Source organism: Shewanella sp. SM55 (assembly GCF_025654025.1).
Classification (GTDB): Bacteria; Pseudomonadota; Gammaproteobacteria; order Enterobacterales; family Shewanellaceae; genus Shewanella; species Shewanella oncorhynchi.
The window spans coordinates 346,028-403,698 of sequence record NZ_JAKKRS010000003.1 but is presented as its reverse complement, the minus strand read 5'-3'; the positions used below and the strand labels follow the sequence as shown (position 1 = coordinate 403,698).

The 57,671-nt window shown below is 44.9% G+C and carries 45 protein-coding genes and 1 riboswitch (2 of these 46 running past the window's edge); of the genes, 21 read left to right on the top strand and 24 right to left on the bottom strand.

From position 1 onward, the window contains the following. The 4 genes from cobT to L5L91_RS07055 all read right to left on the bottom strand — a co-directional run. Window positions 1-203 carry the beginning of a nicotinate-nucleotide--dimethylbenzimidazole phosphoribosyltransferase gene (gene cobT / locus L5L91_RS07070; RefSeq protein ID WP_263235991.1) on the bottom strand. It extends 880 nt beyond the left edge of the window, so only the first 203 of its 1,083 coding nucleotides appear in the window; the start codon lies at window positions 201-203; its stop codon lies off the left edge, out of view. Between the two features lie 208 nt (window positions 204-411). Continuing rightward, window positions 412-1,542: a FecCD family ABC transporter permease gene (locus tag L5L91_RS07065; protein ID WP_219251136.1), complete on the bottom strand. Its 1,131-nt coding sequence runs from the start codon at window positions 1,540-1,542 to the stop codon at window positions 412-414. Next, the gene (locus L5L91_RS07060; RefSeq protein WP_263235989.1) at window positions 1,539-2,420 is read right to left on the bottom strand and encodes an ABC transporter ATP-binding protein; all 882 of its coding nucleotides are present in this window, start codon (window positions 2,418-2,420) and stop codon (window positions 1,539-1,541) included. The genes L5L91_RS07065 and L5L91_RS07060 overlap by 4 nt, the downstream gene beginning before the upstream one ends. 98 nt (window positions 2,421-2,518) lie before the next feature. Next, window positions 2,519-2,695: riboswitch (cobalamin riboswitch) on the bottom strand. A 221-nt stretch (window positions 2,696-2,916) separates the two neighbouring features. After that, on the bottom strand, window positions 2,917-3,642 hold the full coding sequence (locus L5L91_RS07055; RefSeq protein WP_263148779.1) for a histidine phosphatase family protein: 726 nt from the start codon (window positions 3,640-3,642) through the stop codon (window positions 2,917-2,919). A gap of 276 nt (window positions 3,643-3,918) precedes the next feature. Here L5L91_RS07055 and metH point away from each other — a divergent pair, with 276 nt between their 5' ends. Continuing rightward, window positions 3,919-7,653, top strand: coding sequence for a methionine synthase (gene metH / locus L5L91_RS07050; RefSeq protein ID WP_263235988.1), 3,735 nt, complete (start codon window positions 3,919-3,921; stop codon window positions 7,651-7,653). Window positions 7,654-8,036: 383 nt separating this feature from the next. Here metH and L5L91_RS07045 read toward each other — a convergent pair whose 3' ends face one another. From L5L91_RS07045 to L5L91_RS07035, 3 genes are all read right to left on the bottom strand, one after another. Next, complete coding sequence (locus L5L91_RS07045) at window positions 8,037-12,950, bottom strand: hypothetical protein (protein ID WP_263235987.1); 4,914 nt, start codon at window positions 12,948-12,950, stop codon at window positions 8,037-8,039. Between the two features lie 118 nt (window positions 12,951-13,068). Continuing rightward, on the bottom strand, window positions 13,069-13,488 hold the full coding sequence (locus L5L91_RS07040) for a hypothetical protein (RefSeq protein ID WP_263235986.1): 420 nt from the start codon (window positions 13,486-13,488) through the stop codon (window positions 13,069-13,071). Window positions 13,489-13,508: 20 nt separating this feature from the next. Then, on the bottom strand, window positions 13,509-14,039 hold the full coding sequence (locus L5L91_RS07035; RefSeq protein WP_063883774.1) for a HEPN domain-containing protein: 531 nt from the start codon (window positions 14,037-14,039) through the stop codon (window positions 13,509-13,511). Between the two features lie 1,475 nt (window positions 14,040-15,514). Here L5L91_RS07035 and L5L91_RS07030 point away from each other — a divergent pair. From L5L91_RS07030 to L5L91_RS07020, 3 genes are read left to right on the top strand one after another with little or no spacing between them, the layout of a single operon-like run. Continuing rightward, window positions 15,515-18,412 carry a xanthine dehydrogenase family protein molybdopterin-binding subunit gene (locus L5L91_RS07030; RefSeq protein WP_263235984.1) on the top strand — a complete coding sequence of 966 codons (2,898 nt, stop codon included), beginning with the start codon at window positions 15,515-15,517 and terminating at the stop codon, window positions 18,410-18,412. After that, window positions 18,409-18,942, top strand: coding sequence for a (2Fe-2S)-binding protein (locus L5L91_RS07025; protein ID WP_006082848.1), 534 nt, complete (start codon window positions 18,409-18,411; stop codon window positions 18,940-18,942). The genes L5L91_RS07030 and L5L91_RS07025 overlap by 4 nt, the downstream gene beginning before the upstream one ends. Then, complete coding sequence (locus tag L5L91_RS07020; protein WP_263235982.1) at window positions 18,942-20,231, top strand: cytochrome c; 1,290 nt, start codon at window positions 18,942-18,944, stop codon at window positions 20,229-20,231. Before L5L91_RS07025 ends, L5L91_RS07020 begins: the two co-directional genes overlap by 1 nt. A gap of 107 nt (window positions 20,232-20,338) precedes the next feature. Here the strand turns inward: L5L91_RS07020 and L5L91_RS07015 are convergent, their stop codons facing one another. Next, entirely contained in the window at window positions 20,339-21,319 is a 981-nt protein-coding gene (locus tag L5L91_RS07015; RefSeq protein WP_173243020.1) for a dienelactone hydrolase family protein, read from the bottom strand. Window positions 21,320-21,544: 225 nt separating this feature from the next. Here L5L91_RS07015 and L5L91_RS07010 point away from each other — a divergent pair, with 225 nt between their 5' ends. The 6 genes from L5L91_RS07010 (at window position 21,545) to L5L91_RS06985 (ending at window position 31,971) form a co-directional block, all read left to right on the top strand. Continuing rightward, entirely contained in the window at window positions 21,545-22,492 is a 948-nt protein-coding gene (locus L5L91_RS07010) for a LysR family transcriptional regulator (RefSeq protein WP_263235980.1), read from the top strand. Between the two features lie 280 nt (window positions 22,493-22,772). After that, window positions 22,773-23,981 (top strand): NupC/NupG family nucleoside CNT transporter, encoded by a 1,209-nt coding sequence (locus L5L91_RS07005; RefSeq protein ID WP_219251124.1) that lies wholly within the window; start codon window positions 22,773-22,775, stop codon window positions 23,979-23,981. 217 nt (window positions 23,982-24,198) lie between these two features. Then, the gene (locus L5L91_RS07000) at window positions 24,199-26,496 is read left to right on the top strand and encodes a hypothetical protein (RefSeq protein WP_263235979.1); all 2,298 of its coding nucleotides are present in this window, start codon (window positions 24,199-24,201) and stop codon (window positions 26,494-26,496) included. Window positions 26,497-26,508: 12 nt separating this feature from the next. Beyond that, entirely contained in the window at window positions 26,509-28,251 is a 1,743-nt protein-coding gene (locus L5L91_RS06995) for a toxin-antitoxin system YwqK family antitoxin (RefSeq protein ID WP_263235978.1), read from the top strand. Window positions 28,252-28,417: 166 nt separating this feature from the next. Beyond that, a complete protein-coding gene (locus L5L91_RS06990) occupies window positions 28,418-30,730 on the top strand; it encodes a toxin-antitoxin system YwqK family antitoxin (protein ID WP_263235977.1) in 2,313 nt (770 codons plus the stop codon). 143 nt (window positions 30,731-30,873) lie between these two features. Next, on the top strand, window positions 30,874-31,971 hold the full coding sequence (locus L5L91_RS06985; protein ID WP_025008445.1) for a calcium:proton antiporter: 1,098 nt from the start codon (window positions 30,874-30,876) through the stop codon (window positions 31,969-31,971). A 29-nt stretch (window positions 31,972-32,000) separates the two neighbouring features. Here the strand turns inward: L5L91_RS06985 and L5L91_RS06980 are convergent, their stop codons facing one another. The 5 genes from L5L91_RS06980 to L5L91_RS06960 form a co-directional block, all read right to left on the bottom strand. After that, window positions 32,001-32,906 carry a hypothetical protein gene (locus tag L5L91_RS06980; RefSeq protein ID WP_263235976.1) on the bottom strand — a complete coding sequence of 302 codons (906 nt, stop codon included), beginning with the start codon at window positions 32,904-32,906 and terminating at the stop codon, window positions 32,001-32,003. Between the two features lie 164 nt (window positions 32,907-33,070). Then, the gene (pbpG, locus tag L5L91_RS06975) at window positions 33,071-34,039 is read right to left on the bottom strand and encodes a D-alanyl-D-alanine endopeptidase (protein ID WP_105251600.1); all 969 of its coding nucleotides are present in this window, start codon (window positions 34,037-34,039) and stop codon (window positions 33,071-33,073) included. Window positions 34,040-34,435: 396 nt separating this feature from the next. Continuing rightward, entirely contained in the window at window positions 34,436-34,927 is a 492-nt protein-coding gene (locus tag L5L91_RS06970) for a GNAT family N-acetyltransferase (RefSeq protein WP_028761651.1), read from the bottom strand. A 176-nt stretch (window positions 34,928-35,103) separates the two neighbouring features. Continuing rightward, window positions 35,104-35,823 (bottom strand): LrgB family protein, encoded by a 720-nt coding sequence (locus tag L5L91_RS06965; protein WP_028761650.1) that lies wholly within the window; start codon window positions 35,821-35,823, stop codon window positions 35,104-35,106. A gap of 2 nt (window positions 35,824-35,825) precedes the next feature. Beyond that, entirely contained in the window at window positions 35,826-36,260 is a 435-nt protein-coding gene (locus L5L91_RS06960; RefSeq protein ID WP_028761649.1) for a CidA/LrgA family protein, read from the bottom strand. Window positions 36,261-36,382: 122 nt separating this feature from the next. Here L5L91_RS06960 and L5L91_RS06955 point away from each other — a divergent pair, with 122 nt between their 5' ends. Beyond that, window positions 36,383-37,273 carry a LysR family transcriptional regulator gene (locus tag L5L91_RS06955; RefSeq protein WP_028761648.1) on the top strand — a complete coding sequence of 297 codons (891 nt, stop codon included), beginning with the start codon at window positions 36,383-36,385 and terminating at the stop codon, window positions 37,271-37,273. Between the two features lie 8 nt (window positions 37,274-37,281). Here the strand turns inward: L5L91_RS06955 and L5L91_RS06950 are convergent, their stop codons facing one another. Further along, complete coding sequence (locus L5L91_RS06950; RefSeq protein WP_263235973.1) at window positions 37,282-38,100, bottom strand: hypothetical protein; 819 nt, start codon at window positions 38,098-38,100, stop codon at window positions 37,282-37,284. Window positions 38,101-38,533: 433 nt separating this feature from the next. Between L5L91_RS06950 and L5L91_RS06945 the strand changes: the two genes are divergently transcribed. The 3 genes from L5L91_RS06945 to L5L91_RS06935 are packed head-to-tail and all read left to right on the top strand — an operon-like array spanning window position 38,534 to window position 40,674. After that, a complete protein-coding gene (locus L5L91_RS06945) occupies window positions 38,534-39,268 on the top strand; it encodes a basic amino acid ABC transporter substrate-binding protein (protein ID WP_011847627.1) in 735 nt (244 codons plus the stop codon). Window positions 39,269-39,275: 7 nt separating this feature from the next. Further along, window positions 39,276-39,956 carry an amino acid ABC transporter permease gene (locus L5L91_RS06940; protein ID WP_006085903.1) on the top strand — a complete coding sequence of 227 codons (681 nt, stop codon included), beginning with the start codon at window positions 39,276-39,278 and terminating at the stop codon, window positions 39,954-39,956. Next, on the top strand, window positions 39,949-40,674 hold the full coding sequence (locus tag L5L91_RS06935; RefSeq protein WP_028761645.1) for an amino acid ABC transporter ATP-binding protein: 726 nt from the start codon (window positions 39,949-39,951) through the stop codon (window positions 40,672-40,674). The genes L5L91_RS06940 and L5L91_RS06935 overlap by 8 nt, the downstream gene beginning before the upstream one ends. A 485-nt stretch (window positions 40,675-41,159) precedes the next feature. On the opposite strand, the gene L5L91_RS06930 is transcribed toward L5L91_RS06935, so the two are convergent. The 3 genes from L5L91_RS06930 to L5L91_RS06920 form a co-directional block, all read right to left on the bottom strand. Next, window positions 41,160-41,897, bottom strand: a complete 738-nt coding sequence (locus tag L5L91_RS06930) for a hypothetical protein (protein WP_263146406.1) — start codon at window positions 41,895-41,897, stop codon at window positions 41,160-41,162. 620 nt (window positions 41,898-42,517) lie between these two features. After that, entirely contained in the window at window positions 42,518-42,868 is a 351-nt protein-coding gene (locus tag L5L91_RS06925; RefSeq protein WP_263146409.1) for a DUF6547 family protein, read from the bottom strand. A 77-nt stretch (window positions 42,869-42,945) separates the two neighbouring features. After that, window positions 42,946-43,311: a VOC family protein gene (locus tag L5L91_RS06920; protein ID WP_263146411.1), complete on the bottom strand. Its 366-nt coding sequence runs from the start codon at window positions 43,309-43,311 to the stop codon at window positions 42,946-42,948. Window positions 43,312-43,473: 162 nt separating this feature from the next. On the opposite strand from L5L91_RS06920, the gene L5L91_RS06915 reads away from it, so the two are divergent. The 3 genes from L5L91_RS06915 (at window position 43,474) to L5L91_RS06905 (ending at window position 46,173) form a co-directional block, all read left to right on the top strand. Then, complete coding sequence (locus L5L91_RS06915; RefSeq protein WP_028761757.1) at window positions 43,474-44,127, top strand: oxygen-insensitive NAD(P)H-dependent nitroreductase NfsB; 654 nt, start codon at window positions 43,474-43,476, stop codon at window positions 44,125-44,127. Window positions 44,128-44,460: 333 nt separating this feature from the next. Continuing rightward, the gene (locus tag L5L91_RS06910) at window positions 44,461-45,105 is read left to right on the top strand and encodes a DNA-J related domain-containing protein (protein WP_131524261.1); all 645 of its coding nucleotides are present in this window, start codon (window positions 44,461-44,463) and stop codon (window positions 45,103-45,105) included. A gap of 312 nt (window positions 45,106-45,417) precedes the next feature. Further along, window positions 45,418-46,173 (top strand): DsbA family protein, encoded by a 756-nt coding sequence (locus L5L91_RS06905; RefSeq protein WP_105251591.1) that lies wholly within the window; start codon window positions 45,418-45,420, stop codon window positions 46,171-46,173. A gap of 106 nt (window positions 46,174-46,279) precedes the next feature. Here the strand turns inward: L5L91_RS06905 and L5L91_RS06900 are convergent, their stop codons facing one another. Both L5L91_RS06900 and hemG read right to left on the bottom strand, forming a co-directional pair. Then, complete coding sequence (locus L5L91_RS06900) at window positions 46,280-46,807, bottom strand: cytochrome b/b6 domain-containing protein (protein ID WP_263236006.1); 528 nt, start codon at window positions 46,805-46,807, stop codon at window positions 46,280-46,282. A 107-nt stretch (window positions 46,808-46,914) separates the two neighbouring features. Beyond that, on the bottom strand, window positions 46,915-47,436 hold the full coding sequence (gene hemG, locus L5L91_RS06895; RefSeq protein WP_028761755.1) for a menaquinone-dependent protoporphyrinogen IX dehydrogenase: 522 nt from the start codon (window positions 47,434-47,436) through the stop codon (window positions 46,915-46,917). Window positions 47,437-47,912: 476 nt separating this feature from the next. Here hemG and L5L91_RS06890 point away from each other — a divergent pair, with 476 nt between their 5' ends. Together L5L91_RS06890 and L5L91_RS06885 are read left to right on the top strand one after the other, a co-directional pair. Beyond that, entirely contained in the window at window positions 47,913-49,121 is a 1,209-nt protein-coding gene (locus L5L91_RS06890; RefSeq protein WP_263146417.1) for an MFS transporter, read from the top strand. A 144-nt stretch (window positions 49,122-49,265) separates the two neighbouring features. Then, window positions 49,266-50,105 (top strand): TIGR03899 family protein, encoded by an 840-nt coding sequence (locus L5L91_RS06885; RefSeq protein ID WP_198571838.1) that lies wholly within the window; start codon window positions 49,266-49,268, stop codon window positions 50,103-50,105. Between the two features lie 102 nt (window positions 50,106-50,207). On the opposite strand, the gene cysC is transcribed toward L5L91_RS06885, so the two are convergent. The 5 genes from cysC to cobA all read right to left on the bottom strand — a co-directional run bounded on the left by cysC (window position 50,208) and on the right by cobA (window position 55,985). Beyond that, window positions 50,208-50,825, bottom strand: a complete 618-nt coding sequence (gene cysC, locus L5L91_RS06880) for an adenylyl-sulfate kinase (protein ID WP_105251589.1) — start codon at window positions 50,823-50,825, stop codon at window positions 50,208-50,210. A 64-nt stretch (window positions 50,826-50,889) separates the two neighbouring features. Next, window positions 50,890-52,614, bottom strand: a complete 1,725-nt coding sequence (locus L5L91_RS06875) for an SLC13 family permease (protein ID WP_263146420.1) — start codon at window positions 52,612-52,614, stop codon at window positions 50,890-50,892. Between the two features lie 3 nt (window positions 52,615-52,617). Beyond that, on the bottom strand, window positions 52,618-54,060 hold the full coding sequence (gene cysN, locus L5L91_RS06870) for a sulfate adenylyltransferase subunit CysN (protein ID WP_219233805.1): 1,443 nt from the start codon (window positions 54,058-54,060) through the stop codon (window positions 52,618-52,620). 82 nt (window positions 54,061-54,142) lie between these two features. Continuing rightward, a complete protein-coding gene (gene cysD, locus L5L91_RS06865) occupies window positions 54,143-55,051 on the bottom strand; it encodes a sulfate adenylyltransferase subunit CysD (protein WP_263146422.1) in 909 nt (302 codons plus the stop codon). Window positions 55,052-55,142: 91 nt separating this feature from the next. Then, window positions 55,143-55,985 carry a uroporphyrinogen-III C-methyltransferase gene (gene cobA, locus L5L91_RS06860; RefSeq protein WP_173496781.1) on the bottom strand — a complete coding sequence of 281 codons (843 nt, stop codon included), beginning with the start codon at window positions 55,983-55,985 and terminating at the stop codon, window positions 55,143-55,145. Between the two features lie 442 nt (window positions 55,986-56,427). Between cobA and L5L91_RS06855 the strand changes: the two genes are divergently transcribed. Together L5L91_RS06855 and L5L91_RS06850 are read left to right on the top strand one after the other, a co-directional pair. Then, window positions 56,428-57,312: a phospholipase A gene (locus tag L5L91_RS06855; protein WP_113939007.1), complete on the top strand. Its 885-nt coding sequence runs from the start codon at window positions 56,428-56,430 to the stop codon at window positions 57,310-57,312. A 233-nt stretch (window positions 57,313-57,545) separates the two neighbouring features. Continuing rightward, window positions 57,546-57,671, top strand: the beginning of a protein-coding gene (locus L5L91_RS06850) for a S41 family peptidase (protein WP_263235971.1). 1,431 nt of this gene lie beyond the right edge of the window; the window shows 126 of its 1,557 coding nt (coding positions 1-126); the start codon lies at window positions 57,546-57,548; the stop codon falls past the right edge of the window.

The following is a 57,671-nucleotide window of genomic DNA, read 5'->3' as shown; positions in this document are numbered from 1 at the left end:
CGGACTATTTTGAGCACATCCGTTTGTGGCTGCCCCGTTTGTTGCAAATCAGTCGCTTGCACGCGGGCAATCTGCAAGGCTAAGGATTCGAGCTGACCTAAGGCACCGGGCGGCTTAGTCTTAAGATCAATTTTCTGCAGAATCACCAGATCCTGCGCTTTACTCACAGGGCTTATTTGAAAAGACACGGCTGACTGAGACATCCACACTCCACTTTGTAATCTACATTAAATAACCACAACGCATCCCGCGTTTATGACGAACATGTCCAATTGTGCATTTCCAATCGCGGGTGGGATATCAACAGAAATACTGATTATCCCGTCAGTCTGCACTTACGACATGACTCTAGGATGACGACTTAACTCTGGGTTTACGTCCTGACTAGGTGCCTACGGCATGACCTTGTATTTACGGCATGACTCTACGCTTACGCAAAATCAGCAAAAAGAACATGCTACCTATGGCGGCCGTGATAATGCCCACAGGCAACTCTTGATTACCCAATAAACAGCGCGCTAATACATCAATCCACACCATAAATAATCCGCCCACCAACGCCGTTAATAAAATCGGCTGACGACCGGGGAACAGCATGCGTACTGTGTGGGGGATCATTAACCCGACAAAACCGATACCGCCACAGGTAGCCACCAAAATAGCGGTAATCAAGGAGCAGAGCAGCAACATATTGAGACGCAGCTTAGGCACATTCACCCCTAAGGTATGCGCCGTTTCATCCCCCGCCTGCAACGCCATGATCTGCCGTTTCATGCCTAAAATAATGAATAAACTCGCGCCAATCACCAGTGTCGGCAGTACTAACAAGGACCAACTGGCCTTAGCGAAACTGCCTAAACTCCAAAACAGCACAGAGGCTGTCGCCTGCGGACTGGCGAAATACAGCAGCAGACTCGTTAATGCGCCGAACATAAAGGAGGTCGCCACACCAGAGAGCAGCATGCGCTCCACTTGGCTATTGAGCCCTAAGCCTGACAAAGCAAGCACTATCAACACCGACAAACTCGCGCCAATAAAAGCGCCCAAGGGCAAGCTAAACCAAAGTAATCCAGACAAGGCACCCGAACCGCTAAAAAGCCCAGAATGTGCCGCCATGCCCGCATTATCAAAAAATCCAGAGCCAGTGAATAAGGTCAACATCACCACAGCGCCAAAGGACGCGCCAGAGCTAATGCCAAACAAATAGGGATCGGCGAGCGGATTGCGAGTCACGGTTTGCAACACACTGCCCGCCAGTGACAAACCCGCTCCCGCCACAAAAGCCAGTAAAATGCGCGGCAACCTGAGCTCCATCACAATGCGCTCAGTCATGCCATTGGCTTGAGTGAGGTTCGTCGCTTTATTGATAAATACTTGAATAACATCCGTAAAACTGATGTTCGCCGCACCAAAACTCGTCGCGGCAATAGGCGTTATCAAAGTGATGATACCTAATACGAGCAGCATCAGTTGTTGTCTCGTCAACGGTGTCACGATACGCCCCAAATATGAGATGAAATATTTTTTACTCCCCAGAGTCATCCGCCCTCGCCTCGCTCATTCAGGCCATGATCTACATGGTGATAACCATAAAAATAGCTGATTAAGGGCTTTTTATGTTGTGGATGGGGCGATACCTGAGCACACACGCCAAACACATCGCCAATTCGCGCCTCGGTTAATACTTCGGTTGGCGTCCCCATAGCGCTGACGTCCCCGTTATGGATCAACAGCAAACTGTCGCACAGGGCACTGGCTAAATTAAGATCATGAATAGAGGCAATCACGCTGATGCCAAGGCTACGCACCAATTCGAGGATTTGAATTTGATAGCGCACATCGAGGTGGTTCGTTGGCTCATCGAGGATTAAAAGCTGCGGCTGCTGCACTATGGCGCGGGCAATCAAGGCGCGTTGCTTTTCACCGCCAGATAAGTGCTCATATTGTTGGTGCATCTTATGGCTCAAGCCGACTTTCTCTAAAGCCTTAGCAATACGCTCAATATCACAGCTCGAATTGGTATCGAACATACCCTTGTGGGGCGTTAAGCCCATGCTGACTAATTGCTCTGTGGTGAGGTCAAAATAGTGCGGTGTATCCTGCTGTACTACGGCGACGCGACAGGCAAACGCCTTGGGCGACAAGCGCTCAATATCTTGATCAAAAAGGGTAATTTTGCCCTGAGTTGGGCGAACAAACCGATACAAACAGCGCAGCAAGCTAGACTTGCCCGCACCGTTAGGCCCAATCAGCCCCAGCATCTGCCCCGTTGGCAGCGTAAAGTTAATATCGGAAAGTATGGTTTTGCCATCGATACACCAGCTCAACTGGCTCACATTGAGCGCGACTGACGGGCTCAATGACGGGTTAGTGTCACTGTCATTCACGGGGCTATTAGTTTGGATTGCGGAAAGTTTCACCTAAGCGGCGCTCCTATCGAGTCCAAACCTGTATAAAAAAGGTTGTGCATATTGTCATCTGCTCCCTCGAGTCACCCGCTCGAGAACTAAGGCTGCACGCAGCGATAACAGAAATAGGCAGGTCTCCTGACTCGTAGGGAAGAAGATTCGAGATCTTTTTCACTACTCACAGTTGCGGGCACAGTTCGGGCTGACTGACGAGCAGTTCCCCGATTCCCTATTATGTTTGGGTTGATATGCTCTTTGTTAACAACGCCACTGTGAATTAAAACAACGGAGCGATTCGAACAAAGAGAGTCTATTCCCAACACCTATTTCTGCGACGTTATCACTCATTGCGCATGTAATACGCTATCTGGTTCAAACGTCAGGGAAAAGCATTATCCTACATCTATACCATTAGGCAATGCTGTTTAAATCAGAATATTTTCATGTCAGCTTATTCTCGCCAAACGATCACGCCTACATGATAGCGCCGAGATAGTGAAATAAGGCCTCAACACCTGCGCCCACTAGGCCAATCTAAACGCCAATAGCAGACACCCTGTTCATCTTGCAGCACATTAATGCTCACCACGGCCGCCACGGGTAAATCGAGTTGACTATAAAACCCCACCGCCCGTTCAACCCCTAGGGCACGCGCCATTAAGTGACGGATCACCCCGCCGTGGGTCACGACCCACACTTGAGTGGCTGGCATATTGTCAGCGGTTTCATTAACGGCACTGTTTTCATTACCCATTTTATGTGAGTCAAGGGTCAATCGTTCAAACTCGGCGGCGAGTATCTGGTCAATCGTCCCATTCACCCGCGACTCAAAACTTGCCATAGTTTCACCATTAGGCAGCGGAGTTTGCCAAGGGTTTTGCCAATACGCAGCTAAGCGTTCGCCCTCTTGTTGATACAGTTCATCGAGCCGACAACCGTCCCAATCACCAAAATCAATTTCCTGTAAACCCGACAAACACTGCGCCTGCAATGGCCTTGACTCAGATATCAGTGCCGCCGTCGAATGCAACTCGGCGGCAAAAGCGTGGGCAAAATCGGCGCAGCGGCGTGAAATCGAGCTATAAATCGCGCTACACACGCTGGCCTGTGACTCAACTGCTGCCGACATTTGTTGCCAACCCTTTTTACTCAAAGGCACATCCACACGACCCCGCAAAATAGCGCCGCCTTCACACTCACCGTGGCGTAACAATAACAACCGAACTTGTTTCATATATGCCTTTTTAGTTAGGGACTAGATGCTAGGAACTCAAGCCAAGTGCCTAAATTCTTGATTCTCGATTCTCGATTCTCGCTCCTAATGCCTTTGACTTTCATCTTGCCCTGACAATCATAAGTCGCGTATTATGGACGTCTATACGTTTAAATGTCCAAAGCAAATTTTTAAGAACAAGTATTCAAAAAATGTCGGCTGACGACAATAAAATGCACTTAGCATAACAATGGCCGATTTTTGGACTTAACTTAGCTGTATTTAAGGTAATTATTTATGACGATACCCTCAACCAAAGCCAGCCAAATATTAGCAGACATTCGCAAACAGCTTGCAGAGCGCATTCTGATCTTAGACGGTGCCATGGGCACTATGATCCAAGGCTACAAGCTGGAAGAAGAGGACTATCGCGGCGAACGCTTTAAAGATTGGCATACGGATGTCAAAGGTAACAACGACCTCTTGGTGTTGTCACAGCCTCACATCATCAAACAAATTCACACCGACTACTTAAACGCCGGTGCCGACATCATTGAAACCAACACCTTTAACGCCACCACCATCGCCATGGCAGACTACGACATGCAGTCGCTGTCCGCCGAAATTAACTTAGTCGGCGCGCGCCTCGCCCGTGAAGCCTGTGATGAAGCCTTTGCTGCCACAGGCATTCCACGCTACGTCGCCGGTGTGTTAGGCCCCACTAACCGTACGTGTTCGATTAGCCCTGATGTGAACGACCCAGGCTACCGCAACGTCAGCTTCGATGAGTTAGTGATTGCTTACAAAGAATCCACTAAGGCACTGATTGAAGGCGGCGCGGATATCATTATGGTCGAGACCATATTCGATACCTTAAACGCCAAAGCCGCGCTGTTTGCGATTGAATCGGTATTCGATGACTTATTCGGTCAGCATTCAAAAGACAGATTGCCAATCATGATTTCGGGCACCATTACCGATGCCTCTGGCCGCACACTGACTGGCCAAACGACCGAAGCCTTTTACAATTCCCTTCGTCATATCAAGCCCTTATCTATCGGTCTTAACTGTGCACTTGGGCCAAAAGAATTACGCCCCTATGTGGAAGAATTATCCCGCATCAGTGAGTGTTATGTGTCGGCGCATCCGAATGCAGGCCTGCCGAACGAGTTTGGCGGTTACGATGAAACCCCAGAAGACATGGCGAATGTGATCGAAGATTGGGCGCGCGAAGGCATGCTCAATATTATCGGCGGTTGTTGTGGTAGTACGCCTGAACATATCCGCGTGATCCGCGAAGCGGTCGACAGACATAACCCGCGCGTGTTGCCCGATATTCCCGTAGCTTGCCGCTTAGCCGGTTTGGAACCACTGACTATCGACGCCCAATCCCTGTTCGTTAACGTGGGTGAGCGCACCAACGTCACAGGCTCGGCTAAGTTTTTAAAGCTGATCAAAGAAGGCAAGTTTGAGCAAGCGCTCGATGTCGCCCGCGAGCAGGTTGAAAGCGGCGCGCAAATCATCGACATCAACATGGACGAAGGCATGCTCGATGGCGCCGAGATCATGCACAAGTTTTTAAACTTGATTGCCTCTGAACCCGACATCAGCCGCGTACCTATTATGATCGACTCCTCTAAATGGGAAGTGATTGAAGCTGGCCTCAAATGTATTCAAGGCAAGGGCATAGTTAACTCTATTTCCCTCAAAGAAGGCGAAGCCAAGTTTATCGAGCAAGCCACCTTAGTGAAACGCTACGGCGCGGCGGCCATTATCATGGCATTCGATGAGCAAGGTCAGGCCGACACTAAAGCGCGTAAAATCGAAATTTGTACCCGCGCCTATCGGGTGCTGGTCGATAAGGTCGGCTTTCCGCCCGAAGACATCATCTTCGACCCGAATATCTTTGCGATTGCCACGGGTATCGATGAACACGACAACTATGCCGTCGATTTTATTGATGCCATTAAAGCGATTAAAGCCACCCTGCCCCACGCGATGATTTCGGGCGGCGTGTCGAACGTGTCGTTCTCGTTCCGCGGTAACAACCCAGTGCGCGAGGCGATTCACGCGGTATTCCTGTACCACGCCATTAAAGTCGGCATGGACATGGGCATTGTCAACGCGGGCCAATTAGCCATTTACGACGATATCGATCCTGAGCTAAAAGTGCGGGTCGAAAACGTGGTGCTTAACTTGCCCTGCCCAATTGAAGGCTCAAGCAATACCGAGCAGTTACTTGAAATCGCAGAGAAATTCCGCGGTGATGGCGCGCAGGTGGGCAAGAAAGAAGATTTAGAATGGCGCAGCTGGCCGGTGAGCCAACGCTTATCCCATGCGCTAGTGAAAGGCATTACCGAATTTATCGATGAAGATACCGAAGCCGCTCGCCAAGAAGCGAAACGTCCGCTGGATGTGATTGAAGGCGCCTTGATGGACGGCATGAACGTAGTCGGCGACTTATTCGGCTCGGGCAAAATGTTCCTGCCGCAGGTGGTAAAATCGGCGCGGGTGATGAAAAAAGCCGTGGCTTACTTAAACCCCTATATCGAGCTAGAAAAGGTCGAAGGCCAATCTAATGGCAAGATTTTGATGGTGACAGTAAAAGGTGACGTGCACGATATCGGCAAGAATATCGTCGGCGTAGTGCTCGCCTGTAACGGTTTTGAGGTATTCGATTTAGGTGTGATGGTGTCGGTGGAGCGAATTCTCGACGCGGTGAAAGAACACAATATCGATATCATCGGCATGTCGGGCCTCATCACTCCGAGTCTGGACGAGATGGTGCATAACGTGAAAACCTTCCACCGTGAAGGCTTAACCATTCCGGCGATTATCGGCGGCGCCACTTGCTCTAAAATCCACACAGCGGTGAAAATTGCGCCCCATTATCCCCATGGTGCTATTTATATTGCCGATGCGTCCCGCGCCGTGCCTATGGTGAGTAAACTCATCAACAACGAGACTCGCCAAGCGACCATAGACGAAACCTATGCCGAATACGACGACATGCGCACTAAGCGCCTATCCCAAGCCAAGCGCAAAGAGATAGTCTCACTCGAAGCGGCCCGTGAAAACCGCTGCCAACACGATTGGGCCAATTACACCCCGTTCACGCCAAACGTGCTCGGTCGCCAAGTGTTTGATAATTATCCGTTAGAAGATTTAGTCGAGCGTATCGACTGGACACCGTTTTTCCGCTCGTGGGAATTGCACGGCCATTACCCTGAAATCCTTACCGATAAAGTCGTCGGCGTCGAGGCGCAAAAGCTGTTCGCCGATGGTCAGGCCATGCTCAAACAAATCATCGAAGAAAAGTGGCTCACGGCAAAAGCGGTTATCGGCTTATTCCCCGCCAATACCGTCAATTACGACGACATTGAGCTCTACACAGATGAGTCGCGTACCACAGTCGAAATGACTACACATCACCTGCGGATGCAGCTTGAACGTGTCGGCAACGACAACTTCTGCCTATCCGACTTTGTTGCGCCAAAAGACTCAGGCGTCGCCGATTACATGGGCGGCTTTGCGGTGACCACAGGCCACGGCATAGACGAACATGTGGCGCGTTTTGAAGCCAACCACGACGACTACAACGCCATCATGCTCAAATGCTTAGCCGACCGTTTGGCCGAAGCCTTTGCCGAGCGGATGCACGAACGCGTGCGTAAAGAATTTTGGGGTTATGCGGCCGATGAGCAGTTAAGCAACGAAGCCTTAATCCGTGAGAAATACAAAGGTATACGCCCCGCACCGGGTTACCCAGCTTGCCCCGATCACACAGAAAAAGGCTTGTTATGGGACTTGCTCAAGCCCGATGAAACCATCGACTTGAACATCACCGAAAGCTACGCCATGTTCCCCACAGCAGCAGTATCGGGCTGGTATTTCGCCCACCCGAAATCGCGCTACTTTGGCGTGAGTAACATAGGCCGCGATCAAGTGGAAGATTATGCCAAGCGTAAAGGGATGACTGTCGCAGAGACGGAGAAGTGGCTGGCGCCAGTGTTGGATTATGATCCCGAGTGATTGGGATCTGCAATCACCCGCAGGGCTTAAACTTTCAAACTTCGTTTGAATTAATCGTTAAAGTCGTGGGGCTTCACCCCACACCCGACCAAGGAGGACTGCTCGTCCTATCCTCCTTGGATTCTCCAAGACGCCCCTAGCGAAGTTACATGCATTGATTAGTGGCTTCGTGCTTATTCGAAAATAGCTAACGCTTCCGATGGGGCGTCCCTTCCCCCCGAAAGCTACGCAGACGTCCTGTCTGCGTCACGCTATTTTCTTCAACGCCCTTCAGCAACTTCGCAGGGGATCAGTGAACATGCAAGTATGTGAGCAATCTATATAAAATATATGATGTATTATCCATAAAAACAGAATTGATAAATATATAAAGTCACCATTTCCTAAGAGATCATTGCAGATTTATATTTAGTCGTATGTCCTTTATGTTCTTTCATATTCTTTTGGAAAATTTCATTTAAATTTTCCAAAGTATCTAAAGTACCTAAATGTGACATTTTTTCAATTCCAGATATCTTTTTCCCAATACCACCAATAGATGTTCCGATTTTAATACCGCTGCCTCCATCACAACTAAGCCACCACCTATCATGTATAACCGGAGACTTATCATTAGCTGTCCCACAGAATACGAATTCCACTCTAGGGTTTCTATCAGGGCAGATATTTTCTTTCCAAAACTTTTCAATATACTCATCTAGATCTGAAAAACCACCATCATTAACCATTGCATTTGACAATTCTGAATACGACTCTAAACTTGAAAGTATTTTTATGTCAATATCAAAGTCCATATCGATCGCCCTAGATATAAAAATCAAATCTTCAATTTTAAAATACGGTTCAGAAATAATTATTTTTGTCACATTACATGAACAGATCCAATTCTTAATAAAACACTCTGATTTGCCAACCTCAGAGTTCCCAACATTCAACGTAATTGAATCATTAACTATCTCTGACTTAGGCTGAAAAACTTCCTTAATCCTATATATTTCACAAAAATCTTTTGCATTCAGCACTAAAGCATCGAATATTGGCTGAAGATGTTTGTCACATAATTCTTTAGTCTTAAAGTTATCACCGTAAGCTTGAAGAAAAAACTTTAAAATAATGTGAGTATTTTCCGGTGAAAAGACTTCAATATTTTCTATAAATTTCATGAGGTGAGCGATTTTTCTACGCTCAGCTTTATTAGCATTCATTTTTGCTAGCTGATTACTACAAAACTTAGCATATTCATCTTGATCAATATATTTTAAATTTTTAGAACCATTCTCTCCAAAATCCTCTATTGTCCTTTCAAGCTCTTTCTTATCATTAATATTTTCCTCAATTAACCGTCGTCTGTAAGGGTCTGCATCAGTTAAAGAGGATATTGTACTAGACAACTTTTCATCGAGATCAAAACAAGCATTTATCAAATCTTTTCTTTTTGAAGAAAACTCATTTGAATCCTCCTCTGTTGAAATTAAAATAGCCTTATTCAATGCGTTCTTAACCGTTTTAACACATATACTTTTACATGAAGAATATATATGTTCAATCAAATCAATTCTTTCAACAGCGACATTAATTATATGAGTACTATTTATTACTTCTTCTAAAGCTCTTTTCCGCTCAGTAATTGGAAGATATGTCGAAAGTTCAAGAATACAAGTACGAGTATAAATACTATCAGCAATATTTGATATTTTCTCTGCTTTCTTACTTAAAATTAACCATGAAGATGACTTAGTCTCTTTCTTTAAGTTCAGTAAAAGTGCTTGTGCACAAATACTATATCCATCATGCTGAATACAATCCACCAATGGAAACATTGATATCACATCCTGATACATACCATACACATCAAGTTTTTGTGCTTCAGAAAAATTATTACCCTTAAATGAAACTTTCAAAGCATAAGTTAAACGCTTCAAATGAGAAAAAATCAACCAATCCTGTGTGGAGGAAGTTAACAGTCCAAAAATATTCTTTACATCGAGAAATGTTAAGTCGTAACTGTTCTTTTCGACATAATAGTATGGTTCCCATAACATTATCTTTTCAAATAAATATGAAATGGTCGAACTTAATATTTCATTCCTTATAGCATCATCATTAATCACACTAAGATAATCTTCAAACATACCTTTGTCATATTTATAAATACATGGAGCTATATTTAAAAGAACTATCCCATACTCTTTACTATACACTTTGGAGTAACTATCTAACATACACAAAACATTAGAGTTTATTATTGCTGACGCTTGTGACTCAAATTTATTAGTCTGGAGAGATGAAATTAACTTTGAAAGTAATCTAGAACGTTCAATATTCCCACTTAAAATAGATACTGAACCAATGACTCTATCAATATTACCATCAACTATACCAGACGACTTAAGAATTGAGCAATTAACGTTTATAATTAACTCAATACACTTAACATAGGACTCCTTTATTTCATATGCGTCTATATCAGAGTTCCGCCTTACATCTATAACCTTATTCTTAATTTCCTTTGACATATCATTCAATACTGTTGATAAAATATTTCCAGATTTGAACCCAACATTTATTTTATTCCAATCTCCATCAATATTTGAAAAACATTCATAAAATTCATCAACCAATTGGCGTTGAACAATATCATTCCTAAATTCCAACCTCATATAAACACACAATAGATATGCAACATACCTAATTCTATCAGCGTTATTAGTAATTTTATTTCTAACTTTTTTCAATCTATCAAACTGACTTTTATTCAAAGTTTTATCTTCGCAATAACACTCACTGACATACTTAATCAATGAAAATGCTGCACTAGTATATTCCACAGTTCCTTTTATAAAAGGTAACGTATCACAAATGAAAATTATATCAACATTATCAGAATGCTGAACATGACTAATTATAGCTTTAGATATTGCTTTTTCCATTCTACTTTTTGTATTTAACTTTTTACTTAGAAAAATTGCATTCTTTAAATTTACTTTAGCCTCTTCCTCAATTGATTCTTTTAAAACATTATAATGCTGAGCAGTCTCAGTAAGTATATTTTCAAAAACATCAATCTTAAACTTAGATATTTCCCCAAAATATTTATCATATTTTGATTTTAACCAAGAGGACTGAATACACATAACAGACCTTAAACAAACAACATAATCAGAGATTTCAGTCTTAACATATTTAAAGATCTCTTCATTTCTAGTTCCATCCTGTTTGTTTATAAACTCGAATGCTGATAAATTTAAAAGCACACAGACATAATCAACCGTTGGTCCAATCTCTTTTAACCTCGGAAGTTGCTGAATTATCTTTTTCCTAATTTCAGATGTAACCTCTGTTTCATCATGACAGGCAAGACATTGTGAAACATTTTTATAAGCTGAACAACTTCCTGAGTACTCTGCAGTTTCAACGATCATATTTAAGCAATCAAGAACAAGATTAGGCACTTCTTTATGCTGAGGAAATATTTTAACCACTTCGATTATCAATGATATCTTATCGCCATCTGATAATTTTAAATTTCTAATTTCATCAATAAAGTTATCAACACTTAAATTACCCTTAAGATCCTGAATGCTTTTTATTGACTGTTTAAAATTCTCATCAACATCCATACCTTCAAAATTCACATCATTTAAATCATCATTATTTTTTAACACCGCTTCAAAATAAAATCTTGCATATGCATAGTCTGATTTATTCTCGCCAGAAGCGCCCATTTTATCTATGTGAGATATAATTTCAAAAGAAAGCTTTGGAAATATTGGAAATATACAGACAGATATATCCATTGATGTTGTGACGTCAAGATGCTGCAAATCTAGACCGGAATACAAATACTCAATTTTAGAAATAAGATTGGCATCAGCTTTAACCCCGTGTTTTTTCTGATGTCCCGCAATAATAGAGAGTAACTGTATTTTATCCTCATCCTGAATAGCCTCTTCAGCTAAGTCTGTTGCTGATAAATAATTATTTTCCGATAAATAAAAGTCAATTTCACTTTTCAGCACAGAAATTTCAGAAACACCTTTAATCAAAGAGGCTAAATGACTAAACTTTATCTTATCTACTAAAAACTTTTTATCTACGGATGATTTTATTGCAATTTTCAATAGTTTTGAAATTGTATTCAAACTACTTCGTTCACGATAGACCTTTACTATTTCACCGTTACTTAATTCTGAAATAACTCCATCATAATCTTTTTCCGTATATTTATAATCTACTATAGACACAATATTACTAGCAGTTCGATCTCTACTACTTATAATACTTTTTATTCCATCCCTGAATCTTTCCCTACCTTTATACAGTTTACCTTCAAGGAAAAATTTAAATGCCTTGTTAACAAATTCAACTTTTTTATCAATACACTTTAAAAATGAAAATCGTGAAAAAACTTCAAATAATTCATCTTCAGTTAAATTTACGATTTCGGATAACTCATACAATTCCATAGGAAAAGGGCAATATGTAATAAGGCATAATGCTTCTATATTGTCATTTATCAACTGTTCATTCAATAACCACTCAGCATCAAGTATTGAACTATTATGCTCTCCACAGTCATTCAATAGTTTGTCGATACTATGACCTTTTTCTAAAATCCTTTTAATTGATGATAACTTTTCTGGTAATGGTTGGTAGATAGAGCAGAGATTATCTACATCATCTTCCGTAACTCCGTTCCCAAGCATTAAAACACACTCAGTCCTATTCATTAAAGGCACTTGATAATATACAGTTTTCTCTTTTCTTTTCTTGAATGTATCAAACACATCTTGTTTATTACTACTTATAATGAACTTAATACCAGATATGTGAAAGGGTATTAATTTTATGACTTTAACTACTAAGTCAGCATCCTGAATTTCATCTAATCCATCGATAATAAAAACAATATCCTCAGTGTTTTTTCGTACATAGTGACTTAGTACAGAGATATTTCTAGAGTAATTATCATTTTGAACATCATCTGTATTTGACCTCCCATGAATTAACCATGACACTTGTTCTGAAACATCGTATTTAATGGCTTCTTCTGTTATTGATAAGCTACTAACGGAATCAATAAATAGAGCTATTACATTCCCCCCTATTTCATTTGAAAACTGCTTCAGCAGTATACTTTTACCTATGCCACTCTCGCCATTTATGAATATAAATGCATTGTTATTTAGTAAGTAATGCAAATTATTTATCGCATCTACTCTAGTAACTTCATTCTCTGTATGTGGAATCTCATAAGATGTATGTTTAAAAGGGTAGTCAAGTTCAAAATCAGTCATATATTCTCACTAATAATTTTTATTAACCTAAGGTTTGTATGTCATTCAAGTAAGCTATAGTAATTTTTCACAGCATATAAAGTCTAAATAAAGTGCATTTTTAATATTTATTAACTTACTAAGGCATTAATAACTCACCTGAATCATACGCCCTATCAAATTCTGCTTTTGCATCGGCTTTGTGGTTGATGCAATTGACCATGTGTTCGTCGGACTTAAAGTTTTTACAGTCTTCGGGGACTAGATAATACTTGCGCCATGCTTCGGCTTTGCGTATTCGTGCGGCCTCATTTTGTTTGGCTAGTCTGGATTTTTCTGCCGCATTTTGCTGTAACTCTTGCTGAATTTGGTACTCAGCAAGCTGGCGATCTTTCGCTGCCTGCTGGCGAGCAAGTTCCGTTTGCTTTTGTTGCATAGCAAACTCATTAAGCCCTTGTGTCAGGCGGTATTCGACATAACTCAAATAGCCAATTCGCACCAACAAAGTGACTAAGCTCGCTAGCAAGATACCTAAGGTAATTTGTAGTATTAGTTTCATTGCAGCTCACATAACCCTAACTAAACTGAACCTAATGCTTTATCTGTTGCTGTCACTAATTCAGTAATAAACCGAATACACTTATCCACTTCATCACGCTTAATAATTTGAGGTGTTCCTATTTCAACCTGCGCACGATGAACCGCATCTCCACGCTTTCTTAGCCAAGTATTAAGGGTTTCTCTCGCTTGTTTAGGGATGTAATTCGGCCATTTCCAATGCTCTGTAACATCAATCCCGAAAAACTCTTCAAAAATTTGCTTCGTTTTAGCGGAGTCTGGGTTATGAAACATTTTCAAGCGGGTAGAAAACTGCTGCTCCATAAAGTTTCCAATTTGACACCCTTTTAGTGCACCAAACTTGTTGTTGAAAAGTTCTGTAGCAACATCTTCTACATAGGTTTCCCAAGCCGTCATAGTCATGATCAAAGCGGCTCTTTTTAATGCACCCAATGCTTGTGATTCCTGTTTTACATTTAGTTCGTCGTAGCATTCGATCAAAGCTCTTGCATCATTGATTGCACGCTTAAATGTATTTAGAGCAACAGACATTTTATTCCTTAGCCAAATAGTAGCCATACAAGTAACAATCTGAATTTTAATAAAGTTTTTTGAATAAACACTAATGCCAAGAGTTACACCAATACCCTGCGAAGTTGCCGACGGGCGTTGAAGAAAATAACGTGAGCGAGGCATGGATGCCGAGCTAGCTTTCGGGGTACAGGATGTACCATCGGAAGCGTTAGTGATTTTCGAATAAGCGCTAGGCCAGTAACTAATGCATGTAACTTCGCTAGGGGCGTCTTGGAGCATCCAAGGAGGATAGGACGAGCAGTCCTCCTTGGTCGGGTGTGGGTTGAAGACCCACGACCTTGATTCACCTCGGCCGTTAGGCCGCATTAACTCAATGCAAAACTGTTAACCCATAACACTCAGTACAGTGCGAAAAACACAGAGCAACAAGAAAATAAGTGCCAAAGCATATTCACCAATTTGCAGGAGGAGTTGGGTATCTAAGAAAGAGAAAAGACACATCGTCCTGATGCAAGTGACTCGAATCGCGGGTACGCGATTAAAGCTCATCCTTGTTAAAAACCTAAGATAGCGACATAGCGTACACTTGTCTATAACTTTAGCATTACAAATTAGATAGTTAAGTGATGACTAATTTGTGAATTAGCCTTATTGGTACTGGCCAACAACTCCTTAGTCGAAGGAATACACCTTCCCCTGCGAAGTTGCTGAAGGGCGTTGAAGAAAATAGCGTGACGCAGACAGGACGTCTGTGTAGCTTTCGGTGAAGGGGCGAATGAAAATTGATGATTTTCGTGCTTATGAGCGAGAGGCAGGGATTGCCGAACTGGAGGGCTTTACAGGGATGTAAAGCGGAACCATCGGAAGCGTTAGCTATTTTCGAATAAGCACGAAGCCACTAATCAATGCATGTAACTTCGCTAGGGTGAGTGCTGCGTAGCAGCGCTTCGAACGAGAGCCAGGGATGGCGAACTGGCAGTTAGACATGGACGTTGTTCGGCAAGGGATTTCCAAAAGGGGAATAGGCGTTTTTTCCCTTTTGGTCGACTCTTGATTGAAAATCAGGGGGGTGAAGCCCCACGACTTTGATTCACCTCGGCCGCTAGGCCGTATTAACTCACTATTACATGCGACCTAATTTTGGCGCGCAAATAAGCCCCAATTGAGCGCATTGCTCAAGGGCTCAGCGCAAAGGGTGCTGAACAAAATTCAGCCATAACGTAACTGAGTTGAATCACAGTGCGAACATCACTGCAGAAGCCTGATAACACGGGTTTTACACTCTGATTTAGCTTGGTCAAAACTGCAACGATTAACCGCCTAAATTTGCATTTTCGGCCCTACATGCTAACGTGGCTAATGTAAATTTACATTCAGTGTTTATCAAAGCTATGTCGCAACAATCAATAAAAAGTCGATCGACAACACGCTTATATCGGGCGATACCATGCAGCGCGGCTGATATTACACGGAAGCACAACTGAGGTTGAGATATGGAACCATCTAATACGTCACGCCGGACCTTTATCAAGCAATGTGTGATTGGCGGGGTTGCCGTATATTCGGCCCCTTTGTTGTGGGAAATGAGTCGCGCGAATGCGGCGATTGTCTCACCTGAACTGGCAGCCCAATGGCAAACTCAGGTTAATGGTCAATCCAAACCTAAGTTTCGTAACGACGGCATAGCTAAGGTCACAGGCCAAAAAGTCTATGGCCGTGATTACCGCGCTATGGACATGGAGGGCTGGCCCAAGCAGCAAGGTTACGCTTTTATACTTCGCGCTGCCGATGCCTCCCATGTTTATCAAGGCTTTTCACTCGACCACCTGCCCGCGTCGGCTAAGCCCTATAAAGTGATCACTGCGGCCGATCTGGCCCGTGATAAAATCAAGCTGCCCGATTTTTACGGTGACAACATGTTACTGGCCGAGGGGCAAACCGCTGACTACTTAGGTCATGCGGTGGCTATATTGTTGTTCGACAGTTTCCCCGCCTTTAAGCAAGCTAAGTCCTTGCTGCAATTTGACCAGACCTTACTGCGCTTTGGTGAGCAAACGCCGTTTGTGTCGGACTCTAAAGACCCTTACGCCAGCTGGCGCCTTATTCGAGTTGAAGGTGAAAATGGCGCACGGGAAGATTTATATAGCCCACTCCACGATGGGCTGTTTTTCCCCAGCGTAAAAGATCGCAAGCCTGAATGGTTAGGCAATCCGAATGCCAAAGGGACAGTGTCTGAGCGCGGGCTTTATTATGCGGGTGAGATAGATAAGCAGATTGCTAGCGCCCAAGCCAATCAACAATGGCAAGTGTTAGAGCGGGAATATCGCACCCAGATCATCGATCCTATGATGATGGAACCCGAAGCCTTTAACGGCTGGTATGACGCAACTAGCCAAACCTTTCATACGGTTATTACCTCGCAGTCGCCGCAGGACTTTCAAGAGATGGCAGTGCACATGCTGTTATCTAGCCCACTGGCAGGCAAGGTAAAACATCTTGTGGTGCACTCGCCTTATATCGGCGGTGGATTTGGCGCGAAAGACCATTCGATATTTCCTTATTACGGCGTGATCGCGGCTGTTTATGCCAAGGGGCCAATCCGACTCGCCAATGACAGATTCGAACAATTCCAATCTGGCCTTAAACGTCATCCGTTCCTCATGAAAAGCCGCTTAGCGGTGGATAAATCGACCTTAAAAATCCAAGCCTTAACTTCACAGATGACAGTCGATGGCGGCGGACGAGTCAACTTTACCCCGTCTGTGACCTCGGTTGGTGCGACAGCGATGCAAAGCATTTACTACACGCCGCGCAACGATATTATCGCCACCGCCTATGCGTCGCGTAATCCAGATGCGGGTTCGATGCGCGGTTATGGCACGCTGCAATCGATGACGGCGATGGAATGTATGATCCACGAGATAGCCGACGAGCTAAAGGTTGATCCCTTTAAACTGCGCGCCGCCAACGTGATGGAATCCGGCCAGCGCAATACTCAAGGTGCGATTCCTAACGGTACTTTACGTTACCGCGAAATGCTCGAGATGGCCGAGCAAGCTCCAGTGTGGCAAAACCGCGCGGTGAATAAAAAGGACTATGAGGCCAAACATCCGGGGATGCGTTACGGCGTCGGTTTTGGTATCGCCACCAAAGATTATGGTACGGGCGCAGCGGCGCCAAGTGCGGCGGTTCGCCTAGCTAAAGACGGTAAAATCACCCTAGAAATCGGCTTTATCGAAATGGGCACAGGCACGCAAACCTCGCAAGCCGTTGTGGTCAGCGATGCCCTTGGCAACTTTGCCGATGAAGTAAAACTCGCCGAAGTGGATATTTGGGATGCAATGCAATTAGTGCAAACCGATAATCCTTATATTATTTCGCAGCAACGCCAAGATGAAATGACGGCTAATCCACGCTGGACGCCCGTTAAAGCCATGGCATCGTCGGCATCTATGTCGGCCTATTATCAAAGCCATGTCAGCCGCATCGCCGCCGATATTATCTATCGTCACGGCCTGTGGCCTGCGGCGGTATCAATTTGGAACGAGTTGTATTTTAACACTCCGATGGGCTCGACTAATTTGCATAACTCACGGGATGGTCGCTGGGTCGATGGCAAGCTAACTGCCTTGGGCTTTCCGCCATTGTCGCTGGATATTCTCGCTAAACGCGCCCACGACATGGGTTTAGTGGTCGGCGTGATGGGCCATGCCTTTAATCGCTGGGCTTGGGCTGAAGCCGATTTCGACATTCTTGGCACTAAAGAGCGTTTAGCACTCGATGCGCTGGCGCTGCAATACGGCGAAGGCAACGCAACGTTTGCGGCCACCTCTGACACGACTATGAGTATCAAAGCGCGTCAAGCCAGCATGAAGTCTAATGGCTATCACTTGATCGATCGTCAAGCCATGAGTTATCCCAGAGCCGAACTGAACAATGCCATGGTGACTTACTACGCCCCCTGCGCCACTTTGGTTGAAGTGGCCGTTAACGAAGGCAATGGCGAAGTCACGCTACTGAGTTCTCATACTTGGTTAGAGGCGGGCAAAGTGATTGTTAAAGAATTAGTCGAAGGGCAAATTCAAGGTGGCCTTGCGATGGGAATAGGCCATGCACTGCATGAAGGCTTACCGCCATTTGAAGCAGGCGCAGGTAATGGTACCTGGAACCTCAATCGCTATCAGGTGCCGTTAGCGCGGCATGTGGGCGTGTGGGATCAACGTCATACCATATTGCCGCAGTTATCTGATAACGATCCCAGCCGTGGTATCGCCGAAGTGGTGATGATCCCTGTGGTCGCGGCGCTGATTGAAGCCGTGTATCAAGCAACCCATGTCCGCTTTTACGATTTACCTATGACAGCGAAAAAAATTAAGGAGGCCATGGCATGAGCCAGTCTATTAAACTGACCATTAATAACCAAGCCGTAGGCCCGATTGAAGTCGCCGATGGTGTGATGATGATTGAGTTTCTACATGAATACTTGAACCTCACAGGCACTAAGTTTGGTTGTGGCGCAGGCGTATGCCACGCCTGTACAGTGATCGTCGACGACGAGCAAGGCATGAGCGAAGTGGTGCGTACCTGCATCAATGGTGTAGAGCGTTTCAATGGTAAGCGCGTCCGCACTGTCGAAGGTCATGCTAGACAAAACTCCCTCGGCGAAATCACCGCCCTAAGCCCAGTGCAAGAAGCTTTTTTAGAGCACTTTTCGTTTCAATGTGGTTGGTGTACCTCGGGCTTTGTCAACGAATCAACCGCACTGCTTGAGCGATTAGAGCGACAACCTATCGCTAAAGATCAAGTTGAAAAAGTCGTTGAAGATGCCTTGAGTGAACACGTATGCCGCTGTACTGGCTACGTAAAATACTATGCGGCGGTCAAAGATCTGATCCTCAAAACTAAGGGGTTAACCCTGTGATGACATCAGCCAATCTGCGCTATTTCCAGCGCAATTTCTCGTACATTAGTAGGATAAAAAATCTGTTGAGCCACAATCTACTCCTGAGCTTAGGGCTAGGTTTGCTCGCCTGTTCCAGCAGCGTTGCCGATGAAGGCGGCAATACGAATAACGACATCGCACGCGGCGCGTATCTGATGAAGATAGGTGACTGCGTGGCCTGCCATACTGCGGTGGGTGGGCGCGAACTCGCGGGCGGTTTGCCGTTCGAAACGCCCTTTGGTGCTGTGTACTCAACCAATATCACCTCAGATAAAGAAACCGGTATTGGCAAATACAGTTACGAGGAGTTTTTTGATGCCATGCACCACGGTGTTGGCATCAACGGCAACCTCTATCCTGCTATGCCTTACACTTCCTACAGTTTGCTCACGGACGCAGACACTCAGGCGATTTATGCCTATCTGATGAGTACTAAACCCATCAAACAAGCCAACCGCGACAATGATGTGTACTTTCCGTTTAACCTGCGTTTTGGCCTAAAAGCTTGGAACTTAGTCGCCCACGATGCCAAGGAATTTACCCCGAGCAAGGAAAAAAGCGAGCATTGGAATCGTGGCAATTACTTAGTCAATGCCCTAGGGCATTGCGGTGAATGCCACACCCCAAGAGACACGCTGTTTGCCATGGAGCAGGACAAGCACTTTGAGGGCGCGATTATCGAAGGGCTAGAGGCATCGGACATTCGCCCCGCTGAGCTTAACAGGCAGAACTGGACCCATGAGGATCTTAAGTCGCTGTTTACCGAAGGCTACTCCCGTAAAGGCACCGTCTTTGGCGGCATGTATCCCGTGGTGTATCACAGCTTTAGCCACTTAACCGATGATGATATGCGCGCGGTAAGCAGTTATCTGCTCGATAACGACGATGATCTTAAACCGGATCCGCTCACCTTTAACGGCCATAAACCTGAACTGCCAGGCTATACGCTCTACAAAGGTTACTGCGCCGGTTGCCATGGTCAAAATGGTGAAGGTCGCCCTAATGTCGCCCCCGCGATGGCAGGAAACGCCACCTTAGATAAAGCGAGTCCTCATAATATCGTCGCCGTAATACTAAAAGGCATTCAGAGCCAGCATTACAACGCTACCACCAGCTTTTATGCCATGCCGGGATATGCTGATGAGTTAAGCGACGAGCAGATTAAAGACTTAGCCAATTACCTAAGACTCACCTGGAGCACACAAGCTGGTAATCTCGATGTAAAAACCATCCAAAGCTTAAAAGAAGTGATCCTCGAGCACGACTAACCCACATAGGTATGTGGGAGATTTAAAATAAAAGCCGACTCTAGAGTCGGCTTTTGCTTGAATGATTTAGAGCACGAAAATCTGTCAGTCAACGGCGTTTATTCTCACTAACCACGCAGTCGAGTATCAAAAAAGGCTAAGCTGCGCGCCCAAGCGAGTTCGGCGGTGGCTTTATCGTATCGGCCAGTGGAGTCGTTATGAAAACCGTGATTCACATTCGGGTAAAGATAGGCGACGTAATCGGCTTTGTTGGCTTTTAGCTGGGTTTCGTACTCGGCCCAAGTGTCGTTTACCCGCTGATCGAGCCCAGCAAATTGCAACATAAGTGGCCCCTTTACTCGGCTACGCAGTTCTGCAGCCGCGGGTGTGCCATAGAAAGGTACGCCTGCATTGAGTTCATCGGGAATCGTGGCGGCCAGCATATTGACGATATAGCCGCCAAAGCAAAAACCTACGGCACCGAGTTTGCCATTGCTTTGGGGATGGGATTTTAAAAACTGCGCAGCGGCAATAAAGTCTTGCTCGATTTTGGCTCTGTCTAAACTGCTTTGCATGGCGCGGCCCGCATCATCATTACCCGGATAACCACCGAGGGAATAAAGCGCATCGGGGGCGAAGGCGATATACCCCTGCGCGGCCAATCGGCGAGCCACATCTTCGATATAGGGATTTAGGCCACGATTTTCGTGCACCACTAATACCACAGCGGCTTTTTTACTGAGATCTAAGGTTTTCGGCTCACCTGCGGCACTGCCCGCGAGCAATAACTCATCGGGCATGACTAAGTAGCCGCGCCCTTCACCGTAACCATTTGGCGAGGGAAACTTAACATAACTGGCTTGAATACTGGGATCGTTAAAGGAGACTTGCTCAGCAAGTGCATAGTTCGGCAAGAGTGCGCCCGTGAGCATCGTCATGGTGAAACCAAGCGCCACCAGTCCTGCGAGCCGCCCCATAAACTCACGGCGATCGATAATGCCATGGGCATATTCGTCATACCAGTCAAAGGCTTCCTGCGGTATCGGTTGTACTTTCTGGGCATGTATCTGACTTGTTTCTGCTAAGGCTTGCTTGTCTTGTTGTGTCATCGTTATTCCTCCATTGAACAAGCTAACCACAGGTAACACGTCTTCCCTAGCTTGTGGGTGTTAAGATTTAACTCAAGAGTAAAGTAAGAATCGCACTTAGGGCAACTGACTTTAACGTGTGCCGTTTGGTAAGTTTATTTTGAAATAGCACACGATCGGCACAAACGGCTGTCGGTTAGGGCAAGGCTAGCTTAAAATAGCGATTTAGATTCTAGAGGGCCTAGCGTGATACAACATAGAGCTAGCCAGATGGTGATATTCCACACTCTGGTGACCAGTGGTAGTTTTACCCAAGCGGCGGCCAAGTTAAAAACCTCGACTTCCTATGTCAGCAAGCAGCTTGGCGCACTGGAAGCCGAGCTGAACTTACTGTTAGTCCAGCGGACCACTCGCACCTTAGTGCTAACCGACGCGGGCCAACAGTTTGCCCATTACTGTGAGCAAGTGTTTGAAGCGACGCAAAATGCCGATGCGATTATGCTGGATGCCCGCGATGACATTAGCGGTACGATTCGCCTCGGTTCCTCCCAGTCCTTTGGCACCTTACACATTATCCCCGCGCTGGAAGTGTTGCAGCAAAAGTACCCCGAATTGCGATTTGAGCTAAGCCTGTTCGACCATAAAGCCGACATGCTAGAGGAAGGTCTCGATCTGTGGATCACTAACCATGAACAGCTGAACGAAGGTTATATCGCCCAGCACCTCGCCGAGACTAACTTTGTGGTGGTCGCCTCTCCCGATTATTTACTCAAGTACGGCGTGCCACACCATCCACAGGCGTTAGCGCAACATAATTGCGTTATCTATCAAAGCAAGAGCCGTAATTATGATCGCTGGAGTTTTGCTAAGGATGACCTAGAACAAACCGTGCATGTGGCGGGAAATTACCGTGTCGATTTAGCCGAAGCCGTGCGCAATGCGGTGATTGCAGGGCGCGGCATAGGCTATGTGGCCACGTATTTACTCAGTGATGAGTTTCAAAGCGGAAAACTGATCCAACTCTTACCCGATTGGAAACCACTGCAACAGATGCCCGTTTATGTGGTTTACCCAAGGCGGCGCCATTTACCGACTAAGTACAAGGTGATAATCGAGTGTTTAAAGTCCCATATCGGCCACCCGCCCTACTGGGATAAAAAGCTCAAACCTTGGTTAGGTAAGACAGTCACTTAAACTGCAGTCACTTAAGCTGCATTTCAAAAAAGTACTGACTACGACACCAGCCTAAAGTCGTCTGTGGCATGATTTCGATTATTGCCGCAGACATAAATATTATTTCCTCTGGGCAACAGTAGCCGAAATTTATTTTATTCTCCTGCATAAACAGCAAGTTAAACTGTTGCTATTTTCGACACTTTTATCGTAACAGCCCAGTAACGCCCGCGACTTGCCCTTACGCTGACTCGGCCTACAATGCGCGACTTCTTCTATCACTCAAAAGAATAAACCCATTATGACCGCGATATTAGGCATGATTAGCATCTTGTTTTTTGCTTGGTTACTGTCAGTGAACCGCAAGAACATTCCCTACCGCACTGTGATTTTAGCCCTAGGCCTACAAATTATATTTGCCCTGTTAGTGCTCTACGTCCCTGCGGGTAAGGCCGTATTGCAGTCTGTTACGGCGGGCGTGTCGAGCGTGATAGCCTACGGCAACGAAGGGATTGGTTTCCTGTTTGGCGATCTCGCCACGGGTAAAGTCGGCTTCGTATTTGCGATCAATGTTTTAGGTATCATCATCTTCTTCTCGGCGCTGATTTCAGCTCTATACCATATTGGTCTTATGCCTAAGGTGATCAACATTATTGGTGGTGGTCTGCAGCGTTTACTGGGCACGGGCCGCGCCGAGTCTTTATCTGCCACGGCGAATATCTTCGTCGGCATGATTGAAGCGCCGCTGGTGATCAAACCTTATTTAAAGCACATGAGCGATTCGCAATTCTTCGCGGTAATGAGCTGTGGTTTAGCCTCAGTCGCGGGCGGTACATTAGTGGGATATGCCGCTTTAGGTGTCGATCTTAACTATCTGATTGCCGCCGCCTTTATGTCTGCGCCAGCGGGTCTGTTGATGGCAAAAATTCTTATGCCGCCTAGCGAAAACGATAAAAATAGTGCCGATGAAATCACCTCTGTCGAACTGCCACGCGCCACCAATGTGGTTGAAGCCTTAGCCGATGGCGCTATGTCTGGCATGCGGATCTCAGTCGGGATTGGTGCCACTCTGCTAGCTTTTGTCAGCGTTATCGCCCTGTTGAACGGCATGTTAGGCGCTGTGGGTGAATGGTTCGGTTACCAGTTAAGCTTCGAGTTCTTGCTCGGTTATCTGTTCGCCCCTATGGCTTGGCTGCTGGGTATTCCTTGGCATGAAGCCATTACTGCGGGCTCACTGATTGGCCAAAAAATCGTGGTGAATGAATTTGTAGCCTTCATCCAGTTAATGAAAGTCGAAGACCAACTGAGCGCCCATTCTCAGGCCGTTGTGACTTTTGCCCTGTGTGGTTTTGCGAACATTTCAACCATGGCGATTTTGATCGGTGGGCTGGGTAGCATGGTGCCAGAGCGCCGCGAATTTATCGCCCGTAATGGTTTTCGCGCCATTGCCGCTGGCGTATTCGCTAACCTCATGAGTGCAGCAATTGCCAGCGTGATCCTCTCGCTGTAATCCATCAGCTTGGGCTTTTTTAAGCACTCATCTCACCATTGAGTTAACCACTAAGTTAGCCACTCTCGCGCAGCAAAACCGCGATCAACACAAACCCAAATCAAGCAAGCTTGGTTTGGGTTTTCTTTTATGCCCCAGATATTTTTTGTGTATAATGTCGCCAGAAAAAGATTAATGAGTTTACATTTCAATAACATGCGTAGCCAAAGGAGTACGAATGGCCATAGTGAAATACAAGGCAGTTAACGCCGCAATCACACTGACAATGGCAGGTATAACACTCTTGTTAACCGCCTGCGATAACTCAACGTCACCCTCCAATTCAGTTAATACCAACATACCCACAGAGCGTGAATATCAGATTATCTCCACCATAAACCTCAATGATGGCTTTGAAACCCGCAAAGTGCTGCAGGCACGACTGCTGCTGGATTACCAATTACAGAATGCAGAGGGTAAGGCGACCAGCTTAACAACGCCGTTAACCCATAACGCCCGTTTTTTTATCCAACCTAATATGCTGCAAATTAGCGATTATGGCATGCCGATTCCGGTGAGTAATATCGACCCTAAAGGTAACTCTAATGAAATCTTTCAGTTGGTTAAAGATGGCTTTAATGTGGAATTTAACAATGGTGAAGTCCGCCAACTGACTCCCATTGCCAAGATGGACCAAAAAGATATCAAGGAATTATTTGACCACTGGGTGAATCTTAATAGCTTGTTTAAACAAGCTCCAACCTTGCCTGTAGCACTTGAGCCTAGGGTCGGTTATAGCATCAGCGCCCCCATGGATGCACGCCTAACTTGGACGGTTGAGCAAGTGACCGAAGATAAGTTATTTGCAGTAGTACAAGGTGAGAAAGACAACTTTAAGGCCTATGGCAAGTTCGAGCTTAACCGCAAAACCGGTTGGTTAGAGAGCATGGCGTTTTTTCAACAAGAAGTGCAGCAAGGCAGTACTCTCACCCGCCGCATCGCCATGGCGCCCAAGGATAGCCCTTATATTATGAGCATGCTTTGGCATGCCGACGCTAACTACGATGCGGAGCGTGATATAGATGATCTGCAAAAAGAGCTCTACCCGATTAGCGATGTTCCGCGGGAATATAAAGCCCATGATAAGGACTTTATAAAATCCTTATTAGCTGATCAGCAAGGTATTCTTGATAATATTGGCCCATGGGGCGCTGACACGCCAGAAGTGCTGCAATTGCGCTTTGTGCATAATATGAGCCCGCGATATGTGGTTGCTAATGTGAATTATGAAGACTTAGCCGCCTTTGATGCCAGCGGAAATCCGATAGACATTCACTTCTGGCAGCACAGCAGAGGTGTGGCGATGAATTTCAACCGCTCGATTGAGTCTTCGGTAGATCTTATCGCCACAGGCTGGGACAACACCGCCAATAAACTCAAACAGATAGACCATATCACCGCCAAGCTGACTCTTATCCCCGAAAGCAATAAGATAGTCGAAAAATCGTGGGATGAACTGGTCGCCACTCCCTATACCTTTGGCGATGCGAGCCTCACGATTCAGGTGCTCGACGCCGAGGCAAAGCTATTTAAAGTCGTGACAAAGCAGAGTAAGACTAAAAACATTAACCTTCCTTTTCAGCAATTTAAAGGAAAGATGGCCGAAGCCCGTCGCGATGGTGATTATCCTAAATGGTTAACGGTGACGGATAAGGAACTGCTGGGGGAATTAATCGGTGTCGATGATCCTCATCACCTTAGCACCCGCGCCCTGCTACTTAAGCTAGATGAAATCCCTAAAACCGTTGTAATACTGGAGAGCCAGCCACAGCCGGAGTTAAGCCAAACCAGGAACATCCGCTTTGTGACCTTTACCGACTACAACCAAAATCTGGCCAATCCCTTAAGCGAGTTTGGCGATTCGAGCCTCAATAACTTCCTCTATCAAGATCTTGAGCCATCAAACGCCGAAATCAGTGCGATCCAAGGGATAAAACCTGAGACTGAAAATGGCCATAATCTGTATATTCCTATGTCAGCCGCATTAGCGAGTGCCTGTAAACCTGAAATAGAACAAGGTTTTAAAGAGGGGAAACACGAAGTCACTTGGCTGTTTGAGCATAATGCCCCAAACGGACCAGCCTATACCCTGATGACGCCCGACCGCGAGCGGCAGTTTTTCTACGATAAACACATCCAAGGAAAAATCCATTGCCAAGGTGATATCAGTTGGCAACCCTTAGAGCAGGCAGCTAACCCACGTCCTTGGTTAATCGATTTACAAGCTTGGCTAACAAAAACCGGTTATGGTGACGAGCCGAGTAAAGATCTTAAGAACTACTTTAAAGTCGAGGATGCCCAAGGCAAATCCCTAACGATTCGACTGCCCGAAACCACCGAACTGCGGATTAAAGAGGCGCTGGTCGATGGCCGCTATTTGAGTGTTGCGGGCCCTGCCGCTAAGGTGAGTTATATGACTCTCTCTCAAAACCCCGTCGACATCCCCTATGAATTCACCTTTAAACCTTTGCCATAAAAAGGAGCGGTTATGCGTCTATTTACAGTAAAACTGCTCCTTGGAGCACTGGTACTTATTTGTATCACTATCAGTGCCAATGCCAATGCACAAAAGGTGTTACTCGATGCCCATTGGAAGGTTGTCAAAGATGAAAAACAGGCTCAATACTATCTAAAACAATCGACCGAAGTTATCGACGGCAATTATAAGGCTGAGGTTTATTACAAAAATAACGATATGCTTTTCTGCGCCAGTGCCCTCGCCGATAACAAAATTGGCAAAACCCTCACGAGCGAACAATTCCGCGGTGCTTATCAATGTTACTTTGAGGATGGCAAACCCTATGAACAAGGCTTTCGCAATGGGCAAGGCCAACTTCATGGTTTGCTTAAAAAATACATTGCCACCGGCCAATTGTATGTTGAATCGCACTATGAAAATGGCGTTAAACAAGGCCTTGAAACGGGTTACTGGGAAGGTGGAAAGATCCGTTACAAAACGACCTATAAAGATGGCAAAGAGGTCGGTATAAGCGAGCTTTTTGATAGCGAGGGCAAGCTTAGGGGCAAGGTCTGTAATAGTGGTACTTGTGTTACCCAGTACTATGACAATGGCAACTTACACGTCGAAATCCCTATGGTGGATGGGCTTACACATGGCAACGAGACCAATTGGAGCTTTGGTAAAATCATTTCGACCCAAGCTTATGTCAAAGGTAAGAAACACGGGGATTACTTCGAATATTTCGACGATGGCAAGGTAAAGCGCCACTACCGCTACCACAATGATTATAAAGTCGGTGAACAACTGGATTACTTTAAAAATGGCCAGATAGCCCAAAAGGAAATCATAGAGGCGCCATGGAATGTGAAGTTATCGATTAAATACAATGAAAAGGGCGAAATGCTCAGTTCAACCGAAGAAAAACACCAAGACAACAACTGGGTTTACCGTAAGCATCAACGCTTTAGTGAAGGTCAACTTACCTCTAACATCGAAGAAGACAAGCTTAAAAAATGGGTTCTCAACGAAATATTTGAGCAAGGTGAGTTAATTAGCCGCAGCGAGCATATCGATAACCAATTGACCGGTTTATATCTGCAAACCCTAAACCGCAGTCAAACTGTAAAAGTGATTACCCGGGAATATTTTAAAGAGGGTAAGCGCGAAGGCCCCTACGAAATGCTGAAAATTAACCATGAGACAGGGGAACAATGGCTGGCCGAGCAAGGCCAATATGCCAACGACAAGCCCTCAGGCAAATGGAAAAAACAACAAGAGGATGCCACCCTCACCTTTAGCTATGATGCCCAAGGCGAGCTCGATGGTGAATTCCGTAATGAGACAAGTTCTGGGCAATTGCTTGAATTAATCAACTTTAACCATGGCAAACCCGAAGGATTAGTACAACGCTACGCCACGAACGGCCAATTGTATGAAAAGGGCGAATACCGCAATGGGCAGCAGGATGGCGACTGGGTGTACACCCATGGTGAGTTCGGTTTCAACCCAATGCCAAATCCTGAGAGACACTATTGGTACGGACGCTTCGACCAAGGTAAACAAGTCGGCCACTGGGAACTGCGTAATACCGAAGACTATGTGCTTGAAATAGCGAATTATGACGAGCAGGGCAGGCTTCATGGTAAACAATACGAATTTAGGGATAATGGCTGGATAGAAGTGATCAATAGCTTCCATCATGGCGAGTTTTTAAATCGGGAAATACCGCCGCCGGTGATTACCTCGGACCATGTTTTCCCTATTTTTTAGCCTAAGCATATTCGCTTAATCGATTAACTTAACCCTTGGCACTGTGCACTGTGCACTGTATATAAGTGCACAGCCCGATAAATAAACTCAACAGCAAAAAATTAGGATTCTTGTATAGGCCGCAAACGGCGCGGCCTTAAGACCCAGAACAGAGCAAGGAATCAGCATGTTCAATACGCCATTTCGCTTTATCAGCCTCGCGATTGCGGGAGCCAGCTTAACCAGTGTCCATGTACAAGCAGCGCAAAATCTCTCCTCCATGATGGTCGAAATCCGCCAACAGGACGGAATTCCCAGCTATTACAATCTCGCCACTGGCATGCCCTTAAATGGCGATATCGCCATAGTGCGCGATAACCAAGGCTATACCTTAGGGCAGTTTTCCGAGGGGATCCCTAATGGTAAATGGCAAGTATTTCATACCAATAACAGCAAGCTAGTCGAAGGAAACTATCAGCAGGGTTATCAAGATGGCACTTGGCATATGTTCGATTTGAGCGGCGCCGTTACTGAGGAACAGCAATTTGCCAAAGGCGTGCCCACGGGCGAATGGAAGGAATACAACAGCAGCGGCCATCTCAGCCAAACGACGCGCTATAAAGACGGTAAAAAGGAGCAAGTAAAACGTTTCTATAACAGTGGCAAACTGCAAGCCCAAGAAAGCTACCTCGATAACCTGCGCCACGGGAAATGGGAAAGTTTCTATGAAAACGGCACCTTGTCCCAAAGCCAGAGCTATGCGAACAACCAACTCTCAGGTTCTTATTTAGAACAAAATCCCAATGGACAAGCCACAGTGACGGGCCGCTTCGATGCAGAAGGCCGTCGCCAAGGAGCATGGGAAACCTTTTTCGATGACGGGACTAAATCAAGCAGCAGCCAGTTTAATCTCAATCTGCTCGAGGGTGAAGAACGGACATTTTACCCCAATGGTGAACTCGCCAGCCGCTGCCAATATAGCGCTGGGCAACGCCAAGGTAAATGCCAGCAATTTAATGATGCAGGTAAATTACAAGTTGAAGAACAGTATGTTAATGGTGCATTAGACGGGCCACAGCAATATTTTAATGCCGAGGGCATTCTCACCAGTGCTCTCAACTATAAACAGGATCAACTCGCCGGTACGCAAAAATATTTCCACAACAACGGCCAACTTAAAGAATTACGTAACTACCAAGACTCAAAGCTGACTGACAATGGCCAATACCCGCTTCATGGACCATCGGAGCGTTATGATACCGAAGGCAATTTGCTCGAAAAAAGCCACTACGACATGGGATTTAAGGATGGTCTATTTGAGCGCTATCACGCTGGCAAGCTGCAATCCTCCGAGCAATGGCGACAAGGGCAACGTCACGGTGAATCACGCCGTTACCACAACAATGGCAAGCTGCGGACGCTAGATCAATACGTTGAAGGTAAACCAACAGGGAAATCAGAAACCTATTTTGACGACGGCACAGTGAGTGAGCGCGGCGAACGTATCGATGGCCAATGGGTCGGAAAATATGAGTCATTTTACGATAACGGTAAACCTCGGGAAGTATCTCACTACGCACGGGATAAAAAAGACAATACCAGTCGTTACCCTCTTAATGGCCATTTCGCCCGCTGGTATGCCAATGGTGATCCCAATGAAGAAGGCACATATCAAAACGGCAATAAAGAAGGCCTATGGATACAGTACAGCGAAGGCCTGAAACAACGGGAGCAAACCTTCGCCAATGGCAAACTTAATGGTAACTATGCAGAGTATTACCACGGACGCCGCCGTGTGACAGGGGAGTATCTGGACGACCAAAAAACCGGTCTGTGGACGGATTATCGCTACGAAGAAAAAGACCCTACCTATGGCACAATCCCCGAGGGGAATATCCAGCAAAAAAGCCATTGGCAGGAAAACAAGCGCCACGGAATTCGCGAGTTTTACAGCTTTAAGCAAGTGGTTTACCGCTCAGAAACCTATGATAAAAATGATAAAACAGGCCCATATGCCGAGTACTATCCCAACAATGGCCAGCTAAAACTCAGCGGGGCTATGGATAAAGGTAATCAAACTGGATTGTGGGAAAGCTGGTTTGAGGACGGTATGCAAGCTGCTAGCACTGAGTTTTTAGACGGTCAAAGCCATGGCCAAACGAAAGAATATTACAGTAACGGCCAACTCAAATTAGAGGCAACTTATGCTAAGGGTTCGCTTGATGGTCAAGTGAAGCAATATCACCAGAACGGTAAGCCAGAACTCGTTGAAACTTGGGTGAAAGGCCAAAAAGAAGGCGATGCCAGCTATTACCACAACAATGGCAAGTTAGCCGAACAAGGCACTTATCTTAGGGATCGCAAGGAAGGTCTATGGCAAAGTTTTTGGCCTAATGGTGAAAAACGCACTGAAGGCAGTTATCTCAGCGATCGAGAATCAGGGGATTGGAATCATTATGATCAACTCGGCAAGCTGATTAAAACAGAACACCATGGCTAGCTTAAAAATGGGGTTTTAGATTAAAAAGCGATCTAGTTCAAACATTTATCCTTAACTCCAAATCTAAAGGAAGTTTCATGCAAAGTGTGCCATAACCAGTGTCTATACTAACGGCCTTTTTTTTCGTTTAGGACAAATTGCCTATGAAGACATTTATGAAAGACGAGTTAGCCCTGCTACTGGGAATACTGACCTTAGTATTCTTTAAAACCGGTGGCGATAGCTTACTCGCCGATGGCACCGCCCTCTCGACCTATATTCCCGTTTCACTCGCCCTATTGGGTGTAGTGACTTGGGCTATTTTCTCTGTGGTACGCCACTCAGATGCACTAGCGATTAAGCTTGGCGATCCCTATGGCACCTTAATCTTAACTTTATCGGTCATTTCACTCGAAGTGGTGATGATCTCCTCCGTGATGCTGACCGGAGAACCCAACCCTGTCATGGCGCGCGACACTATGTTCGCCGTCGTCATGTTGATCATCAATGGCTTAGTGGGCTTTACATTATTACTTGGCGGCTGGCGTTACCATACCCAGCATTTCAATTTAGATGGCGTAAAATCCTATCTCGTGGCGATTATTCCCCTCGCCCTACTCTGTTTAGTACTGCCCAATTTTACCGAAGGTGGCACTATTGGCGGCATGTCTAAAGCCATGTCTTGGATGCTGATCATTATTTCGATTCTGCTCTATGGCGTCTTTTTAGTGGTACAGACGAAGAGCCACAGCCATTTCTTTGTCGATGCCGATCATGAAGACCATGAGGAACACCACGGCATACTACGCAGTAATGCTTACCATACCATTCTATTAATTGGCTACTTGCTCGTGGTCATTTTGCTGGCAAAAACCTTAGCTATGCCTATCAATTACAGCGTAGCAACCCTAGGCGCTCCACAGGCATTAGGGGGCTTTATTGTGGCCTGCTTGATTTTATCCCCCGAAGCTGTGGGAGGCTTTAAGGCCGCGTTAAACAATCAATTACAGCGGGCAATGAATCTGTATTTTGGCTCAGTGCTCGCGACGATTGCACTCACAGTCCCCGCGGTATTAATTATTGGCAGCGTGATAGATCAAGAAGTCCATTTAGGCCTGTCACCCGCCGACATGGTGCTGTTAATCACCAGTTTAATGGTCTGTAAGGTAAGCTTTAGCAGCGGTCGCACCAATGCATTGCACGGCGCGACTCATATAGTGTTGTTTATCGTTTACTTGTTCTTAATGTTTGAACATGCCTAAACTTTATTAAATCCAAGGCCGAGCGTGATTTATTTGCGTCTCGGCTTTACGCTTTTCTCATCCAGATTGACCCGCAGTAAGAGTACAAACCAGACTAAAGCGCCAACAACAAACCAGATAAAAATCCACACTAACTTATGGCCATTACGAGCCTCAAATGGCTCAAATTTGGGCATAAAAATCGTTTGATGTTCAGCTTGATAAAGCGGACTTTTTTGTGCGGCGCTGAGCAACTCTGAACGAAGTGAGGATGGGGCTAATCGTTCAAGGTAAACAAAACTCTGGGGGTCCAACTCATTGAACTCATTTAGGGATTTAGCCAAAAACGCTTTGAATTGCGCTTCTTTCTCATCGGGTTCAAGTCGATTACTGATCTCCTGCTGATAAACTTTACCATACCAAGCGAGGGCCTTAGCATGCCAACTGTCTGCACGCTCTGCAAAAATCGGCATAGCGATATACAGCGCCATATTTAAGTGACTACTATGTTTACCTGTAACCTCTAGGCTTCGCTGCAAACCAATTTGCGTCTTATCAATATAAGATTGCTGCAACTGATAATACTGAGTATTTTTATGGAGATACAATTCTTGTATCGATGATAATTGCGTTAACTTCCCCGTGGCAGTCTTGAGATATTCCTGCGCCACGATGCAAGGAACAGCCATTAATTGCACCGCGATCAATAAATAGAAAAAGCGCGAATTATCTTTAACAAACTTGAGTCGTTTTAGCCTAGGTCGAATATAAATGATCGACAATAGCCAAGACAGTATCTGCGGCAGCCACAAATTAACGATATCTTCATCTAGGCTAAAAAACTCAAGGTTAACCAACAACAGCCAATGGACAAAACTGTAACCAGAAACAAATAACAGGCTGAGAAATAAGAAGGGAAAATAGATAAGTTGAATTTTTTTTAAAAATACATCCACACGAATGTCATCCTTGAGAACATAAAATAACGACTATGGTACGCTCAAATCCATCATAAATTTACCAAAATTGAGTAGCAACTCAAAGCGTTAAAACATAAAGGCCAGATTGATTGCTCATCTGGCCTTTATGTTTGTACTTTTATAAAGCTGCAACCGAGAAACTAGGTCTCACTCAACTTAGCTAATTGCTGCTGGCTACGTTGTTTCTTGTATTGCTTAGCTTCAGCAGGAATAGGAGTGACTTTGCCAGTCTCTAACCAGTTACGTAAACGGTTAGCATCCGCAATATGAGTATATTTACCGTAGGCATCGAGCACGACAAATGCCACTTGGCGTTTTGCCATTTCAGTACGCATCACAAGGCAGTGCCCTGCTGCATTCGTAAAGCCTGTTTTGGTTAGATGAATATCCCAGTTATCTTTATAAACCAAACGATTGGTATTACGAAAATCTAAACTGTATCTTGGGTTGGCAAAGGTAACCGTCTTCTTCTCGGTCGAACTCAGCTGGCCTAGCATAGGGTACTTTTCACTGGCCTTAAGTAATACAATCAGATCACTGGCACTCGAAACGTTTTTATAGGATAAACCTGTAGGTTCAACATAGCGGGTATTTTTCATTCCCAGCGCTTTTGCTTTGGCATTCATCGCCTTAATAAAAGCTTTATGACCACCGGGATAATGATGTGCAAGACTTGCAGCGGCACGGTTTTCCGATGACATTAAAGTCAGCAATAACATTTCTTTACGGCTGATTTCACTGCCGATACGAACTCGAGAATAAACACCTTTCATTTCTTTGGTATCACGGATGTTTACCGCAAGCTTTTGCTCCATAGGTAACTTTGCATCCAGCACCACCATAGCTGTCATCAACTTAGTGACAGATGCAATTGACATTACTGCATTAGGATTATTGGAATAAAGCACTTCATTGGTTTTTAAGTCCACGACTATCGCACTACGTCCTGCAATTTCTTGCTTTAATGGTGCTTGCTTCGTTTTTGCTGTCGATTGAGTTTTGGTGCTTTTATATGCGACAGAGGCCGAATCGGCTGAATGCGCTGTCGTGGCAACGGTGAGACTGCTGCACGCAAGAATAAAACTACTGAGCAGAAAACGGATCTTCATATAGATTTCACTGAATAGATAAGGGATCGATTGTGCTATGGCACAGGTTTTGGCTAAGTATAGGAGTTCTACAGTGAAAGAAATAGAATGCAATTAGACTTTTATCAGTAAGATCAGCACTTTCTTCTCAATTTTTTTATATAAAACCAGCTTAACCTGTCACCAATTCAGAGCAATAAAGCATCTAGATCTAGGCTTTTCAATTACAGTAGAGACAAAATCTTAGGAATAGGCTTTTTTCAGTATAAAAATTTGAAATGAAAATAATGGGCGACTTTTTGCACTTTTAACAAAAGTCCCTGTACAACAGTGGTTTCAAGCATCTAAATACGTCATTTTAGGCGAATGAAAGCGTTAACATACGCCATAAAATGTCGCGTTATAGCATCTTATCCGCTAGCGTAAGACAAATTCGAGTAAAGCTTCAGTATCTTCGCTCTCTTGTATCAGTTGGTCTGTCAGCACAAAACCGTGTCTGAGCAGCACTCGCTGTGAAGCTAAATTATGTTTAGCCACATGGGCAAAAAGGGGTCTTAAACTGACTAAAGGCAAAAATTGCGCTAAGGTCTGTGTCGCGATACCTTTGCCCCAATATTCACGGTCAATCCAATACCCTATCAGCGCTTGTCCATCACTTTGCCAATGCCCAATATTGCCCACAAACTTGCCATCAACCACTATCGCCCTTGGTAATACATTCACTTGTCCCAGAATATTTTGATGCCAATGTTTAAAAAACGCTTCTCGATCCCGAGGAGGAAATTGAGCAAGCTGGTTAGCAATGGGATCGCTTTGATGCACAAAAATAGCTTCAAGATCACTTTCAATAATCGGGCGTAAACTCACGCTGTATTGCGTGTTTGGCTGTTTATCTGACTTACTAGACATAGGTATCACCATTAATACTATGTATTTCAACTTGGTACAGCATGCCACATTTTATGAAGGTAAGCTCAAAAAAAAAAGCGCATAACCGAGAAGGAGTTAGCGCTCGAAGAGGCAAATTTGCCGAAATTGAGGTGTGTAAATTCAAGCCATAAAACTCACACGATAGCATTCAAAGCCTAGATAAAAATCAATGCAAAAACGGGTGCGCCTAACACCATAGCGATACCAATAAAAATCATAGTCAAACTGGCGATAACGCCCTCTTGCTTGCCGATTTCATTGGCTTTTGCGGCGCCCGCACCATGGGCAGATGCCCCTAGAGCAACACCTTTACCTAACGAAGTACGAATACGCATAAATTTAAATAAGGGATCGCACACCAAGATGCCAATGACGCCTGTGATTAACACCATCATGGCCGTCAACTCAGGCACGCCGCCAAAGGCACTAGTCGCCTCCATCGCAAAGGGCGTCGACACCGAACGTACCAGCAAACTCTTAGACAATTCCACCGGCAAGGGCACAAACTTCACCAACAGCCAAGAAGACATCATCCCCAGAAACAATCCGGCCGTTACACCTAACCCTATCGTCAGCGGATACTGGCGGATCAAGTTACGCTCACGATAAATCGGCAAAGCAAAGGCGATAGTTGCTGGCGCTAACATGGCCATTAACCAATGGGTGTATTCAAAATAGGTTGGCAGCGGGATTTTAAGATTAAACACCAATAAGGTAATCACTATTGGCGCTAATACTATGGGCGCTAACCACCAGACTCTATGGTACTTATAGAGACGCTTGGCACCGAAGTAACAGAATATTGTCAGCAATAAGCTGAATAAGGCTAATCCGGTCTGCGACAACACAAAATCCACCACTTTTGAGTCAGTCATCATTAAGCCGCCTTAGCGTGGCGACGGGCTTGCTTTTTGATGTTCAGTTGGCGCTCAAAACGAAACACTCTATCGACCACAAAGCCTGTACCAAACATCACACACACACTGCCCATCACTAAAGTGAACAATATATTGGTGCCGTATTGCTCAAACAAACCTTCGTACTTAATAACGGATATCACTGGCGGGATGAAAAACAGCAATAACTCACCAATCAACCAAGCAGCGCCCAGTTGCACGGCATTTTCAGGAATAAGTTTAAAACCTAATAAAAATAAGAGTATGCCTAAGCCAATCACACTTCCTGGAATAGGAGAATGTGCCCAAGTGGCGAACCAGTGACATGCGAAGGACAGTAAACAGAAGAGGCCGATTTGGCTTAATAACAAAGCCCAATGTCGACACTGACGTATTGCGGCTTGTGGAAATGACATGATTTTCTCGGTTAGAACAAAGTTTTCTATAGGGCTATTCTAGGCTTGCCTATTTGATAAAAAAAATGAATATTAAGAATGTAATGCATGAATTTTAAGAATACATTTAAAGGTGAACCTTAATGGACCTCAAAGTTATCCGCTATTTTATCGAAATCGTCGATGCTGGAGGCTTCGGTAAAGCCAGCGAAAAAGTCCACCTCACCCAACCTGCACTATCAAAAGCCGTACGCCAATTGGAAGAGGAGCTAGACCTCATCTTACTCGAACGCGGTAAACGCGGCACCCAAGTCAAACTCACGCCCGCGGGCGAAGTTGTTTATCGACATGGCAAAGAGTTACTCGCTGGCCGACAACGCATGCTCGCTGAACTCACGGCCCAACGCAGTTTAACCGCGGGCGAACTCAATCTCGGATTGGCTCCTCTAGGGAGTGCCGAAATTTTTGCCCCGATTATTGCCAAATATCGCCAGCAATATCCGCAGATAGAGATGCACTTACTCGTCCGTGGCGGTGTAGAGCAAACCGCGGCAATCCAAAAGGGCGAAATTGAACTGGCCACTGGGATTATTGATTTTGATGAGGGTTATGACGGCATACGCGTGTTTAACGATCCTATGGTAGTAGTGCTGCCTAAGGAAAATCCGTTATCCACCCGACAGATATTATCGTTTAGCGATCTCAGTGCCGACCCTCAGGTGATGTTCGAAACCGAATACACTCTCTATCAATTAGTGCTCAATGCCTGCCGACACGCCGGATTTGTCCCTAAAAACATCACCCGCGTTAGCCAAGCCGATTTCGGGATTGCCTTAGTCGCCGCGGGCACAGGGGTTATGGTATTACCGCGCTCCATCGCGCGGCGCTACAGCGTACCCGGCGTCGTAAATATCCCACTGGCGAGTGATGAGCTGCGCTGGGAGCTATCGCTCTTTTGGCGCAAAGACCAAGTCTTATCCTTCGCGGCTCAAGCCATGATCGCCTTAGTCGAGAAGCACTTAACCCATAAATAACCCTATTCTTACCAAGGAACCACTAAGCTTAAACGCACTAGCGTATCGCTATCCCATGGCAGAATAGGCAAATACTCAGCCGAGTTGACATCGACTTTAGCATAGTGGTCTAAATTGTATTGCGTGTGTTCGGCGCTCAGCACGAGCAGGCTGTCAGGCCGCCAAAAATCGGTTTGGTAACTCAGCTCAAAGCGATATTGATTCTCTAACCATTGGTCTTCGTCTTGCCAGGTTTGTGCGGCCACTTGCATATGTAGCTTAGGCGTCACATTTGCCCCTACACTTCCCATAAAGGTATAAGCAAACGTACCATTCCCAAAATCGCCACGATCGTAACCTCGAGTTCTAGGCACATCATCATCGATTTCGAGATAGTAATAACCCGCACCCGCCTTGAACTGGGCCTGTAATGCTTGCCCATCAAAGTTAGCTGTCAGCCCAGGAAATACCTTAGCTTGTTTCTCAACCGAGCTAACGGTATTACGCTTTCCCTGTAAATCGAACTGCCAACCGAATGAAAACGCGGGATTAACACGATAAAGTTCACCGCTCGCGGCATAGGCAGACTTAAACCACACAGGGATATGGTCAGGGTCGAGTTTATCGACATCTACGTCTATATAGGCATCCAGCGCCGCCGTCAGCAAAATATCGCTTTGGGTTTTATGTTCTAACAATAGACTCGCATTTACCCCTAAGGTGTGAGAATCCTCGACCACAAAATCATGGCTGCCTAAGCTGTAATGCCACTGAGTTTGCTCTTCGGCCTGCAGTGCACTCGATAAGCACAGGGCTAAGCACACTAATGCTGAGTTGAGATAGTTCACTTTTGACTCCTGAAACATCGTTTCTAGCTTGATAAGCAAATCAGCCAGAGGATTAAACTGCATAAAATAGGAATAACACCAACTAAAGTTGCCGTTAAAGAGCGGCTAAACTAGCCAATTTAATCAAAGAATAATAGGCGATAGTTCAAATTATGACACTCTCATTGAGAAGCCGCTAATAAACACCACAGAAGTATAGATAGCCAAAAACCTAACAGTAACAATAGTTATAGACCAAGGCACAATAATTCAACCCAGAAAAAACAACTTACACACAAATTTGTACAGGAAAGCAGCTGGCCTCAATCTTGCGACTGAAAACTGCAAAATAGAAATGAATTTTTAATCAAATTAAAAGCATAATTATTGACACTTAATGCTCATCTGCCTATAGTCGCCACACTGATAGTGAAATCGAACAAGAGAGTCTTAAATGAAAAAGTCCATGTTATTAGGCGGCCTGACCTTAACTGCCACCTTGTTGTTAGCTGGATGCGGAAAAAGCGATGACGTGTTAGTCGTTGGCACTAATGCCGCCTTCCCTCCTTTTGAATATGTTGGCGGCCAAAGTGGCGATGAAATCAAAGGCTTTGATATCGATCTGGCCAAGCAAATCGCTAAAGATGCGGGCAAGACGCTGAAAGTCGAAAACATGAAATTCGATTCACTGATCGTCGCGCTTAATTCAGGCAAGATTGATTTTATCGCCTCAGGTATGACGATTACCGCTGAACGTCAAGCAAACGTAAACTTCTCTGAGCCTTACTACGAAGCGACTCAAGTCGTACTCGTCAACAAAGATAACGATAGTATTCATACGCTTGAAGATATTAAAGGCAAACACTTTGCGGTGCAGTTAGGCACAACCGCTGACATTATGTCGAAGAAATACACCCAAAATATCACCGCCTTTAATACGGGTTTCGAAGCCATTATGGAGCTTAAAAATTCAAAGGTAGATTTAGTGTTATTCGACAGCGAACCTGCCGCTAACTATCTGGCTAAAAATCCTGAATTAAAGATGATCAAACTGGATTTTCCTGCTGAGTTTTATGGTTTCGCCGTATCAAAAGAGCAACCTGAACTGTTGGCGAGCATCAATAAAACACTGGCTAACATGAAAGCTGACGGCCAATATCAGACGCTCGTTTCTGCCCATATAAAGTGATATCAGCATGATAGACGCAATTAATACCTCGCTGTTTAGCCCGATTGGCGAAGATGGCATGATAGGCATACTGCTGATATTAAATGGTTTGAAAGTGACATTAATCGTCACTTTCTTCGCCATGTTATTAGGCGCAGTGTTAGGCATTGGCACCACCTTTATGAAGATGTCGTCTAAGTGGTATATCCGCTTCCCCGCCAATCTTTATGTCGGTGTGATCCGTGGCACCCCAGTAGTTGTGCAATTAGTGATCCTTTACTTCATCGTGCTTTCAGCCTTAGATGTCGATAAGATCACCGCCGCCATTATCGCTTTTGGTCTCAATAGCGGCGCGTATATTTCTGAGATAATCCGCGCAGGGATTCAAGCCGTTGATAAAGGTCAAACCGAAGCAGCCCGTTCACTTGGCTTGTCCCAAGCAATGACCATGAAGTCGATTATTCTGCCCCAAGCGATTAAGAATATTCTGCCCGCACTTGGTAATGAATTTATCGTGCTCCTCAAGGAAACCGCCGTCATTGGCTTTATCGGTGGTGTTGACCTTATGCGCGCCGGTGAAATCATCCGTAGCCGTACCTTCGAGGACAGTGTGCCCTTATTTACCTGCGCCCTTATTTATCTATTCCTGACCTACAGCTTCACGTTTGTACTGTCGAAATTTGAAAAGAGGTTGAAACAAAGTGATTAAAATAACCAACCTGCATAAAAACTTCGGCGATAACCAAGTGCTCAAGGGCATCAGCGAGCATATTCGTCAGGGCGAAGTGGTGAGCGTGATCGGTCCAAGCGGCAGTGGCAAGAGTACCTTTTTGCGCTGTATCAATCTGTTAGAGCAGCCAAGCCAAGGCGATATTGAGATTGAAGGTCAATTGATCACAGCGCCAAACGCCTGCGTAGATAAACTGCGGCAAAAAGTGGGCATGGTGTTTCAAAACTTTAACTTGTTCCCCCATAAAACCGTCATCCAAAACATCACCTTAGCGCCTATTAGTCTAAAACTGATGACGCCAGCTCAAGCCGAGACCAAAGCCCTCGACCTACTGGCACAGGTTGGTTTAAGTGACAAAGCCAATGCCTACCCCGCCAGTTTATCGGGCGGCCAAAAGCAAAGGGTCGCCATTGCCCGCGCATTGGCTATGGAACCAGACTTGATGCTGTTCGATGAGCCAACATCGGCACTCGATCCCGAAATGGTCGGTGATGTATTAGACGTGATGAAAGACTTAGCGCTAAAGGGCATGACCATGGTCATTGTCACCCACGAAATGGGCTTTGCGCGCGATGTATCCGATCGAGTGATCTTTATGGATGGCGGCTATGTTGTCGAATCAAGCCCACCCGATGAACTATTTAGCCACCCGAAAGAAGCCCGTACCCAAGCGTTTTTAAGTAAGGTACTGCGCTAACTCAAACGGATTCAGTCCTGTCCCTCACGCTCACTGCAGTGACTTTAATAAGTGCCTGCAGTGAGTAAATGATTCAAATTAGGATCCTAACATTCAACGTTTATGACAAAGACTAAATTAAACAAGTCAGGATACAATCATCTTTCACAACACCATAAAAATTATGCCTTTGAATTAATAGGTATTGAACAAAAGCTAAATAGCCGTTTATCTGTTCAGGGAGTTTATTGTCATTGTGTCTCCAGCGACACGCCGTGAATATGTCCTTATAGGCTCGACGGCGACATCCATGTCGCCAACGGTCACTGGTGCCCCAATGCCAATTTTAACTACCAGTTTTGCTATATATACGTAAAAAGCTAGTAGACATAAATGGGTTAGAATTCTTGCTCTAATCTATGATTTTCGGATTAAATTTTCTATGGATTAACGCCGCGCTCTAGGACAAACAGAAGCGCAGCGTAGATTTGTCACAGAGCGCCTTGTTATGCGCTTGCCGCTTCACTTAAATCAATCTCCATTGGAATCTGATATGAATTTGTGTAAAGGCTAGCTTTAAATGATGCCCTCGGCGTGATCAGGACTTTTCCATCTTTTACTGAAATTGTACCTACCAGAGGAAATATATCCGATGGCCCCTTAAGATCAACAAACCTTTTAGTGAAAGTAGTACCTGTTTTGTGGTTAATGTATTTTACAAGCCCATGAGATGCTTCGCCATTTGGGCGCAATTTATATGAAACCAGAACCGAATATGACTTAGTATGTTTTGCCTTAACCGGAAGCTCGACCGCAGAACCAAATCTTTCCACCTCGTTTGAAGCAAGCTTGATTTTTTCGGTTTTTTCTATGCTCAACTTACAAAGGTGCTCAAGACACTCAAAGGTACTGCGAATTACAAATTGTTCAAGTTCGGACTCATTTAATGATTTTAATTTCTCAAAATTTACACCACAGTCTATATACCTAAGCCACTTTTCTGGTGTTCTATCGGAAAAAACCATCGTGCCTTCTGGAATAGCATTTGTGTAGTTTACATATAGGTGATCGAATTCTCCGAGGGATAATCCATTTTCACCAAGTATTGTTGCTATACGAGCACCCCAGTAATGAAGCAGCTTAGGAAATTTGAAAAATCTAGAACAACTCGAAGGTAGACTCTTACCTGTCTCATATAGGGAGTCGCTAGCGTAATACCTAATATCTATTAATGCTTTTTCCATTTATATATCCGATCTCTCTTAACGCATAAGCTGCAAACAGCTGCTTTGTAGTGGATTGTTTTGCGGTAGCGTAGCAAAACAAGGAACGAAAAAGCCACCAGGCTGGTTTGCATTGTTATGTGTTACTCACAGAATGGACAAAATAAGTTGTTCATGAAGTCTAGTGGATCAATATTGGAGCTAGGTAGTAGAACCGTAACTCTACCGTGCTTTTGACATTCTATTTCTTGGAAGCCACCTTCTGCTTTTAAAGTACTTATTTCCAGATCGCTCCAGCCGCACCAAGGGCAACATTTTATCTCAGCTTCAGTGATAGCAGCTATTTCCTGCTCCCAGTTACACTCTCCGCAATGGACTTTGCGAATCGTTCTGGCTTCTGTGAGGTTTATTACTTTGGGTCTTTCGATCATTAAGATTCCCTTACACATAACGTTGGGTATAAGCGGATCCGCGTTAGCGAATAATAAATCAAGCCATCCATTTTAAACCAACAACATAATGCACTTTTGGTTTGCCTTCAACCAGCGATGACTTTGTTAAGTAACTGAAATCATTAAGCTGTGTGCTAGGCTATATGCAGGGTGAACACTGGAAGCGAGATATTCCGATAATACCTATTCTTACTCCCAATTATCCCCTTCTCGGCGACAAACATAGTCATAGTAAAGGGTGGAACCAAAGGGCTGAAATTCCATCTCAATGCCGTTTTCGTAATACTGACCATTTTCGCAGTCCATTCTGTCATTAAGTCGTACTAAGGCATCATGAATACCACCATGTCTAGCATTAATAAGCATCTTGACGAGAGTCTCTCTTTGCTGGACAGTTAGTGACGTTAAGAACTCATTTATTTCTGAATTTTCCTGCCTGTTTGGATAGCTCCCTTCTTGCAAGACCCATTTTTCAAATACTCCATCATGTAACTGAGCAAACTCGTCAACAAAGCTTTTCCACAATTCAACTGAACTCATTTTTTCTCCTGAAAGCATAACGCAGTGCCCATGCGCGTAAACTTGTAAATGCCGCAGGCCTCGAATGCCTCACTCTGTTATATATCTGCTGCTTCATTAAACAAAATCCTGTTTGAAAACGGATCTGTTACAGTAAAGCAACGATCGCCCCAAGGCGCATCTTCAATACTAGGTTTGTTGTATTTATATGGCTTAGAAGTCACATGAGCAAATAATTTATCAAGTTCACTCACATTCACAAAAACCTTACAGCCAGGAGTACAGTCGCCTGAATGTTCACTCAAGTGCAAAACAAAATTGCCAAGTGAAACTTGTATATAAATCGGGTAGCCATCCTCAAAGCGATGTTCCCAATCTAATTCCATCCCCAGAAAGCCAAGGTAAAACTCTTTGGCTTTATCTTCATCAAAGATCCGCATAATTGGGATTGTCTGAAACTTCATGCCATCTACTCCATCACACATAAGCTTTGTCTAGTACGCATAAGCACCCAGTTTCAAATTTTTTTTGAAACTAATACCTGCCTTGATCACATTGTTTTTTACTTAAACCTGCTTAAAATGCTGCCATTGAATTTGTATTCCTTAATGATTTGGAGCCGTTACATGAGTGATTTAAGTTTCTTCGCCAAAAAGCGCTACACCACTAAGGCCTTTGATCCAACTAAGACGATTCCTGCGGATAAAATAGCAGAAATCAAAACCTTATTGCAGTACAGCCCATCATCGACTAACTCACAGCCTTGGCATTTTGTGTTAGCGAGTACGGCGGAAGGTAAAGCGTTAGTTGCCCAAGCGACCGAAAACTATGCGTTTAATACCCAAAAAATTCTCGATGCTTCCCATGTACTCGTACTCTGTGCTCGTGCTCAATTAGATGAAGCACACTTACTGCAAGTACTCGAGCAAGAAGCAAAGGATGGCCGTTTTGCTAATGAAGAAGCCAAGCAAGGCCAACATAATGGCCGCTCTTTCTTCGCTAATATGCATAAATTTGAGCTGAAAGATGCCCAGCATTGGATGGAAAAACAAGTCTACTTAGCACTTGGCACTTTAATGCTCGGTGCAAGTGTATTAGATATTGATGCGTGTCCGATCGAAGGTTTTGATGCCACTAAAATGAATCAAGTCCTAGGCTTAAGAGAGCAAGGTCTATGTGCCTGCGTGGTTGTCGCCTTGGGTTATCACTCAGAAAATGATTTCAACGCTAAATTGCCTAAGTCTCGCTTAGATCAAGAAGTGATCTTCACCGAAATCTAGTCCTTCACTCTATGTAAAAATAAGCATGCCCTTGATTTTATGTGATATAAACAAGGGCATCATGTCTAAAGCTAGCCCTCTCTTAACTACCTTCCCCTAAAACCTAACTGCTGTTAACGGCTTATTTACGCCGAGAAACCATCTAAAGTAGGAGTCAACCATCACGGTATTGCTCTAAAATTCATCTTTGCCTACACTTTGGCTCTGTGGCATAGTTTGCGGCTCAACTTAGTGAATGATCATTTATCATCGCCTTTCGAGTCATCTTTGTTGCAGCACAGCGGTTTTATCGGCGCATTGGTAACACTCACAATTTAGGATGGGACAGTCAGTATGTTATTTGCCAAACCCTCACTCACTGAAGAATCTCAATCGATTCGAGTTGCAAACACTAAGGGCGATAACCCACTGATTTGGCCGTTGCTTACGGTTTTACAAGCTTCAAATCAAAGTTGGAAAATCCATCACTTAGCCACTGAATTACAAACCCAAGGGCTGATCCACCAGCTTGATGAAAATCCGGGTAACGATTTATTCAAACGTAACTTCCTACTGATGAACGCCCTGTTTGAGCTACAAGAAATATTACTGCCCAAGCAATGGCTGCAAGTCAAAGCCATGGAAATTCAAATCTTCCGCTTAGTACCATCAAACGTTAACCTGCTGATAATGCAAGATACTTCCCTGCGTGAGTATTACCTCGATTGGAATAACTACGACACCAGCGAAAACGTAGTACGAGAATTACTTGAGGCATTCTGGAGCAATTATAAGAGCTATATTGGCTTAAATATCAATCTGATGAACAAAGGTAACGCGCTGCGAGTTTTCGAATTAGACGAGAGTGCTACCGCCCGTGATATCCGCAAGCAATGGCGTCGTTTAGCGCTCAAATGGCACCCAGACAGACCCGATGGCGATGCGGCGCGTTTTCGCGAGGTGTGCGAAGCTTGGCAGTCGCTTAGGGATATTGCGTAAGAATTTAGCCAGTGGTGATGCAGAACAGGGCTTTAATCAACATGCACCGACTTAGCAATGCGATCCTGCCTACAGTCCTGCCAAATCTAAGGTAAAACTTCCATTTAGATCACAGATTTAGCCTACTAGCTTCATGCCAATTCAGTCATAATTAAGCCTTTCCATTTAACCTGAACCTATGTGTCAACGCTGCCATTTTGGCTAGCTTAAATCCTAGGTTGAAGCTCACTCTATCTCTTATGTTGACCGTTGAATACCAACGATAACAACGACTGACATTGTGAATTCAATCCCACCGAATTTGAGGAAACTATGATTAAACAATTAGCCTTGGCTGTAACCTTAGCGATTGCACCATTGAGCACCTTTGCCGCCAATTTTGTTGAAGGCACACATTACACTCAAATCTCGACCAAAGCGCCTAGCAGCGAACCAAAACTCACTGAATTCTATTCATTTTATTGCCATAACTGCTTCAATATGGAAACCAACTATTTGCCTGATATCAAGGCGAACCTCAACAAACAGATAAGTTTCGACAATAAGCATGTCGACTTTATGAATAGCGACATTGGCACCGAAGTGATGCGTTCATTAGCCGTGATCCAAAGCGTTGATAACAAAGACGCCTTAACCCATGCCATGTTTACCGCAATCCAAGGTGCTGAGGGCGCAAACGGCCACGATCACAGTGCACCTGGCCATCAGCATGAGCCGCAAATTAACAGCCGTGATGACATCAAAAAAGTCTTCGCCCAATTTGGTGTCGATGCTGCTAAATACGATGAATTAGCCGATAGCAAAAGCACTAATGAAAAGCTTTCCCTGTGGCGCACCCAGCAGAATGAATTCAAAATCGACAGCGTACCCGCCTTTATCGTGAACGATAAATATGCGGTAAATTTAAACAGCATCAAAACCTTAGATGAGTTAATTGGGTTAATTAACTACCTTGCTGTTGAGAAAGATGCCGCCCCCGCTAAAACCTCATCGGGTGGCAGTCTAGGCTGGTTATTTCTAGTCTTCGCCGCCGCAATTGGTGTGACCCGTCAGCAACGTCTTAGCTAATTTAAAACAATCGTTGAAATAAAAAATGGCCTCCAAATTAGGAGGCCATTTTTATGCGTGTTCAATCCAAGCTATCGATATAAGCGCTCAATATGGGTTCTGCAGTTTATTGCCGAATAAAATCAAGAATATGGCTCGCTGCCAAGACGAGATGTAGGATCAAGAAACCAATAAAAGCCTGCGCAAAGACTTGATGATAACCACGCCATGTCAGTGCCGTTGGCGTCCCTTGAACGATAAACCAAACGAGGCCCGTAACCCCTGTAGCCACTAGCAACAGCATGCCGATACCTTCTATGGCACTAAACAGCCCTTTGCCACCAGCGACGGGGAATTTGCCTTTAGCAAGTCCAACAATATCTTGCTTTAACTGTGCCCAATCGCCCGCCAACCAGCCAAAGTATTGGTGCCACTTGCCACGCAAGGTATTGCTGAGTAAAAAAAGAATCCCAAGCACAGTGCACGCTAAACCTAAATATACATGCAAATAATCCCAAAAACTGGCGTTATCGGGTATCCGTCGGCCCATAAAAATCCACGGACTGGAACACACGAGTAAAATAGTCGACACGACAATCCACACATGCAGTTGCGCCATAATGACTCGGGATAAGGAGCGAAGTTTAGTCATCATACTGATCATATTTAATGCTCCTTTGCCCTTGTGACTAAGGCATACATACAGCTTGCAGGGCGCGAATAGAATAGGGCTAAATGAAGCACCGAAATTTGATATCAAGCTTAAGCGCTGTGGATCTGCTCACCAAACTCAGTCACTTTCTGCCAATCCGTGTATTCAACATTGGTAACAGGGTCAGTAGGTCCTTTAGTTAACCACATGATGAAACGGATAATATTTCTATCTAAAGCGTTATAGCCTTGGTAATTCAAGTTCCCCCCAAAAACGCGCAACAATTGTGGCCGCCAAGTGGTTTTACTTAAAAATGCCTGCATGTAAGGATTGGTCTCTGGGGTGTTTTTCTCGGGTTTACGTGCCACTAAGCTGACAGAGAAAAAACCACTGACCTTATCCGTCAATACGGCTTGATGCTTTTCAATAAACTCGTACAAACTTGGGTTATGTTTACCATGGCGAATACTGGCACCTATGATGATTTTGTCGAACTCAGTGAGCACTGGAGCGGCCTTGATATCGGCAGTAACCACTTCATTACCCAAAGCCATTAACTGCTGTGCGAGCTTTTTAGCAATCTTTTGGGTTTGGCCGTGAACACTAGAGTAAATGATAAGAATTCTTTTCAATTTAGCCTCGATTAATCCCAAGCAAAATAACAATAAGCAGCCTAGAAAAGACGGTGCAGGCGACTTAATTTCGACTCTCTATGCCCGTTTGGCATATCAAATGACATCACAACGCTCAGACTAAATGCGCTAAAAGTAGCAATGGACACCCAGAGTCATTGGCATTCCAGTGGAATTTAACTTGGTATGCAAAAGTAAAATGACAATTATGATATTTCATACTAGGTGATTTACCCGCCAATTTACATGAAATAGATCACGGGCTTAGCGCCAAACACCCCAAGTATATGCGGTAGTTTTAACTGCCTCACAAAAATAACGCCTTAGGTATATTCTCGCTTTAGCGTCTTTGTAACCGAGGGAGTTAATTCGCCTAAACATTGTTACAAAATTGAAAGGGATAAGTCACACCTTATATAGCCAACCTAAGAAAAAAGCATTAGCATTTGAACACTTATCGCCTGAGTCCCTTATCCATGAAAGCTATTCAAGCAAAAGATCCTAAAACACTCTTGCTGTGGATGACCTTTGTTATGTCACTCGTGTTTGCCGTTTGGCAGGCATTGCTCAACAACTTCGTGATTGAGAAAGCCCAATTCACTGGTGCTGAAATCGGCATGTTACAAAGCCTGCGCGAAATCCCCGGCTTCTTGGCTTTTACGGCAATTTTTGTGCTGCTGCTCATTCGAGAACAAGCCTTCGCCCTGCTCTCGCTCGCCATTTTATGTATCGGCGTAGCGGTAACAGGTTTCTTTCCTCAGGTCATAGGCCTGTATCTAACGACTGTGTTGATGTCTGTCGGGTTTCACTATTTTGAAACCATCAACCAATCGCTAACGCTGCAATGGGTCGATAAAAAAGACGCGGCTGGATTTATGGGGAAAGCACTGGCGTGGCGTTCGGCGGCCGCTTTAGTCGGTTATGCCAGCATTTGGCTAGTAATGACTTGGTTGAAGCTAGACTACCTGCATATGTATTTGATTATAGGCGTATTAGGTCTCATCATTGTGCTAACCATAACATGGTATTACCCCAAGTTTGAGACAACGGAAATACAACACAAAAAAATCATACTGCGTAAACGCTATTGGCTCTATTACCTGCTCACCTTTTTTTCAGGTGCGAGGCGGCAAATCTTTATGGTATTTGCGGGCTTTATGATGGTTGAAAAGTTTGGTTATAGCGTCAGTGAAATCACTGCGCTGTTCTTAATCAACTATGCCGTTAATCTACTGTTTGCGCCTGCTATTGGTCGTTTGATTGGACGTATTGGTGAGCGTAATGCGCTTACTGTGGAATATATTGGACTCATCTTAGTCTTTATCAGCTATGCCCTAGTCGAACAAGCCCATATGGCGGCAGCACTCTACGTCATCGATCATTTACTGTTTGCGATGGCAATTGCGATGAAAACCTATTTTCAAAAAATCGCCGACAGCAAAGACATTGCCGCCACTATGTCAGTCAGTTTCACCATAAACCACATAGCCGCAGTGATTATTCCTGTACTTTTGGGCTTATTATGGTTAACCGATCCCGCCTTTGTATTTTACATAGGGGCGGGCTTTGCCGTATGTTCGTTACTGCTAGCGCTGAATGTTCCGCGCCATCCTGAACCGGGTAATGAAACCTTATGGTCTTGGCCAACTAAAAGTGCGAAATCAATCGCTAAAGTCGTTAAATAAAACGGCATAATAACGAACCAAAGAATTGGCTTAACGAGATGCTCAAACTAAAGAGATGATCATCTAAAGTAAGCTACAACCGAATGTAAGAGTTCACTAAACCCTCACCTCAACCACAGTGTAGGCTCAAGGATTAATAACGCGATGAAGGATTCAGATATTTTACTGTTGGCAGAAGAAGGCGAGTCAGCATCCGAGGTATCCGCTCGCAAAAAAGCCCTGCTACTTGGTCGCCAATTAGGGCTCGCCAGTGAGCAAGAATATCGCCCTGCGAACGCCTCAATTGCCGAGCGAGCTCAACATAGAGCACGAAAGTTATCGAGCGAATATCAGGCCAATGTGGAAACCATTTTTGCCTTAGCCCTCAGTTATACCCACTCAGATGTCACTGGGGTCGATCTTGATCCCGATTGGAGCCATCAATTTTTCTTGATGGCGGAACAAATCCATAACCGTAAGATGCAAGATTTGTGGGCTCGGATATTGTCGAGCGAAATAGTGAATCCGGGAAACTTCAGTCTACGTACCCTAGCGCTGCTCAAGCAACTGACTCACAGAGAAGCACAAATTCTTGAAAAAGCCCTTGGCATGGCGGCTAAGGTAAATAACGAGCAGCGCCTAAAACTCATCAGTGGCTACCGCTTGTCAGGTGGGATTGGCCAGTATTTCCGTAAAAGCACCTCAGTCAATTTAGGCTTATCCCAGTTTGGGCTACCTTATTCCAGTATTTTGACCTTAGTCGATGCGGGAATACTTCACAGCAGTGAGTTCGAAACCGGCCTACTCAATAACAAAACACCGATTCAATTTGCCCTACAAGGCATACAAATGAAGCTTACGCCCAAGAGCGGTAATCTGCTTTTTAGCTATTATCGCTTAACACCGATTGGTGATGAACTCGCCCAACTCGTGCAACCTAAGCCGGATCAAGAATACTTGAAGGCTCTGCAGCTCTTATTTGCTAAAGACTTTAAAATAGAATAATGCTCACGCCATAAAAAATTATGAATCAATGGTATAGGCGGTAAAGCCCGGGAATAACAAAGGAGCCTAAAGGCTCCTTTTAAGCAAGATAAGGGCTAAATGTTAAGCTAGCGCTTTTGCCTTATCGGCATTGATAACATTGATTGCCGTCAGATAATCAATTAAGGCGCGTACTTGAGTCACTAAATCGCCTTTGCTGGTATCTATGGTTAACTCGGCGGCCAATGGCGCTTCATAGGGTGATGAAATACCAGTGAAATTGCTAATCTCGCCACTGCGCGCTTTCACATATAACCCCTTAGGGTCACGCTGCTCGCACACACTCAAAGGCGTAGCTACATGCACTTCAATAAACTGCCCCGCAGGAAAACGGGCACGAATACCATCACGTTCTTCACGGGTCGGTGATATAAATGCCGATAACACCACAAGCCCCGCATCCACCATCAATTTAGCCACTTCACCCACACGACGCAGGTTCTCATCACGGTCTTCAACCGTAAACCCTAAATCTTTACACAGGCCATGGCGCACATTATCACCATCGAGTAAATAAGTGTGGAATCCCGCCTCAAATAACGCCCGCTCTAATGCACCCGCCAGTGTTGACTTGCCCGCGCCAGAAAGTCCGGTAAACCAAAGTAGTACCGGGTTTTGGCCTTTCTGCTCGGCTCTGGCGGCTTGGTCTACAGGATGTTGATGCCACACGATATTTGTCATAAAAACTCCTCAATCCCCATGTTGACTAACCGCTAACATAAGGGCAATAAACTCAAGCTAATCACTAAAATGGAAAGATGATCGGCACCATAAATATCACTATCAGGGAATAAAGCACAGATAACGGCAATCCAAGGCGGACAAAGTCACTGAAGCGATAATTACCCGCATTAAATACCATCAAATTGGTCTGATAGCCGTAGGGTGAAATAAAGCTCGCGCTGGCACCAAAGACAACGGCCATAATAAAGGGCCTTGCATCGACACCGTAATTAAGCGCAATCGCGTAAGCGATAGGAAACGCCAGCGCCGCCGCTGCGTTATTGGTCACCAGTTCAGTCAGCAATAAAGTCATTAAATACACGCCGACAAAAGCGCCAAATACCCCATAACCGTTAATAACTGAGAGTAATCCTTGGGCTAAACTGTTCGCAAGGCCTGTACTCATCATCAAGTTGGCAAGCCCTAATGCACTCCCCACGATCACCACTAATTCCAATGGGAAACGGCGTTTAAGCTCAGCCAGTGTGACTGCGCCTATGGCAAAATAACTGAGCAGCAATATCACTAAACCCTTAGCCAAGGGTAATATGCCAGTGACACTCAGGATGATCGTTGCCGCAAAGCCCAGCAATACCCAACGACCACGACGACTGTCCAGACGCACATTCAAATCTAAGCCGCTAATCGCCGCAAATTCTGAACTTAATTTTGCGCTATTGCTAAAACCATCACCTGGCGTCAATAACAACACATCACCGGGTTGCAGAATAATGTCACCGAGTCCGCCCTTCAGCGGATGATTTCCGCGGCGAATGGCCATCACAGCCGCATCAAATTGCTCACGAAAACGCGATGCTTTCAACGAACTGCCCACTAAACTGGATGACGGTGCGAGTACAGCTTCAACTAAATTTTGTCCTTTGGCTTGATGTTTACCAAACCAATCTAAACCATCGAATTGGTGCAATAACTCAACCGATTCCACCGCGCCACTAAAGCGCAGCACGTCGTCCGCTTGCAACACTAACTGGGGCGGCACAGGGCAAATACAAATGCCACTGCGTTCTAATTCAACCAGATATAACTTTTTCAGCGCCCTAAGTTTATTATCCACCACACTGCGACCGACCAAGGACGAACCTTTCGCCACATGGGCTTCGAGCAAATATGGCAGCGCTTCTTCACCTGATTCTTCCCGTCTGTCGGGCAGAATGTTCGCCAGTAAGGTCAGTAACAAGATGCCTGCGACGACGATCACCACTGCAACTGGTGTAAACTCGAAGAACCCTAAGGCGGGTAAGCCGGCGTTTTCCACAAAGGAGTTCACAATCAAGTTGGTCGAGGTACCAATCAGGGTCAGTGTGCCACCTAAAATTGCCGCATAATTTAACGGCAATAATAACTTAGCCGGCGCGTGTGCCTGATTGCGGCGCACAACACCAATCAGTGATGCCACAACTGCAGTGTTATTGGTAAATGACGACAGTAAAGCCGTCGAAAAACCGAGCTTTGCGATTGTCATAGGCAAAGAACTATTGCCTATGACTTGACTCAACTTTCCCAGCAGGGACGTTTTTTCTAATGCTGTCGCGGCCAACACCAACAGGACAAGCGTGACTAAGCCAATATTGGTAAAGCTTGTTAATGCGGTATCGAGCGCAACCATGCCAAGCAAATAACAGAGCAAAAATGCAAATAAAAACAATACCGCTGGATTGATACGGCCACTAATTAAGCCAGCCACAAGCCCTATCAAAATAATCGCTAATAGCCACAAGTCACTCACAAATTAAGCTCCAAGCTTAGTGATATCTATCGCTTGCCAATGGGGGAAGTGTTTACGCACTAAGGCATTAAACTCGACTTCAAAGGCACTAAATTGTGATGCTGTTTGCTTGTTAACATGTTGACCCGACACCACCATAACCGCGGCAACCGTCGCATTACTCAGGCGGTCGATTAAGATCATTCCGCCGGTATCGCGTACTAACGAATATGCATCAAACACTATGTCTTCGGTCAGTTCTAAGGTCACACGCGCAATGGCGTTTAACCCAAGAGTGTCCGTCGCACTGCGTGCTAAGGTATTAACGTCAACCACATAATCGATAGCAGTCACAGAGGCTTGCGTCTTCTTACCGGCCACTTTGATGTCGTATAACTGACCAAGTTGTAATGGCTTTTCATCCATCCACACTATGTCAGCGCTGATCACGTTAGCGACGGCTGGCGCAGAATCGGGTTTTGCCAGTAAATCGCCACGGGAAATATCAATTTCATCTTCCAGCGTGATAGTCACAGCTTGGCCTGCAACCGCTTCTTGTATGTCACCATCGAAGGTCACAATACGTTCAACCTTGCTGCGTTTGCCCGATGGCAAAGCGACTAACTCGTCGCCGACATTAATGATGCCAGAGGCTAAAGTGCCCGCAAAACCGCGAAAATCTAAGTGAGGGCGCGACACATATTGCACAGGGAAACGCACAGGCAATGAGCTGAGTTCACGCTGAGTATCAATGGTTTCTAACAGTTCAAGCAGTGTACCGCCTTGATACCAAGGGCTTTGGGTGCTGCGCTCAACCACGTTGTCACCATTAAGCGCCGATAACGGCACAAAGTGGATATCGAGATTACCGAAATCTTTAACAAAATCCGTAAAATCGGCACGAATACGGTTGAATACTTGCTCGTCAAACCCAAGCAAATCCATCTTATTCACGGCCACAACAAAGTGACGAATACCCAGTAATGACGCGATAAACGCATGGCGCTTAGTCTGAGTCTGCACGCCGTAGCGGGCATCGACTAAAATCACCGCTAAATCACAGGTTGATGCACCCGTTGCCATGTTGCGAGTGTACTGCTCATGCCCTGGCGTATCGGCGATGATGAACTTGCGCTTATCACTTGAAAAATAACGATAAGCCACATCGATAGTGATGCCCTGCTCGCGCTCAGCTTGTAGGCCATCCACCAGTAAGGCTAAGTCAATGGCTTCACCTGTGGTGCCCATCTTAGCGCTGTCGCTCTTTAGGCTCGCTAATTGATCTTCATAGATCTGGGCGCTGTCGTGTAACAGACGGCCGATTAAGGTACTTTTACCATCGTCAACACTGCCACAGGTTAAAAAACGCAGTAAGCCTTTGTGTTGCTGCAGGGCTAGATATTCTTTCACACCATGGAGGGTAATTTCTGCCGCCATGAGATTGGTTTTATTGACCGCTTTGTCCATCATATTCTCACTCTTGATCTGCTTGGCTGAAGATCGCGCTGATTAGCGCCACCTTCGCGAAATAGGGTTAACCCTGTAGAGATTAGAAGTAGCCTTGACGCTTCTTCTGCTCCATAGAGGCGCTTTGATCTGAGTCGATCAATCGGCCCTGACGTTCGCTCGAACGGGTTAACAGCATTTCTTCAATAATCTTTTCTAGACTGTCGGCCTCAGAATACATGGCGGCCGTGAGTGGGTAGCAACCTAAGGTTCTAAAACGCACCACTGCTTCTTTAATCTGCTCGCCCTCGGCTAACTTCATCCGCTCGTCATCGGCCATGATTAACTGACCACCGCGCTCAACCACTTTACGTTTAGCAGCAAAGTACAAAGGCACTAACTCAATGTTTTCTTGATAAATATATTGCCAAATATCCAGCTCAGTCCAGTTAGATAATGGGAACACGCGAATACTTTCGCCCTTGTTCACTGCGCCGTTATAGGTGCGCCATAATTCTGGACGTTGGTTTTTAGGGTCCCATCTGTGGTGACGGTCGCGGAAGGAATACACGCGCTCTTTGGCGCGGGATTTTTCTTCATCGCGGCGAGCCCCACCGAAAGCCGCATCGAAACCATATTGGTTAAGTGCTTGCTTTAAACCTTGGGTTTTCATGATGTCAGTGTGTTTCGCACTACCATGGTCGAAGGGGTTAATTCCCTGCGCCAAACCTTCTGAGTTGATGTGCGTCAGTAACTCGAAGCCAAATTTCTTTGCCTGCACATCACGAAACGCGATCATCTCTTTGAATTTCCAACCTGTATCGACATGCAGTAGCGGGAATGGGATCTTGCCTGGATAAAAGGCTTTACGTGCTAAATGCAACATAACGGAAGAATCTTTCCCGATGGAATACAACATCACAGGATTATCGAATTCGGCTGCAACTTCACGAATGATCTGGATGCTCTCAGCTTCCAGTTGTTGTAAGTGGCTTAGTTCACGCCCGGCCATACTATTCTCCGTTACCTTAAATTCGCCGTGTTACCACAGCATGGATTAGCTTAATTTGTTTAACTGCTTAATAGCTTTAACTGTTTACGGCTTAGCTTATCGACGCGCCCGAGACTCTAACCGATTGAGTCTGTTCATCGCTGACCTGAGTCGATTCAATCGCTTCAGGTTTGAACCAATGCAAGGTGTCACTCAGCGTGACAACTTCACCTATGATCATCAAAGCTGGCATTTGTAATTCTGGATCGGCGGCAAGCTGTTCAAGCTCACCTAAACGGCCGATAAAACGACGTTGCTCTTTAGTGGTTGCCTTTGACACTATCGCCACGGGCGTTTCAGGGCTTCGGCCCGCATCGACTAGACCTTGACGAATAATGCCTGCGTTCAGAATCCCCATATACACGACTAAGGTATTGTTAGGATTAGCATAACCTTGCCAATCCATAGGACGACTCTCTAACTGACAATGGCCAGTGATAAAAGTGACGCCTTGGGCATGGTCTCTGTGGGTTAGGGGTATTCCCGCATAGGCTGACGTGCCGCTGGCAGCGGTAATGCCGGGAACGACTTCAAACTCAACCCCAGCTTCAACTAAAGTTTGTAACTCTTCGCCCCCGCGACCGAAAATAAAAGGATCGCCACCTTTAAGGCGCACCACATTTTTACGGGTGTAGGCTTTAGTGACAAGTAACTGATTAATCTCGTCCTGTGCGGCGCTATGCTTGCCCGCACGTTTACCTACGGCAATCTTCTCAGCGTCTTTGGGAATAAGATCGAGGATATCTTGGCTGACTAAAGCATCGTATAGCACTGCATCAGCGGTTTTAAGGATGCGCCATGCCTTTAACGTCAATAACTCAACGTCGCCGGGACCGGCACCCACCAGCCAGACTTTGCCTTTGGCCGCTTGGCCCGGTAAAGAGAAAATTTCCATCAGAATCCCCAAGATCACTTTAGTCTGTAGAAATATAGCGCGTCTTATATTCCATAATAAATAGATAATTATTAGTTTTTATATCATTTAGATATAAAAGAATGAGTGACCACTCACTTAAAGTGGGGAAAACCTTGGGTTTCAAAATCAAAAATGCCCTAAATCCAAGTTAACCCATTGAAATAAAAATGACTTAATAAGATTAAGCGAATTGCATCAAAATAATTTCTGTCCGCTAAGTGCATGATTTTGGCACTATGTTATTGCCAAAAATTCTACCTAAACATGTCTCTATGGGACTAAAAATGGCTGACTACAAGATTTGTCATTAAGTGACGCCGGATTTTTCCATAACCATAAATTCACTTTCTAATGTTAAGCTGGAAATAACTATCTTTGTTGAGTACGACTGACAAATAAATAAACACATCAAGGAGGGCAGATGAAACCACTTTACTCAGGTATTGCATTGGCAGGGCTATTAGCCTGTACGGACATAAATGCCGAAGAATCATTAGTCAAAGGAAGAGTAAAAGATGAACTTGCCACGGCGGATCTACCTTTTGTGATTACGCCACATAAAGTGAATTACCTTTTACCAGTCACCTACAGCCCAGATCCCAACATGGCACCTTTCACCGAAGATGCAATACTCAACCCCTATTCATTAGATGAGTTTGAGGCTAAGTTCCAAATCAGTTTTAAATTTCCTATTTGGTACAATGTGTTTGGTGATAATGGCCATTTATTTTTTGCTTACACCAATCAATCCTATTGGCAGGTTTATAACAAAGACACTTCATCGCCTTTTAGGGAAACCAATCACGAACCTGAAGTTTTTATGCTGTTTAATAACGATTGGAAAATTGGCAGTGTGACCAATTCCTTTTGGGGATTTGGTGCCGTACATCAATCGAATGGTAAAGCAGGGCCACTTTCCCGCAGTTGGAATCGACTCTATGCCACTATGATTTTTGATGCAGGCCCACTCGCCTTCTCCACCAAAGTGTGGTGGCGTATTCCTGAAGATGAAAAGACAGATCCATATAAAGCCAGCGGCGACGATAACCCTAATATTGATGACTATATAGGTAAAGCAGAGTTTATTGGCGTTTATGGTATCGATGAACATAGATTCACTTTAACCGTTAAAACGAATCTAGAAGATATCGACAGAGGCTCAGCAGAACTGACTTGGAGTCATCCTATCGTCGGCAACTTACGCTTTTATACTCAATACTTTAATGGTTATGGCGAAAGCCTAATCGATTACAACTATCACAATCAACGTATTGGTATCGGAATTTCACTCAACGATATTCTTTAAGAAAGATATACCCACTTGATCCCGCTATTTAAGATTGTTTGGGTATATAAAGTGACTAAGTACAAAAATCGACCATAATTTGCTGCTAATCTACCAAACCTGCTGCTAAATTGCTCAGATGGACCTGAGTTTATGGCTCAGCGGGACGATTTACATTGATCCGAATGGCATTTAAGCCGATAGTCGCACACCTTTTTGTGCCCTGAAGCAGAGCCTTAACATCATGGAGGAATATGAGTTTTAGCTACCGCAGCATAGTCATGCTACTCAGTGTCATTATTTTCGCGAGCTTACTTAAGCTCGCGTTTTTCGCTGTGCCAAAAGATAGCGCTGCACCAGTGCTGAATGCACAAGAGGTA

Bases quoted from the DNA above. Each gene is read 5' to 3' on its own strand.
- L5L91_RS07065 (WP_219251136.1), bottom strand. From the start codon at position 1,542: ATGACTCTGGGGAGTAAAAAATATTTCATCTCATATTTGGGGCGTATC.
- L5L91_RS07055 (WP_263148779.1), bottom strand. From the start codon at position 3,642: ATGAAACAAGTTCGGTTGTTATTGTTACGCCACGGTGAGTGTGAAGGC.
- metH (WP_263235988.1), top strand. From the start codon at position 3,919: ATGACGATACCCTCAACCAAAGCCAGCCAAATATTAGCAGACATTCGC.
- L5L91_RS07045 (WP_263235987.1), bottom strand. From the start codon at position 12,950: ATGACTGATTTTGAACTTGACTACCCTTTTAAACATACATCTTATGAG.
- L5L91_RS07040 (WP_263235986.1), bottom strand. From the start codon at position 13,488: ATGAAACTAATACTACAAATTACCTTAGGTATCTTGCTAGCGAGCTTA.
- L5L91_RS07035 (WP_063883774.1), bottom strand. From the start codon at position 14,039: ATGTCTGTTGCTCTAAATACATTTAAGCGTGCAATCAATGATGCAAGA.
- L5L91_RS07030 (WP_263235984.1), top strand. From the start codon at position 15,515: ATGGAACCATCTAATACGTCACGCCGGACCTTTATCAAGCAATGTGTG.
- L5L91_RS07025 (WP_006082848.1), top strand. From the start codon at position 18,409: ATGAGCCAGTCTATTAAACTGACCATTAATAACCAAGCCGTAGGCCCG.
- L5L91_RS07020 (WP_263235982.1), top strand. From the start codon at position 18,942: ATGACATCAGCCAATCTGCGCTATTTCCAGCGCAATTTCTCGTACATT.
- L5L91_RS07015 (WP_173243020.1), bottom strand. From the start codon at position 21,319: ATGACACAACAAGACAAGCAAGCCTTAGCAGAAACAAGTCAGATACAT.
- L5L91_RS07005 (WP_219251124.1), top strand. From the start codon at position 22,773: ATGACCGCGATATTAGGCATGATTAGCATCTTGTTTTTTGCTTGGTTA.
- L5L91_RS07000 (WP_263235979.1), top strand. From the start codon at position 24,199: ATGGCCATAGTGAAATACAAGGCAGTTAACGCCGCAATCACACTGACA.
- L5L91_RS06995 (WP_263235978.1), top strand. From the start codon at position 26,509: ATGCGTCTATTTACAGTAAAACTGCTCCTTGGAGCACTGGTACTTATT.
- L5L91_RS06990 (WP_263235977.1), top strand. From the start codon at position 28,418: ATGTTCAATACGCCATTTCGCTTTATCAGCCTCGCGATTGCGGGAGCC.
- L5L91_RS06985 (WP_025008445.1), top strand. From the start codon at position 30,874: ATGAAGACATTTATGAAAGACGAGTTAGCCCTGCTACTGGGAATACTG.
- pbpG (WP_105251600.1), bottom strand. From the start codon at position 34,039: ATGAAGATCCGTTTTCTGCTCAGTAGTTTTATTCTTGCGTGCAGCAGT.
- L5L91_RS06970 (WP_028761651.1), bottom strand. From the start codon at position 34,927: ATGTCTAGTAAGTCAGATAAACAGCCAAACACGCAATACAGCGTGAGT.
- L5L91_RS06965 (WP_028761650.1), bottom strand. From the start codon at position 35,823: ATGACTGACTCAAAAGTGGTGGATTTTGTGTTGTCGCAGACCGGATTA.
- L5L91_RS06960 (WP_028761649.1), bottom strand. From the start codon at position 36,260: ATGTCATTTCCACAAGCCGCAATACGTCAGTGTCGACATTGGGCTTTG.
- L5L91_RS06955 (WP_028761648.1), top strand. From the start codon at position 36,383: ATGGACCTCAAAGTTATCCGCTATTTTATCGAAATCGTCGATGCTGGA.
- L5L91_RS06945 (WP_011847627.1), top strand. From the start codon at position 38,534: ATGAAAAAGTCCATGTTATTAGGCGGCCTGACCTTAACTGCCACCTTG.
- L5L91_RS06940 (WP_006085903.1), top strand. From the start codon at position 39,276: ATGATAGACGCAATTAATACCTCGCTGTTTAGCCCGATTGGCGAAGAT.
- L5L91_RS06930 (WP_263146406.1), bottom strand. From the start codon at position 41,897: ATGGAAAAAGCATTAATAGATATTAGGTATTACGCTAGCGACTCCCTA.
- L5L91_RS06925 (WP_263146409.1), bottom strand. From the start codon at position 42,868: ATGAGTTCAGTTGAATTGTGGAAAAGCTTTGTTGACGAGTTTGCTCAG.
- L5L91_RS06920 (WP_263146411.1), bottom strand. From the start codon at position 43,311: ATGAAGTTTCAGACAATCCCAATTATGCGGATCTTTGATGAAGATAAA.
- L5L91_RS06915 (WP_028761757.1), top strand. From the start codon at position 43,474: ATGAGTGATTTAAGTTTCTTCGCCAAAAAGCGCTACACCACTAAGGCC.
- L5L91_RS06910 (WP_131524261.1), top strand. From the start codon at position 44,461: ATGTTATTTGCCAAACCCTCACTCACTGAAGAATCTCAATCGATTCGA.
- L5L91_RS06905 (WP_105251591.1), top strand. From the start codon at position 45,418: ATGATTAAACAATTAGCCTTGGCTGTAACCTTAGCGATTGCACCATTG.
- L5L91_RS06900 (WP_263236006.1), bottom strand. From the start codon at position 46,807: ATGATGACTAAACTTCGCTCCTTATCCCGAGTCATTATGGCGCAACTG.
- L5L91_RS06890 (WP_263146417.1), top strand. From the start codon at position 47,913: ATGAAAGCTATTCAAGCAAAAGATCCTAAAACACTCTTGCTGTGGATG.
- L5L91_RS06885 (WP_198571838.1), top strand. From the start codon at position 49,266: ATGAAGGATTCAGATATTTTACTGTTGGCAGAAGAAGGCGAGTCAGCA.
- cysC (WP_105251589.1), bottom strand. From the start codon at position 50,825: ATGACAAATATCGTGTGGCATCAACATCCTGTAGACCAAGCCGCCAGA.
- cysN (WP_219233805.1), bottom strand. From the start codon at position 54,060: ATGGACAAAGCGGTCAATAAAACCAATCTCATGGCGGCAGAAATTACC.
- cysD (WP_263146422.1), bottom strand. From the start codon at position 55,051: ATGGCCGGGCGTGAACTAAGCCACTTACAACAACTGGAAGCTGAGAGC.
- cobA (WP_173496781.1), bottom strand. From the start codon at position 55,985: ATGGAAATTTTCTCTTTACCGGGCCAAGCGGCCAAAGGCAAAGTCTGG.
- L5L91_RS06855 (WP_113939007.1), top strand. From the start codon at position 56,428: ATGAAACCACTTTACTCAGGTATTGCATTGGCAGGGCTATTAGCCTGT.